Origin of the sequence: Pedobacter borealis DSM 19626, assembly GCF_000708285.2 — a bacterium.
GTDB classification, from domain to species: domain Bacteria; phylum Bacteroidota; class Bacteroidia; order Sphingobacteriales; family Sphingobacteriaceae; genus Pedobacter; species Pedobacter borealis.
In genome coordinates this window covers 1-56,677 of the sequence record NZ_JAUG01000020.1, presented here as the reverse complement: position 1 = coordinate 56,677, position 56,677 = coordinate 1, and the positions used below count along the sequence as shown (strand labels likewise).

The 56,677-nt window shown below is 37.8% G+C and carries 61 protein-coding genes (1 of these 61 cut by a window edge); 20 read left to right on the top strand and 41 right to left on the bottom strand.

Annotated elements, in window-relative coordinates; translation table 11 throughout:
* Together AW17_RS08235 and AW17_RS08230 are read left to right on the top strand one after the other, a co-directional pair.
* Positions 1-847, top strand: partial view of a lipid A deacylase LpxR family protein gene (locus tag AW17_RS08235; protein ID WP_167343650.1) — the 3' portion only. Its footprint begins 110 nt before the window's first position; 847 of the gene's 957 nt are visible here — the last part of the coding sequence; the start codon falls outside the window, past its left edge; it ends in the stop codon at positions 845-847.
* Entirely contained in the window at positions 847-1,956 is a 1,110-nt protein-coding gene (locus AW17_RS08230; RefSeq protein ID WP_029275655.1) for an acyloxyacyl hydrolase, read from the top strand. The genes AW17_RS08235 and AW17_RS08230 overlap by 1 nt, the downstream gene beginning before the upstream one ends.
* Here the strand turns inward: AW17_RS08230 and AW17_RS08225 are convergent.
* From AW17_RS08225 to AW17_RS08215, 3 genes are read right to left on the bottom strand one after another with little or no spacing between them, the layout of a single operon-like run.
* Entirely contained in the window at positions 1,953-2,312 is a 360-nt protein-coding gene (locus tag AW17_RS08225) for a CoA-binding protein (RefSeq protein ID WP_029275654.1), read from the bottom strand. The two genes, AW17_RS08230 and AW17_RS08225, sit on opposite strands and share 4 nt — an antisense overlap.
* 44 nt (positions 2,313-2,356) lie before the next feature.
* On the bottom strand, positions 2,357-2,824 hold the full coding sequence (locus tag AW17_RS08220) for a DinB family protein (RefSeq protein WP_029275653.1): 468 nt from the start codon (positions 2,822-2,824) through the stop codon (positions 2,357-2,359).
* A gap of 33 nt (positions 2,825-2,857) precedes the next feature.
* Positions 2,858-4,399: an NAD(P)/FAD-dependent oxidoreductase gene (locus AW17_RS08215; RefSeq protein WP_029275652.1), complete on the bottom strand. Its 1,542-nt coding sequence runs from the start codon at positions 4,397-4,399 to the stop codon at positions 2,858-2,860.
* Between the two features lie 564 nt (positions 4,400-4,963).
* Between AW17_RS08215 and AW17_RS08210 the strand changes: the two genes are divergently transcribed.
* The 5 genes from AW17_RS08210 to AW17_RS08190 all read left to right on the top strand — a co-directional run bounded on the left by AW17_RS08210 (position 4,964) and on the right by AW17_RS08190 (position 7,941).
* The gene (locus AW17_RS08210) at positions 4,964-5,545 is read left to right on the top strand and encodes a LemA family protein (RefSeq protein WP_029275651.1); all 582 of its coding nucleotides are present in this window, start codon (positions 4,964-4,966) and stop codon (positions 5,543-5,545) included.
* Positions 5,546-5,628: 83 nt separating this feature from the next.
* On the top strand, positions 5,629-6,072 hold the full coding sequence (locus AW17_RS08205; protein ID WP_029275650.1) for a TPM domain-containing protein: 444 nt from the start codon (positions 5,629-5,631) through the stop codon (positions 6,070-6,072).
* Positions 6,073-6,075: 3 nt separating this feature from the next.
* Entirely contained in the window at positions 6,076-6,852 is a 777-nt protein-coding gene (locus AW17_RS08200) for a TPM domain-containing protein (protein WP_029275649.1), read from the top strand.
* 111 nt (positions 6,853-6,963) lie between these two features.
* Positions 6,964-7,353 carry a hypothetical protein gene (locus AW17_RS08195; RefSeq protein ID WP_029275648.1) on the top strand — a complete coding sequence of 130 codons (390 nt, stop codon included), beginning with the start codon at positions 6,964-6,966 and terminating at the stop codon, positions 7,351-7,353.
* A 39-nt stretch (positions 7,354-7,392) separates the two neighbouring features.
* Positions 7,393-7,941 (top strand): NUDIX hydrolase, encoded by a 549-nt coding sequence (locus AW17_RS08190; protein ID WP_029275647.1) that lies wholly within the window; start codon positions 7,393-7,395, stop codon positions 7,939-7,941.
* A gap of 213 nt (positions 7,942-8,154) precedes the next feature.
* Here AW17_RS08190 and dnaA read toward each other — a convergent pair whose 3' ends face one another.
* The 3 genes from dnaA to AW17_RS08175 form a co-directional block, all read right to left on the bottom strand.
* On the bottom strand, positions 8,155-9,585 hold the full coding sequence (gene dnaA / locus AW17_RS08185; RefSeq protein ID WP_029275646.1) for a chromosomal replication initiator protein DnaA: 1,431 nt from the start codon (positions 9,583-9,585) through the stop codon (positions 8,155-8,157).
* Positions 9,586-10,138: 553 nt separating this feature from the next.
* Positions 10,139-11,686 (bottom strand): acyl-CoA mutase large subunit family protein, encoded by a 1,548-nt coding sequence (locus AW17_RS08180; RefSeq protein WP_029275645.1) that lies wholly within the window; start codon positions 11,684-11,686, stop codon positions 10,139-10,141.
* 125 nt (positions 11,687-11,811) lie between these two features.
* Positions 11,812-12,342, bottom strand: a complete 531-nt coding sequence (locus AW17_RS08175) for a DUF7935 family protein (RefSeq protein WP_029275644.1) — start codon at positions 12,340-12,342, stop codon at positions 11,812-11,814.
* A 92-nt stretch (positions 12,343-12,434) separates the two neighbouring features.
* Between AW17_RS08175 and AW17_RS08170 the strand changes: the two genes are divergently transcribed.
* Both AW17_RS08170 and AW17_RS08165 read left to right on the top strand, forming a co-directional pair.
* Positions 12,435-12,788: a HesB/IscA family protein gene (locus tag AW17_RS08170; protein ID WP_029275643.1), complete on the top strand. Its 354-nt coding sequence runs from the start codon at positions 12,435-12,437 to the stop codon at positions 12,786-12,788.
* Between the two features lie 151 nt (positions 12,789-12,939).
* Entirely contained in the window at positions 12,940-14,169 is a 1,230-nt protein-coding gene (locus AW17_RS08165; protein ID WP_029275642.1) for an ABC transporter permease, read from the top strand.
* Positions 14,170-14,276: 107 nt separating this feature from the next.
* Here the strand turns inward: AW17_RS08165 and AW17_RS08160 are convergent, their stop codons facing one another.
* Genes AW17_RS08160 through AW17_RS08140 form a run of 5 tightly spaced genes read right to left on the bottom strand, consistent with a single transcriptional unit; the run spans position 14,277 to position 19,015 of the window.
* Positions 14,277-15,014 (bottom strand): tyrosine-protein phosphatase, encoded by a 738-nt coding sequence (locus AW17_RS08160; protein ID WP_029275641.1) that lies wholly within the window; start codon positions 15,012-15,014, stop codon positions 14,277-14,279.
* Positions 15,015-15,031: 17 nt separating this feature from the next.
* Positions 15,032-15,589, bottom strand: a complete 558-nt coding sequence (locus AW17_RS08155; protein WP_029275640.1) for a hypothetical protein — start codon at positions 15,587-15,589, stop codon at positions 15,032-15,034.
* Entirely contained in the window at positions 15,590-16,612 is a 1,023-nt protein-coding gene (galE, locus tag AW17_RS08150) for a UDP-glucose 4-epimerase GalE (protein WP_029275639.1), read from the bottom strand.
* A gap of 1 nt (position 16,613) precedes the next feature.
* Positions 16,614-17,642 carry a UDP-glucuronic acid decarboxylase family protein gene (locus AW17_RS08145; RefSeq protein WP_051691702.1) on the bottom strand — a complete coding sequence of 343 codons (1,029 nt, stop codon included), beginning with the start codon at positions 17,640-17,642 and terminating at the stop codon, positions 16,614-16,616.
* Positions 17,643-17,701: 59 nt separating this feature from the next.
* Positions 17,702-19,015: a UDP-glucose dehydrogenase family protein gene (locus AW17_RS08140; RefSeq protein ID WP_029275637.1), complete on the bottom strand. Its 1,314-nt coding sequence runs from the start codon at positions 19,013-19,015 to the stop codon at positions 17,702-17,704.
* A 206-nt stretch (positions 19,016-19,221) separates the two neighbouring features.
* On the opposite strand from AW17_RS08140, the gene AW17_RS08135 reads away from it, so the two are divergent.
* Positions 19,222-20,454 carry a 3-deoxy-D-manno-octulosonic acid transferase gene (locus AW17_RS08135; RefSeq protein WP_029275636.1) on the top strand — a complete coding sequence of 411 codons (1,233 nt, stop codon included), beginning with the start codon at positions 19,222-19,224 and terminating at the stop codon, positions 20,452-20,454.
* A gap of 51 nt (positions 20,455-20,505) precedes the next feature.
* Positions 20,506-22,353 (top strand): RNA-binding domain-containing protein, encoded by a 1,848-nt coding sequence (locus tag AW17_RS08130; RefSeq protein WP_029275635.1) that lies wholly within the window; start codon positions 20,506-20,508, stop codon positions 22,351-22,353.
* A 30-nt stretch (positions 22,354-22,383) separates the two neighbouring features.
* Here AW17_RS08130 and AW17_RS08125 read toward each other — a convergent pair whose 3' ends face one another.
* The 9 genes from AW17_RS08125 to AW17_RS08085 all read right to left on the bottom strand — a co-directional run bounded on the left by AW17_RS08125 (position 22,384) and on the right by AW17_RS08085 (position 28,915).
* Positions 22,384-22,887, bottom strand: coding sequence for a gluconokinase (locus AW17_RS08125; protein ID WP_029275634.1), 504 nt, complete (start codon positions 22,885-22,887; stop codon positions 22,384-22,386).
* A 7-nt stretch (positions 22,888-22,894) separates the two neighbouring features.
* On the bottom strand, positions 22,895-23,905 hold the full coding sequence (hemH, locus tag AW17_RS08120; RefSeq protein WP_029275633.1) for a ferrochelatase: 1,011 nt from the start codon (positions 23,903-23,905) through the stop codon (positions 22,895-22,897).
* A gap of 514 nt (positions 23,906-24,419) precedes the next feature.
* Positions 24,420-25,094: a fatty acid desaturase gene (locus tag AW17_RS08115; protein ID WP_029275632.1), complete on the bottom strand. Its 675-nt coding sequence runs from the start codon at positions 25,092-25,094 to the stop codon at positions 24,420-24,422.
* A gap of 99 nt (positions 25,095-25,193) precedes the next feature.
* Positions 25,194-26,045, bottom strand: a complete 852-nt coding sequence (locus tag AW17_RS08110; RefSeq protein ID WP_029275631.1) for a 4-hydroxy-3-methylbut-2-enyl diphosphate reductase — start codon at positions 26,043-26,045, stop codon at positions 25,194-25,196.
* A 16-nt stretch (positions 26,046-26,061) separates the two neighbouring features.
* Positions 26,062-26,343 carry a Txe/YoeB family addiction module toxin gene (locus AW17_RS08105; RefSeq protein WP_029275630.1) on the bottom strand — a complete coding sequence of 94 codons (282 nt, stop codon included), beginning with the start codon at positions 26,341-26,343 and terminating at the stop codon, positions 26,062-26,064.
* Positions 26,325-26,531, bottom strand: a complete 207-nt coding sequence (locus tag AW17_RS08100; RefSeq protein WP_157280245.1) for a DUF2683 family protein — start codon at positions 26,529-26,531, stop codon at positions 26,325-26,327. The genes AW17_RS08105 and AW17_RS08100 overlap by 19 nt, the downstream gene beginning before the upstream one ends.
* A gap of 31 nt (positions 26,532-26,562) precedes the next feature.
* Positions 26,563-27,228 carry a carotenoid biosynthesis protein gene (locus AW17_RS08095; RefSeq protein ID WP_051691701.1) on the bottom strand — a complete coding sequence of 222 codons (666 nt, stop codon included), beginning with the start codon at positions 27,226-27,228 and terminating at the stop codon, positions 26,563-26,565.
* Positions 27,207-28,295, bottom strand: coding sequence for a glycosyltransferase family 2 protein (locus tag AW17_RS08090; RefSeq protein ID WP_029275627.1), 1,089 nt, complete (start codon positions 28,293-28,295; stop codon positions 27,207-27,209). Before AW17_RS08090 ends, AW17_RS08095 begins: the two co-directional genes overlap by 22 nt.
* Positions 28,292-28,915, bottom strand: coding sequence for a 1-acyl-sn-glycerol-3-phosphate acyltransferase (locus AW17_RS08085; RefSeq protein WP_029275626.1), 624 nt, complete (start codon positions 28,913-28,915; stop codon positions 28,292-28,294). The genes AW17_RS08090 and AW17_RS08085 overlap by 4 nt, the downstream gene beginning before the upstream one ends.
* A 433-nt stretch (positions 28,916-29,348) precedes the next feature.
* On the opposite strand from AW17_RS08085, the gene AW17_RS08075 reads away from it, so the two are divergent.
* Positions 29,349-29,894, top strand: a complete 546-nt coding sequence (locus AW17_RS08075) for an REP-associated tyrosine transposase (protein ID WP_029275624.1) — start codon at positions 29,349-29,351, stop codon at positions 29,892-29,894.
* Positions 29,895-30,145: 251 nt separating this feature from the next.
* Here AW17_RS08075 and AW17_RS08070 read toward each other — a convergent pair whose 3' ends face one another.
* Positions 30,146-30,652 carry a phosphoribosyltransferase family protein gene (locus AW17_RS08070; protein WP_029275623.1) on the bottom strand — a complete coding sequence of 169 codons (507 nt, stop codon included), beginning with the start codon at positions 30,650-30,652 and terminating at the stop codon, positions 30,146-30,148.
* A gap of 193 nt (positions 30,653-30,845) precedes the next feature.
* On the opposite strand from AW17_RS08070, the gene AW17_RS08065 reads away from it, so the two are divergent.
* Positions 30,846-31,550 (top strand): head GIN domain-containing protein, encoded by a 705-nt coding sequence (locus AW17_RS08065; protein WP_029275622.1) that lies wholly within the window; start codon positions 30,846-30,848, stop codon positions 31,548-31,550.
* Positions 31,551-31,682: 132 nt separating this feature from the next.
* Here AW17_RS08065 and AW17_RS08060 read toward each other — a convergent pair whose 3' ends face one another.
* The 3 genes from AW17_RS08060 to AW17_RS08050 form a co-directional block, all read right to left on the bottom strand.
* Entirely contained in the window at positions 31,683-32,096 is a 414-nt protein-coding gene (locus AW17_RS08060; RefSeq protein WP_029275621.1) for a hypothetical protein, read from the bottom strand.
* 65 nt (positions 32,097-32,161) lie between these two features.
* Positions 32,162-33,574 (bottom strand): 23S rRNA (uracil(1939)-C(5))-methyltransferase RlmD, encoded by a 1,413-nt coding sequence (rlmD, locus tag AW17_RS08055; RefSeq protein ID WP_029275620.1) that lies wholly within the window; start codon positions 33,572-33,574, stop codon positions 32,162-32,164.
* A gap of 140 nt (positions 33,575-33,714) precedes the next feature.
* The gene (locus tag AW17_RS08050; RefSeq protein WP_029275619.1) at positions 33,715-33,825 is read right to left on the bottom strand and encodes a hypothetical protein; all 111 of its coding nucleotides are present in this window, start codon (positions 33,823-33,825) and stop codon (positions 33,715-33,717) included.
* Between the two features lie 214 nt (positions 33,826-34,039).
* Here AW17_RS08050 and AW17_RS08045 point away from each other — a divergent pair, with 214 nt between their 5' ends.
* Positions 34,040-34,498, top strand: a complete 459-nt coding sequence (locus AW17_RS08045) for a DoxX family protein (protein WP_029275618.1) — start codon at positions 34,040-34,042, stop codon at positions 34,496-34,498.
* Here AW17_RS08045 and AW17_RS08040 read toward each other — a convergent pair.
* Complete coding sequence (locus AW17_RS08040; protein WP_029275617.1) at positions 34,489-35,664, bottom strand: ATP-binding protein; 1,176 nt, start codon at positions 35,662-35,664, stop codon at positions 34,489-34,491. The genes AW17_RS08045 and AW17_RS08040 overlap by 10 nt on opposite strands.
* A gap of 108 nt (positions 35,665-35,772) precedes the next feature.
* Here AW17_RS08040 and AW17_RS08035 point away from each other — a divergent pair, with 108 nt between their 5' ends.
* A complete protein-coding gene (locus AW17_RS08035) occupies positions 35,773-37,476 on the top strand; it encodes a M28 family peptidase (protein ID WP_029275616.1) in 1,704 nt (567 codons plus the stop codon).
* Between the two features lie 258 nt (positions 37,477-37,734).
* Here the strand turns inward: AW17_RS08035 and AW17_RS08030 are convergent, their stop codons facing one another.
* Positions 37,735-37,986, bottom strand: coding sequence for a virulence RhuM family protein (locus AW17_RS08030; RefSeq protein ID WP_051691700.1), 252 nt, complete (start codon positions 37,984-37,986; stop codon positions 37,735-37,737).
* Positions 37,987-38,025: 39 nt separating this feature from the next.
* Here AW17_RS08030 and crtD point away from each other — a divergent pair, with 39 nt between their 5' ends.
* On the top strand, positions 38,026-39,504 hold the full coding sequence (gene crtD / locus AW17_RS08025) for a 1-hydroxycarotenoid 3,4-desaturase CrtD (RefSeq protein WP_029275614.1): 1,479 nt from the start codon (positions 38,026-38,028) through the stop codon (positions 39,502-39,504).
* 65 nt (positions 39,505-39,569) lie between these two features.
* Here the strand turns inward: crtD and AW17_RS08020 are convergent, their stop codons facing one another.
* From AW17_RS08020 to AW17_RS08000, 5 genes are all read right to left on the bottom strand, one after another.
* Positions 39,570-40,073 carry a shikimate kinase gene (locus tag AW17_RS08020; RefSeq protein WP_029275613.1) on the bottom strand — a complete coding sequence of 168 codons (504 nt, stop codon included), beginning with the start codon at positions 40,071-40,073 and terminating at the stop codon, positions 39,570-39,572.
* A 23-nt stretch (positions 40,074-40,096) separates the two neighbouring features.
* Positions 40,097-40,462, bottom strand: coding sequence for a DinB family protein (locus AW17_RS08015; RefSeq protein ID WP_051691699.1), 366 nt, complete (start codon positions 40,460-40,462; stop codon positions 40,097-40,099).
* Positions 40,463-40,545: 83 nt separating this feature from the next.
* A complete protein-coding gene (locus AW17_RS08010) occupies positions 40,546-41,601 on the bottom strand; it encodes an ABC transporter permease (protein WP_029275611.1) in 1,056 nt (351 codons plus the stop codon).
* A 2-nt stretch (positions 41,602-41,603) separates the two neighbouring features.
* Entirely contained in the window at positions 41,604-42,755 is a 1,152-nt protein-coding gene (locus tag AW17_RS08005) for a BT_3928 family protein (RefSeq protein ID WP_029275610.1), read from the bottom strand.
* A 36-nt stretch (positions 42,756-42,791) separates the two neighbouring features.
* A complete protein-coding gene (locus AW17_RS08000) occupies positions 42,792-43,337 on the bottom strand; it encodes a DUF1599 domain-containing protein (RefSeq protein WP_029275609.1) in 546 nt (181 codons plus the stop codon).
* Positions 43,338-43,436: 99 nt separating this feature from the next.
* Here AW17_RS08000 and folP point away from each other — a divergent pair, with 99 nt between their 5' ends.
* Both folP and cdaA read left to right on the top strand, forming a co-directional pair.
* A complete protein-coding gene (gene folP / locus AW17_RS07995; protein ID WP_029275608.1) occupies positions 43,437-44,288 on the top strand; it encodes a dihydropteroate synthase in 852 nt (283 codons plus the stop codon).
* Between the two features lie 290 nt (positions 44,289-44,578).
* Positions 44,579-45,370, top strand: coding sequence for a diadenylate cyclase CdaA (gene cdaA, locus AW17_RS07990; RefSeq protein WP_029275607.1), 792 nt, complete (start codon positions 44,579-44,581; stop codon positions 45,368-45,370).
* 318 nt (positions 45,371-45,688) lie between these two features.
* Here cdaA and AW17_RS07985 read toward each other — a convergent pair whose 3' ends face one another.
* The 10 genes from AW17_RS07985 to AW17_RS07940 all read right to left on the bottom strand — a co-directional run bounded on the left by AW17_RS07985 (position 45,689) and on the right by AW17_RS07940 (position 53,969).
* The gene (locus AW17_RS07985) at positions 45,689-46,099 is read right to left on the bottom strand and encodes a BrxA/BrxB family bacilliredoxin (protein WP_029275606.1); all 411 of its coding nucleotides are present in this window, start codon (positions 46,097-46,099) and stop codon (positions 45,689-45,691) included.
* 101 nt (positions 46,100-46,200) lie between these two features.
* The gene (locus AW17_RS24600; RefSeq protein WP_209444219.1) at positions 46,201-46,689 is read right to left on the bottom strand and encodes a CCC motif membrane protein; all 489 of its coding nucleotides are present in this window, start codon (positions 46,687-46,689) and stop codon (positions 46,201-46,203) included.
* 8 nt (positions 46,690-46,697) lie between these two features.
* A complete protein-coding gene (locus tag AW17_RS07975; protein WP_051691698.1) occupies positions 46,698-47,018 on the bottom strand; it encodes a DUF2752 domain-containing protein in 321 nt (106 codons plus the stop codon).
* A complete protein-coding gene (locus AW17_RS07970; protein ID WP_029275603.1) occupies positions 46,999-47,433 on the bottom strand; it encodes a YkvA family protein in 435 nt (144 codons plus the stop codon). The genes AW17_RS07975 and AW17_RS07970 overlap by 20 nt, the downstream gene beginning before the upstream one ends.
* 144 nt (positions 47,434-47,577) lie before the next feature.
* Positions 47,578-47,862, bottom strand: coding sequence for a PIN domain-containing protein (locus AW17_RS25360; RefSeq protein WP_425339089.1), 285 nt, complete (start codon positions 47,860-47,862; stop codon positions 47,578-47,580).
* 121 nt (positions 47,863-47,983) lie between these two features.
* Positions 47,984-48,208 (bottom strand): hypothetical protein, encoded by a 225-nt coding sequence (locus AW17_RS07960; protein ID WP_227256344.1) that lies wholly within the window; start codon positions 48,206-48,208, stop codon positions 47,984-47,986.
* Positions 48,209-48,240: 32 nt separating this feature from the next.
* Positions 48,241-49,758 carry a GH3 auxin-responsive promoter family protein gene (locus AW17_RS07955; RefSeq protein ID WP_029275600.1) on the bottom strand — a complete coding sequence of 506 codons (1,518 nt, stop codon included), beginning with the start codon at positions 49,756-49,758 and terminating at the stop codon, positions 48,241-48,243.
* Between the two features lie 158 nt (positions 49,759-49,916).
* Positions 49,917-50,657: an LPS export ABC transporter ATP-binding protein gene (gene lptB / locus AW17_RS07950; protein WP_029275599.1), complete on the bottom strand. Its 741-nt coding sequence runs from the start codon at positions 50,655-50,657 to the stop codon at positions 49,917-49,919.
* 89 nt (positions 50,658-50,746) lie between these two features.
* On the bottom strand, positions 50,747-52,447 hold the full coding sequence (gene recJ / locus AW17_RS07945) for a single-stranded-DNA-specific exonuclease RecJ (protein WP_029275598.1): 1,701 nt from the start codon (positions 52,445-52,447) through the stop codon (positions 50,747-50,749).
* 196 nt (positions 52,448-52,643) lie between these two features.
* Positions 52,644-53,969, bottom strand: a complete 1,326-nt coding sequence (locus AW17_RS07940; RefSeq protein ID WP_029275597.1) for a sulfatase-like hydrolase/transferase — start codon at positions 53,967-53,969, stop codon at positions 52,644-52,646.
* A gap of 142 nt (positions 53,970-54,111) precedes the next feature.
* On the opposite strand from AW17_RS07940, the gene AW17_RS07935 reads away from it, so the two are divergent.
* Positions 54,112-55,455 (top strand): Fic family protein, encoded by a 1,344-nt coding sequence (locus tag AW17_RS07935; RefSeq protein WP_051691697.1) that lies wholly within the window; start codon positions 54,112-54,114, stop codon positions 55,453-55,455.
* A gap of 20 nt (positions 55,456-55,475) precedes the next feature.
* Positions 55,476-56,243, top strand: a complete 768-nt coding sequence (locus AW17_RS07930) for an MBL fold metallo-hydrolase (RefSeq protein ID WP_029275595.1) — start codon at positions 55,476-55,478, stop codon at positions 56,241-56,243.
* Positions 56,244-56,677 lie beyond the last annotated feature (434 nt).

The window sequence follows — 56,677 nt, the reverse complement described above, 5'->3', positions numbered from 1 at the left end:
TATTACCAGCGACCGCTATTATACAAATGGTGCTTTTATCAAATATAGGCATGCCCTGAACGGGGAGAACTTAAAAGCAGGGAGAAGCAAAGAAATTATCGGATTTGAGCTTGGCCAAAAAATATACAATCCGTATTACAGCTTTGTGCCAAACCCCGCCCTGCACGACCGCCCTTTTACGGCATACCTTTATGGCGAGGCAAATTATAGTCGGTTTTACGCAAATAAACAGATGCTTAAGGTTTCTGCGCAGATTGGACTTACTGGAAAAGATGCTTTGGGTGAAGAGATTCAAAAAGCATTTCATAAACTGGTTGGTCAAAATCAGATCGAAGGATGGGAATACGGTTTAAACAGCGAACCAACATTAAACCTGGGGGTAGAGTACAATAAGCTTTTAGTGAGTACAAACAATAAAATATTCGATATTACGGGAATAACTTCAGCAGCAGTTGGTAATGTGATTACAAAAGCAAATCTCGGCGCAATGTTACGCTTGGGCAAATTTAACGATATGGATGGTTCATCGGCTTTTAACAGCTTGGTGAGCAATAACCATCCGAACAAATCGCAACGCAAGTACGAACTTTTCCTTTCGGTTAGCCCTCAGTTACATGCTGTTGCGTTCGACTCCAGTTTGCAGGGAGGCTTATTTTTGAATGATAAAGGGCCGATCACTTTTAAGCCTAAGCCAATTGTTTTTACCACGCAGGTGGGTTTAACTTTCGCCATTGCACGCTGGACAGCCAATTATACTGCTACTTTTACTTCGAACGAAGTTAAAAACAGCGCTACAGGCTACCGCTATGCCTTTTATAGTCTTGCTTACCGTTTTAGTAAAAGTTAATGAAAAAACAACTACTCTCTTTTATTCTCGTTATTACGGGCTGCGCATTTGCCAAGGCTCAAATTGCTCCCGAAAATCATTCGATTATTATTAAGCCCATATTTGGCACACATGTAAATAATGATCAGGGGCATCTGTTTCAGGACCAGATTACTGGATTTGATGCGGCATATTTTAAAGACATCAGCCAAAACAGCGATAAATGGATTGGGTTTGGTGGTGCTAAATCTTACGGAATCGGTTTTATTTTTAGAGATCTGAGCAAACTAAAGGGTACAAAAGATACATCAGCCCATGCTTTTGGGCAGGTATATGGCTTAGTGGCACAGATGGATTTTCAGCTATTCAAAGTCGGAAAAGCTAAATTTAATTTTACGCCAGGCGTTGGCTTAGGCTACACGAACAAGTATTACTTTAACAATACCAAAAACCGATTTTTGGGAAGCCCGATTAATGAAACCATTAAAGCTGATTTAGGAATGGAGCTGCCAATAAGTAAATATGCGGATCTGTTAGTAGGTTTCGGTTTTTTACACGTATCGAATGGAGGGGCTACTGTACCCAATGGGGGTTTGAACACCGGAAATGTTTACATCGGGCTTAAATTAAACAACCCAAAAACATTAACTGTTGAGCGGAAAAGCCCCTACACTACTTTACAGCGTAACTCAATCGAGCTTAGTGCGGGTTTAGGCGCGAGGGGCGTATTTGCGAACAGGAACAAAAGCTTATACAAAAGCGGGTTATATGCAGGTTATAATTTTTACCTAAATGATGTGCTATCGCTTAAGGCCGGTGCGGATGCTGTTTATTATTATACTGTATTTGACCCGGATAATTATGGAGCAACCTTTCAGAACTATGGCACTTCGTATGATAAATGGCGTACTGGGATCAGTATCGGTGCTGATATCAACTTATGGCGTGTAACTGTTGCGGCTCAGATTGGCAAATACATCCACTACAATAGGTTGATGGATAAAGCGACCTGGTACTGGACCTTCGGACCTACTTTTAATATTACGCCGCACATTGGCTTGCAGGCCAAAACCTATATGCACTTTGCGCAGGCAGATTATGTAAACTGGGGCGTGGTATATAGATTTTAATATTGCCCTGTGCTTAGCAATACCAAAGTACAGGCTTCAACAGGTTCGATATTGTGCTGATCCAATAATTTTTCGAGCTCATCATTTTCAGTTCCAGGGTTGAAAATTACCCGACTGGGCTTGGTTGCCAGGATATAATCGTGATATTGCGCCTGTAAAGATGGGCCAATATATAAAGTTATGGTATCTATATCGGTATGGATCTGATCCGGTTTTTCAATTTCAACGCCTGCAACCTCTCCTTTTTTTATGCCCACGTTAACAATTTCGTGATTGAAGCGCGTGAGCATATTGGCTGCTTTATAAGCATATCTGGATGGGTTTGGCGACGCGCCGATAATAAGTGTCTTCTTCATTTTAAAATTGATTACACAGATGGAGAGATTACACGGATTAACTATTAAAATTTAGAAAGCAAAGCGATCTGACCAGAATGGTAGGCATGGTGTTGTGCCAAACCACTTAAAAGCTCTGCATTGGTTACGCCAGTTCCCAACGCCGGGTTCCGCTCACTCTTTACTTCATCATTCCATTGGTTATTTTTCATGCTTTCGCACAAGCGGATGAGTTCTTCATTAGCAATTTTAAAATTAAAGATAATGCGTTCCCAAGCTTTAGGCGTTCTACTTTCGGGCACAGGCCAATCGCCCATTGCGGGTTCTGCAGCAGGTTTCCCACTCAATCTTGAGGTAACTTCTTCTGTCCAAGCAGTTAAATGCAGGGCGATTTCGGCAATAGAATGCGCCCCCGGTACAAAATGGCTAAACGCACTTTCAGGATTAACGTTATTTAAGGTTTGCATTACATGGTTACCATGCCAGGCATCGCCATTAAATGCCTTTTTAATTTCGTTCGTGATATTAAACATACCTAAACAACAATTGGGGCAATATAAAGTTTGTTAAGATGCGTTTAATATTGCATTTGCACAGTTAATACCATCTATTGCTGCCGATACAATTCCACCGGCATAACCTGCGCCTTCGGCACAAGGATATAAACCTTTTACCTGAGGGTGCTGGTAAGTCTCTTTATCTCTCGGAATTCTAACCGGTGATGATGTTCTACTCTCTACCCCTACCAAAATAGCTTCATTTGTATAATATCCCTTAATCTTTTTCCCGAATAACGGTAATGCTACGCGTAAACTATCTGATACGAAATCGGGTAAAATATTATCCAGCATAGAACTTTTGGTGCCTGGAAGATAGGAGTTCTTTGGTAGATCGATCGATAAGTTATTGTTCACAAAATCAACCATGCGCTGGGCTGGAGCAACCAGGTTTCCACCACCGGCCTCAAAAGCCATTTTTTCAATCTCCGATTGGAAATGCAACATTCTAAGCGGATCGTAACCCTGAACATCGTTTAAAGTAACCTGTACCACCGTTCCAGAATTGGCATAAGGATTATTCCGCTTAGATGGCGACCAGCCATTTACCACGATTTCATTTTCGCCCGTAGAACAAGGCGCAATTATACCTCCAGGGCACATGCAAAAAGAAAATACCCCACGGCTACCAACCTGCTCTACCAAACTGTAATAAGCAGGCGGTAAAAATTCCGATCTAATATCGCAATGATACTGGGCTGAATCGATGATTTCCTGAGGATGCTCAATCCGTACGCCTAAAGCAAATGGTTTAGCCTCAATCAGAATATTTTTACTGTTCAACAATTCGTACACATCTCTGGCAGAATGACCAGTTGCCAAGATAATATCATCAGCGAACAACTTTTCTTCAAAATTTATCTCAATTCCTTTTACTTTTCCGAATTCGATCAAAATATCAGTCATACGACTATCGAACATCACCTCGCCACCAGCATTCAGGATCGTATCTTTTATGGAAGTAATAATATGCGGAAGTTTGTTGGTACCTATATGTGGACGGGCATCGATAGCAATATCGGCTTCTGCCCCATGGTTTACAAAAACCTGGAGCACTTTATTAATATCGCCCCGTTTATTGGAACGGGTATACAGTTTACCATCCGAATAGGTTCCGGCTCCACCTTCACCATAACAATAATTAGATTCTGTATTCACTAAACCCTGCTTGTTTATAGCAGCCAAATCTCTCCGGCGTTGTTTTACATCTTTACCACGTTCGATAATAATGGGCTTTAATCCATTCTCAATACACTGCAAAGCTGCAAACAAGCCCGCGGGGCCAGCCCCGATAATAATCACAGGCTTCGCGTCGCTTACATTTTTATAATGAATAGTATATACTTCGGGAGTGGCTTCCTCATCTACAAAAACCTTTACCTGAAGTCTGAATAATACTTTTCTCGAGCGGGCATCTATCGATCTTTTCAGGATTTCATAGCCTTTAATTCTTGAGCCAGGTAATTTTAGCGCTTCAGCCAGTTTCTGCTTAATCACCTCTGTTTGCTCTACCTCGTGCGGGAGCAGCGTAATTTCGATGTCTTTTTGCATATCATGTCAGGTTTTTATCCCGAACGCTACAAAGATAGGCAACTATCAAGAATAATTAATAAAATTTAGCCCTCCGTTAAAAATGCATAATAAATTCATTTGCTCTCTTAGAAAATATTTATTTGGAAAGCAATTGCAGTATTCCATAGGTCTTTTTCTTCCTGCCCTACCTCCTCCCGACTTTACGTCGGGATCCGTTCGATCGGGTTTAATTAGGTTATTTCTTTGCTACTATGTCTCTTTTCTGTGGCACAGCCCAAAGTACCTAGCCCCGATCGAAGCGGACATCCCCGATTTAAGCACCGGTTTATGTTATATTTTGGTGTGCTTGCTTGTTTCACAGGTTTTCTATCGGGATAAAGTGCAGAGCGGGACCAACGTAAAAAAAAGCGAAAAGCACTGCGCTCCAAAACAAAAAAATGCCAATATCATCTCATTAAATTCAATGAGTGGCTTGTCAACCTGTCAGATAAATACCGAAACTGTAACAAAGGCATGCAATTTGATATCTAATTCGTAAATTGACCATAAATCAATTCTATTAAAAAGACAAAAACCATAAAAATGAAAAGATTAATATTTGGAATTTTAGCTGCAGTTATTGCAGTGAGTACTTTAAGTTCATGCGGATACAACAGCATGGTTAAACTTGATGAGAACGTTAAATCGAAATGGGGAACTGTGCAAACCCAATATCAAAGAAGAGCAGATTTAATTCCGAACCTGGTAGCTACTGTAAAAGGAGCGGCTAAATTTGAACAGGGTACTTTAACTGCCGTAACCGAAGCACGTGCAAAAGCAACACAGATGACGGTTAAAGCTGATGAACTGACACCAGAAAACATCCAAAAATACCAGGCTGCTCAGGGACAATTGAGCCAGGCTTTGGGTAAATTATTATCGATTACCGAAAATTACCCTGAACTAAGGGCTACCCAGCAATTCAGTGATTTATCAGCGCAGTTAGAAAGTACTGAAAACAGGATTACTGTTGCCCGTAAAGATTTTAACGATGCTGTGCAAGAGTACAATGGCAAAATCAGATCGTTCCCAACCAATTTAACAGCTGGTATGTTCGGCTTTAAAGCTAAGGGATATTTCGAGGCCGATGCTACCGCAAAAGATGCACCTAAAGTAGAATTTTAATATTCTTAACACAATATATAAGGGTAGTGAATGTTTATTAATTAAGCATTTATTACCCTTTTTACTTCATACAAAATAAACACATGTCGTTATTTTCAGATATTGAACAAGAAAAAATAGCAAACGCGATCTCAGATGCAGAAAGAGCAACATCTGGAGAAATTAGGATTGCTATTGACAAACACTGCGCGGGTGACCCATACGAAAAAGCTATCGAGTATTTTACCAAGCTGGATATGGACAAAACAGCCAAAAGAAATGGGGTACTGATTTACCTGGCGCATGCCGATCATAAGTTTGCCATTATTGGTGATGTAGGTATTAACCAGGTAGTCCCAGAAAATTTTTGGGAAACAGCCAAAATAGCGATGACTGCACACTTTGCAAAAGGCAATTTAGCTGATGGCATTATTGCGGGCGTAGCATTGGCCGGAGAAAAACTAGCCCTGTTCTTCCCTCCTCAAAAAGGCGACATTAATGAATTGCCAAATGATATCGTTTTTATGGACAATCTAGAGCAGAAATAAGCGATGAAGAAAATATTCCTTTTCTCGTTACTGAGTTTATTATTCACTTTCGCCTTTGCACAGGATTTTCCAGAGAAACCCAATACTTTGGTTAATGATTACGCTAATGTGTTATCAGCCGATCAAAAGCAGCAACTGGAAACTAAATTAGTGGCTTTTAATGATTCGTCATCAACACAGATTGCCATAGCAATATTAAAATCTGTAGGCGATTATGATATTAACGAATACGCCGTTGAGCTGGGCAGAAAATGGGGAGTTGGCCAAAGTGGCAAAAACAACGGTATTATGATTGTTGTGGCTGTTGGCGATCGAAAAATCTCTATTCAAACGGGTTATGGTTTAGAAGGTGCGCTGCCCGACATTTATGCCAAGCGTATTATTGATAACGATATTAAACCCAATTTTAGAGCAGGAAATTATTACGCCGGCTTAGATGAGGGTACTACTTCTATTATAAAATATACGAGGGGTGAATATAAAAATGATAGTCCAAAAGCTTCTTCAAAGAAAGGCGGCTCGGGCAGTATCATTATTATTATCATTATCATAATTGTGATCATCATCATCATGCGAAAAGGTGGTGGAGGTGGCAGCGAGGTAATTGGTAGTCGGGGTGCATCTAACGCTTTGTTCTGGGCTATGCTTTTTGGAAGCGGTGGCGGTGGCGGCCGAAGCAGCGGTGGCTGGGGAGGCGGTTCTTCTGGTGGAGGCGGCGGTGGATTCGGTGGTTTTGGCGGAGGAAGCTTTGGCGGTGGTGGAAGCAGCGGAAGCTGGTAGTCCATAGTCCATAGTCCATAGTCCATAGTCCATAGTCCATAGTCCATAAGTTAGAATCTGTTCCTTTTTGAACGTTACAACTTTCCAACAGATTAAAACATTACGACAATAATGTACAGAAGAGATTTAATCACAGCAGAAATACAGAAACTTGCACAGGTTTTGGCCCGTATTATGGGCTTAAAGTTAGAAGGCAAGCTGGCCGAGGCCAATCAACTTTTTGACGAAACCATGGAAGGCGGCTTTCAATTGCCAAAAGAAATTCTGGAAAATGAAGATCTTTCGGTTTTTGAAAATTGGTTAGCCGAAGGCAACCTCCCTCCCGAAAAACTCGACTCGCTCAGCGAATTCTTATATTACGAATTAGGTACAAGTCCTGATAGAAACCAAATGTTCGCGCCAAAACTGAATTTAGTCTATCAATACCTGTCAGATCGGCACAAGATCGTACATTTGGTAAACTTGCACCGTCAGAAAACGATACAACAGTATTTGCGCTAAACGCCACGCGCATGGCACTAAACAAAACAATGTAAATAGATGATTATAGAAAAGTGGCAGAGAATTGCCTCTAAATATTTAGTAAGAGAAAAGTGGGCTACCTTACGGGTAGACGAAGTTAAGCTTCCTGATGGTATTATAAAAGACGACTATTATGTTTTAGAGTATCCAAACTGGGTTAATGCAATTGCATTAACAGAAGCAGGAAAAATAATCATGGTGCGCCAGTACCGCCATGCAGCTCATATTGTTTCACTCGAGGTTCCAGGTGGTGTAATTGATGGCGATGAAGCGCCGGAGTTTGCAGTTAAACGTGAACTCCTAGAAGAAACAGGTTACAGTTTTAAAACCTGCAAACTTATTGCCGAGCTTTACCCTAATCCGGCAACATCAAACAACAAAACCTTCACCTACTTCTTAACAGGTGGTATTAAAACACATGAACAGCATTTAGATGAACATGAAATATTAAATGTTGAAGAATATACTGTTGAGGAAGTAAAGCAACTGATAAAAGACAATAAAATACCCCAGGCATTACATGTTGCGGCCTTATTATATGGCTTAGCTGAAGTGGAAAAACTTTAATTTTTTAAAAAACACATCAAAACGAAGAGGGTGTCCAAAAAGGAAAATCTTACGTCTGAGAATCGGCTGTATGAAAAATTTCTCCATCAGGTACCCGAATAAAAAAGGGGCTGTTAGACCTTTTCGGACAGCCCCTTTGTTTTTTGCATAAACTTTTGAACATGAACGAAAGATTTTATTTAACCCCTTCTACCTTTCAGTTCTGAACTTAGTTTAGCTCATTTTTAATTTCTTTTGGATATCGTGTACGTAAGCTTTAAACTTTTTATCGGTATCGATTAAATCTTCTACAGTTTGGCAAGCATAAATTACGGTACTGTGATCGCGGCCACCGAAGAAAGCACCAATTGTTTTCAACGATGATTTAGTATGACTTTTAGAAAGGTACATCGAAATCTGACGTGCCTGAACAATTTCTCGTTTACGTGTTTGCGATTTAACCATATCAACAGGAACCTCAAAATACTCGCAAACCAATTTCTGGATGTACTCCATTGAAATTTCTTTAGAAGTATTTTTAATGAAGTTTTTTAACATTTGCTTAGCAAGGGCTAAATCAATTTCTTTTTTATTCAATGTAGCTTGTGCCAACAGAGATACCATAGCCCCCTCTAACTCACGCACATTGTTATCAATGTTATGTGCAACATATTCTACCACCTCTCCTGGTAACTCAATACCATCAGCATACATTTTCTTTCTTAAAATGGCAATACGTGTTTCCAGATCAGGAATCTGTAAATCTGCAGATAAACCCCATTTGAAACGGCTTAACAAACGCTCTTCCAAACCAGCTAAATCTTTCGGTGCTTTATCAGATGTTAAGATTACCTGTTTGCCCGATTGGTGAAGGTGATTGAAAATATGGAAGAAAATATCCTGTGTTTTTTCTTTACCAGCAAAGTTGTGTACATCATCCATAATGATCACATCCATTGCCTGATAAAAATTAACGAAATCGTTAATGGTGTTGTTTTTTAATGAATCTACAAACTGCTGGCAGAATTTCTCACAGCTTACATAGATCACCAACTTATCTGGCATGCTGCGTTTAATCTCGTTACCGATCGCTTGAGCCAAGTGTGTTTTACCCAAGCCTACTCCACCGTAAATCATTAGCGGGTTAAAAGATGTACCTCCTGGTTTAGCAGCTACAGCGTAACCTGCAGAACGCGCCAAGCGGTTGCAATCTCCCTCAATATAATTTTCGAAAGTATAGTTAGAGTTTAATTGTGGATCAACATTTAATTTTTTTAATCCAGGGATAATAAATGGGTTTTTAATATCCTTATTAATGGAAACCGGAATCGGCATCGATTGTACCTTTGCCTCCGCTCCATTTCCATTTGAGGGCATATTGGTAGTATAAGGATTACCGCTGTTTGATGATTTATCTACAACGATGTTATATTCCAACCTGCCATCCTCTCCAAGTTGTTTTTTTACAGTCTTGCGAAGCAAGCCTACATAATGTTCTTCAAGCCATTCGTAAAAGAACAAACTTGGCACCTGTATAGTTAAAACCTTACCTTCCAATTTAAGGGCTGTTATTGGCTCGAACCAAGTTTTGAAACTTTGGCTCGGAATGTTATCCTTAATAATTTGAAGACAGTTCTTCCATACTTCTGTACAAGTTTTTTCCATTGCGATTTCCATAATTTATTGGTTTACAGTGCCTATTCGAATTAAAGGGATGGTCCGTTTAGGGACTACGAATATTGAGAAAATTATCAACATTTTAAACAAAAATTTCAAATAAATCGTAACGCACTGATAAGGAATATAGTAGCCCGCTTAACCTCAATTTTTTATGTTGATAACTATTTGTTAACACTGGTTATCCACATTAATCATAATTTAACATCAATACATCCCCATCACTTCGAATAGCTGTTGAAAAAGCAAAATCTAAGCCATTTTAGGCACTAGTTACGCGTTTTAGTCTTTTTTAATCTCGAATAAACTGAGAATCAAAGCCATAAGATAAATAAATTAATATTAATTTAAGCAGATCGTTTAAATTAATATTAGATTATTTCATTTCGCCTTATTGTTGTATGAATTTTACGACAGCTTAACTCATTATTTTAGGATCAATGAACAAAATATTCGTTCATTTTATCAAGACTTAATTAAAAGCAGAATCCCTTTAATTTTATCCTGAAATAAAGCGCAAAAACCACGAAGGTTAAGTTTATCAATAAACGCCAAAAGTCCGTCTAAACACATCTGCAATTTCGCCGAGTGTAGCATATTTTTCAACGGCATCTATAATCAACGGCATCAAATTTTTCTCGCCTTTAGCAGCTTCATTCAACTTTTGCAATGCCTTTTCTACAGCATCTCCATCGCGGGTTGCTTTTAAATATTCTAATTTTTCAGATTGCAGTTTGCGGATTGAATCATCAATATTAAAAACCTCTGTAAGGCCTTCTTCTTCCTGGGTAAATTTATTTACACCTACGGAGATTCTTTCGCCATTTTCGATTTCTTTTTGATACTGGTAAGCTGCATCAGCAATCTCATTTTGCATATAGTTGCTTTCGATGGCATTAACCGAGCCACCCATTTCATCTATCCGGTCGATATAAGCCCAGGCAGCAGCTTCTACTTCATCGGTCAAACTTTCTACAAAGAACGATCCAGCCAATGGATCTACGGTGTCGGTAACGCCGCTTTCGAAGGCAATGATCTGCTGGGTACGTAAAGCAATTTTTGCAGCCGATTCGGTTGGAAGCGAAAGTGCTTCATCATAACCATTGGTATGTAAGGATTGGGTTCCGCCAAGAACGGCAGCCATAGCCTGATTGCTTACCCTGATTACATTGTTTAAAGGTTGTTGCGCCGTTAAAGTTGAGCCTCCTGTTTGGGTATGAAACCTTAACATCTGTGCTTTTTCGTCTGTGGCACCCAAATCTTTGGTAATTTTTGCCCACATCCGCCTTGCGGCCCTAAATTTCGCTATTTCTTCAAAGAAATTATTATGGCAATTGAAGAAGAACGATAACCGCTTCGCAAATACATTAATATCTAAACCTTTATCTAAAGCGGCTTTTAGATAGGTTTTGCCATTAGCCAATGTAAAAGCAAGTTCTTGCACAGCGGTAGATCCAGCCTCTCGAATGTGGTAGCCAGATATAGAAATGGTATTCCATTTCGGTACTTCATTGCTACAGAACTCAAAAATATCGGTAATTAAACGCATCGATTGCTTTGGCGGATAGATATATGTGCCTCTTGCAGCATATTCTTTTAAAATATCGTTCTGTATCGTCCCCGAAATTTGTTTTAAATCTGCACCTTGTTTTTTAGCCAGCGCAATATACATGGCCAATAAAATTGAAGCAGTAGCATTAATCGTCATCGAAGTGGTGATGTCTTTCAGCTCAATACCATCAAATAAAATTTCAATATCCTTTAACGAATCGATAGCCACCCCCACCTTGCCCACCTCTCCATCGGCCATTTCATGATCAGAATCATAACCAATTTGCGTTGGAAGATCAAAAGCAACAGATAGCCCCGTTGTTCCCTGAGCCAATAGATAATGATAACGCTTGTTTGACTCTTCAGCAGTTGAAAAACCAGCATACTGCCTCATCGTCCACAAGCGACCGCGGTACATATCCTTCTGGATTCCCCTGGTAAAAGGAAATTCTCCAGGCAGCTCTTCCATTGGCTTCGCTTCGGTATACAGCGCTTTTATTTCAATACCCGAAGTGGTGGTGTACTTTTTTTCGCTCATAATCGGTTAGTTTATTAGTTCAATGGTCATTGGTTCATTAGTCCGGCGAAGTTGCTTAACTGTTGAAACTGGTTAATTGGTTAACTGTGCATATTTCAGTTAACCAACTGAAACTATTAACCTTATCAAAAAAGTTGATGAATATCCTTTTTGATCAGTTCGATGGTTAAATCGTAAGGATTTTCATCAATACTGGCCATGTGCTGTAAAATTGCTTTACTCAACTCAATTCCATTTGCATCAGCAGGTAAACCTTGTACTGCATTGTTAATCATGGCAATCGTATCATCTTTCAATTTACGCACCACAACCCAGGTTACACTATCTACATACAACTGTTGGGTAATATTATGTTGGTACTCTGAGCGGATTTCATTTAAAATACCTGCTTGCAGCGTAGCAATGGCAATTCCTTGCTGATGCAGGCGAACAAGCAAATTTGCAGGGTTAATACGATCGATAAATAGGATTAAACGCTCGTGAGCCTGCAAGCGCAAAGGCAAAATATGCGCCCGGCTTTCTTTGTTCAACTCGATGGTTTTTAAGTTAAAGAAACGCTGGATATCGCTCTTTAAAATATAATAAACAGCCATTAGTGCAGAGAAAATGCCTGCAAATAAGATCACTATATCAACTAAAATTTGTTGGGTATTCATAAGTAGTGTTTAATTACGGTAATATTAACGGCCCCTTAAAAGCAAAAATGTGCATTATTATTTATATTTGTAACAGATAAAATTTAAATAACATGAGCACAACAGTTGATACAGCATTTGCACCAGTTACTTTTTCTGAAGGAGCAACCAAAGAGTTATATAAATTAAAGGATCAGCAGGAGATAAGCGAAGATTACGGATTACGTGTTGGCGTAGAAGGTGGCGGCTGTGCTGGCATGAATTACGTTTTAGGTTTTGATCAGAAAAAAGATGGCGATCAGGAATTTTTTATAGATGGTATCAAGGTTTTTATGAACAAAGCACACCAGATGTACTTAATGGGCATGATGATCGATTGGCAGGATGGATTAAATTCTCGTGGTTTTACTTTCGTTAATCCTAACGCAACCAGCACCTGCGGTTGTGGTACGAGTTTCTCGGCATAAATAAAATATTATTGTAACATATAGTGCGGTCCCCTTGTCTAAACATCGGGACTTTTTTTATTTTTACCCATAGAGAGGTTGAAGGCAAAAGGTATAGGGTTAGCCCATCTTGATACTCAATACTTGATCCGATACTTGATACTTACAATAAATGAATTACAGAGAAAACATCAGACTGGCATTAGAATCTATTAAAGCGAACCGCTTGCGTACTATGCTTACCGCCTTAATTATTGCCATTGGTTTAATGGCTTTGGTTGGGATTTTAACCACTCTTGATGCTGTAAAGAAAAGTATGACGGATGCTTTTAGTAGCATGGGGACAAACTCTTTTACCATCAGAAACCGCGGTACAGGAATTAGAATTGGAAATGGCAAACGCCCAAAACCTTTTAAGGCCATCCGCTACGAAGATGCCGTTAAATTTAAAGATAGTCTGAATACACCTGCAACTGTTGCCGTAAGTGTTTTTGCCAGCGGTGGTTCTACTATAAAATACGGGAGTTTAAAAACCAATCCCAACATCAATGTTCAGGGTATAGACGAAAATGGCTTAGCCTCTCAAGGTCTAAATTTATCGCAGGGAAGAAATTTTAGTGTTTCTGAAATACAGCTAGGAAGCAACGTTTGTATTGTTGGTGGCGAAGTAGTTGAAAAATTATTTAAAGATTCCGATCCTTTAGACAAACTGATCAATGTAGGTAATAACCGTTTTAAAATTGTTGGCATATTGGAGAAAAAAGGATCGAGTATGGGCTTTAGCGGCGATAGGGCTGTTTATGTGCCTTTGCTAAAAGCCAAACAGATTAACGCCAATGCCAATCCATCTTACACCATAACCGTAATGGTACCCAGCAATGAGATGCAGGAAAACATTATTGGCGAATCTACTGCACTATTCAGAAATATCCGCAAGGTAAAGGTGAACGAAACCAATAATTTCGAGATTACCAAGAGTGATGCCATTGCTCAAACTTTATTCGAAAATCTGGCTTTTGTGGCTATTGGTGGTGTTGCCATCGGAATTATTACCCTAATTGGAGCTTCAATCGGTTTAATGAATATCATGCTCGTTTCGGTTACTGAACGTACACGCGAAATTGGTATCCGTAAAGCCATCGGCGCAAACCCGAAGGTAATTCGCCGCCAGTTCTTGATCGAGGCCGTAGTAATCTGTTTAATGGGTGGTGCTTTAGGTATTTTTCTCGGAATAGTTTTAGGAAACCTGATCTCACTGGCCATGGGTGGCGCATTTTTAATTCCCTGGTTGTTTATTATTGGTGGTTTTGTATTATGTGTATTTGTAGGAATCCTATCTGGATATTATCCTGCTAAAAAGGCATCAAAACTAGATCCTGTAGAGGCCTTGAGGTATGAGTAATGTTAAATCGGTTAATTGTTTAAACTGGTTAACTGCAAACCTACAATTGGCTTAACATATTTCATAAAACAGTTAACCAATTTATACAGTTTAAACAATTAACCCTGCTACAGCAATGCGTTATTCAATTGAGACTGAGTAAGCAGTTGTTGCATTAAGGGCGTACTAAGACTATCTTCGAGCGCTGCAGCGTGTTTTAAATGGTGCATATCGCTGCCTACAAAATCGACCATATGATTTTCGACCATTTCTCCTGCTACTTTTTTTGCACCAGCGCCATAATAACCTGTTAAAGCAATGCCGTTCATTTGTAACAGGCAGCCGGTTTCTCTGATCTGATGATAGCTTTCGAAAGAATTGTAGTAGTAAGGGTACCGTTCAGGATGTGCCAACACAGGCTTATATCCGGCATCCTGCATCATCTTTATAAAATCGATCAGGTTCTGAGGGGCGTTTATATATGATAATTCAAACAAAAGATAATTATCACCAAAAGTTAAAACCTCTTTCTGCCTGATTTTTTTCTCTAAGGTTTCATCCAGATAATATTCGGCAGCGGCATCAACCTCCAGATCGAATTCCATTTCCTGTAAACCTTTTCTTAACGTGTCTAATCCACGGTTAATGGTATCGGGCGTATTTCGAAAATAATCGGCCATGATGTGCGGAGTAGCGATTAGCTTCTTGTAACCCAGATCTTTAAATTTTTTGGCCAAAAGGAAAGAATCTTTAAGCGTTTGTGCACCATCATCAATCCCTGGAATAATGTGCGAATGCATATCTGTACCGATACCAGAGAAATTAAATTCGGGTGCTATTTTTTTCTTTTTAAATAATCCGAACATAATGGTAGATCATAGCTTTAACTTATCTCTTTTGGCAAATTGCTTGCCTCTGCTGCACCAGCTAATTTAGATGAATAGATTTTATCGAGCAAATTATTTAAGTCTTCACTTAAATCAAACTGCAGGTCTTCGTGCAGTTTTTTGAATTTATTTATGGTTACCGCGACAGTTTTTAAATAAAATATACTAAAAAGCATCATAAAATCGCGATAACCAAAAATTGATTTCTTATAATCAAAAGGGATGGCATTGAGGATAAACAGTTTCAATTCTACCTCACCAACCGGATCCTTAGTCACTTTATAAAAATGATTAACCGAGGTGATCATCTTCCGAACCTTTACCAATGCCTCTTTGGCATTTAGTTTTTTCAGTTCCAGAACCTGTTCTTCTACATCGGCTTTAATCCTCTCCTTCCGATCTTCCAAATCGGTTTCATCTTCTAATAATTTATAATGAAGATGCTCTGTAAGCACTTTATCTTTGGCTACCAAACGCAGCAATAGCTTGTCTTTTTCTTTGACAGGCAATTCTGTTATTGCAGTTTTTAGATCTTTGTGCTCCGATAACTTCATTTAAAAAGGGTTAGCCTTGATGTATTTTTCCCACTCCCATGCAGAGCGCATCATCTCATTGATATCAAGATTGGCTTTCCAGCCTAGTTCTTTATTCGATTTTTGTACGTCGCCATAAATCTGAACAATATCACCTGCCCTTCTTGGACCGATTTTATACTCAAGTTTTTCTCCGTTCACTTTTTCGAAAGCTGCAATAATTTCTAAAACTGAAGAACCTTTACCGGTTCCAATATTGAAAACATCGTAATTACCGTTAGGATTTCCTTCTTCCAGTTTCTTAATCGCTGCAACGTGTGCTTTTGCCAGATCAACTACATGAATATAATCGCGAATCGCAGAACCATCAGGTGTATTGTAATCGTCACCATAAACCGTAATCGGACCTCGTTTGCCAATAGCCGATTGGGTAATGAAGGGAACAAGATTGGCAGGAACACCATTTGGTAGCTCGCCAATTAAAGCGGTTTCGTGTGCACCAACCGGGTTAAAATAACGCAAAGCGATAATATTTAACGCGGGTGTTACTGCTGCTGTTTCTGCTAATATTTCTTCGGCAATCTGCTTGGTATTTCCGTAAGGAGATTCAGCTTTCTGTACTGGTGCAGCTTCGGTTACTGGTAAAGTTTCTGGCTGACCATAAACGGTACAAGATGAAGAAAACACAAAATTAATCTTCCTGTTAAACGAAGTTAATAGGTTAATTAAACCATAAAAATTGTTTTTATAATATTTTAAAGGTTTTTCTACCGATTCGCCAACAGCTTTTGATGCTGCAAAATGGATAATTCCATCAATATCGGTATGGTTTTCTGCAAATTCCTGAACTGCTCTATCATCCTGTAGATCGATTTCATGAAAATCGAACCATTTGCCAGTGATGGCATGAAGCTGGGTTAAAATTTTGATGTTCGAGTTAGAAAGGTTATCGACAATTACGACTTCGTATCCTGCGTTATGTAACTCTACTGCTGTGTGCGAACCTATGTATCCTGTTCCACCAGTAACTAATATTTTTGCCATTTTAACGGTTAAATGTGGTAAAATCTTTATGATCTATCTTCTCCAAAGCCTCTGCAGGCAATGATTTAAAATATTCGTATGTAATTTTCAATCCTTCGGCACGGCCTACTTTTGGCTCCCATCCCAATAGCTCTCTCGCTTTGGTAATATCTGGCCTGCGCTGTTTAGGATCATCTTGCGGAAGTTCTTTATAAACAATTTTCTGCGTGGTGCCGGTAAGTTTGATAATTTCCTCACAGAACTGTTTGATGGTGATTTCATCCGGATTACCAATGTTCACCGGCTGTGCATAATCGCTCATCAATAAACGGTAAATTCCTTCAATCAGGTCATCAACATAACAGAAAGAACGTGTCTGACTTCCGTCGCCAAAGATAGTTAAATCTTCGCCTCTTAAAGCCTGTCCGATAAAAGCAGGTAAAACACGGCCATCATTCAGGCGCATTCGAGGCCCGTAGGTATTGAAAATCCTTACAATTCTGGTTTCTACACCATGGAAAGTATGGTAGGCCATGGTGATAGCTTCCTGAAAACGTTTGGCCTCATCGTAAACACCCCGTGGACCAACCGGGTTTACATTTCCCCAATATTCCTCTGGTTGAGGGTTTACATTCGGATCGCCATATACTTCAGAAGTTGAAGCAATCAGCATCCTTGCATTTTTATTCCTGGCAAGGCCTAAAAGGTTATGCGTACCCAACGAACCTACTTTCAGAGTCTGGATTGGGATTTTAAGATAATCGATCGGACTTGCAGGTGAAGCAAAGTGTAAGATGTAGTGAAGTTTACCTGGAATATGTACAAATTTGGAAACATCGTGGTTATAAAACTCGAAATTCTCCAGCTTGAACAGATGTTCGATATTTGCCATATCGCCTGTAATCAGGTTATCCATTCCGATAACATGATAACCCTCTTTCACAAAACGATCACAAAGATGCGAGCCTAAAAATCCCGCTGCACCTGTAATCAATATTCTCTTCTTACCCTCTAAATCCCCTGAAGGGGACTTTTCCTTTCTTTCGTTCATATTCTTTTTTTAAAAACGCCCTTAAACTGCACATTTTGCTTAGTCTCCCCTTCAGGGGGCTAGGGGGTTAATAGTTTTCTACCTATGCTGTTATAATAATAGCCAAGATCGATCATTTTTTGCAAATCGTATAAATTTCGACCGTCGAAAACCACTTTATTTTTCAAGATGTTGTCGATTTTCTCAAAATCAGGGTTACGGAAAACCGACCATTCAGTTGCAATCAACAGGGCGTCAGCACCTTCTAAAGCTTCGTATTGGTTTTTAGCGTAGTTTACCTGATCGCCGATAACATTTTTAACATTGTTCATTGCCTCTGGATCGAACACGGTAACGGTTGCGCCGTTTTTAACCAGCGCATCAATAATATATAAGGCTGGTGCCTCACGGATATCGTCGGTTTCTGGTTTAAAAGCCAGTCCCCAAAGCGCAAAATGTTTGGCTTTGATATCGCCTTTGTAATATTTAAGCACCTTATCAACCAGGATTGTTTTTTGTCTTTCGTTAACCTCCATTACCGATTTCAGGATCTGAAAATCATAAGCATAATCATCAGATGATTTTACCAGCGCCTGAACATCTTTCGGGAAACAAGAACCGCCGTAACCCACCCCTGGAAAAAGGAAACGTTTACCGATACGATCATCAGAGCCTATACCCCTTCTTACCGAATCTACATCAGCACCTACGAGTTCGCAAAGGTTGGCAACCTCGTTCATAAAGGTGATTTTGGTGGCGAGGAAAGAGTTTGCCGCATATTTAGTCAGTTCAGAAGAACGCTCATCCATAAAAAGAATTGGGTTCCCCTGACGTACATAAGGACCGTATAATTCAGCCATCAGCTTTTTCGCCCTTTCGCTCTTAGTTCCTAAAACCACACGGTCTGGTTTCATAAAATCATCAACCGCTACACCCTCTCTTAAAAACTCAGGATTGGATACCACATCTACTTCAATTGAAGTATTTTCAGCAAAAACAGCCTTTACTTTATCAGCCGTTCCAACCGGAACAGTTGATTTATTTACGATGACCTTATATTCAGTAATCAGTTTGGAAATATCCTTTGCAGCGCCTAAAATATAAGAAAGATCAGCAGCACCATCTCCACCTGGAGGTGTTGGCAAAGCCATAAAAATAATCTGCGCATCTTTTACAGCATCTGCAAGATTTGTCGTAAAAGTTAACCTTTCCTGTTCTATATTTCTATGGAACAAAAGATCTAAACCAGGCTCGTAAATCGGTACTTCACCAGCCTGCATCTGCTTTACTTTCGCTTCATTAATGTCAACACATATTACATCATTTCCTGTTTCTGCTAAACAGGTTCCGGTAACTAAACCTACGTATCCGGTACCAATAACGGCTATCTTCATCTGTTATAATTTATTAAACAATATTAAATTGTTTTTCATCGGTTTTAATAAGCTCGTAAGCTCGGTTACTTTTAGCTGCTTGGGAGCAATCACGACCTGTCTATTTATAGTATTGAATGATAGGCCAAATTGCGACGACTCCATATATTTTTAAGCTTTTTAAATATATTCGTTTTATCTTGGCACGAAGATATGAAATTACACTAATGCTTTTGCTTTACATAATCGGAATTCGGCTTTACACTTTGCTTATCAGGATACTTTCATTATTTAATCCAAAAGCTAAGCTGTTTATAAAAGGCCGTAAAAACGTATATACACAAATTACTCAGAAAATTAATCCGAGCGAAAAACATATATGGTTTCATTTTGCCTCTTTGGGCGAATTTGAGCAGGGCCGGCCAGTTTTAGAAAAATTAAAAGCCCTTTATCCTGCTAAGAAAATTGTAGTTACTTTTTTTTCGCCTTCAGGATACGAGATCAGGAAAAATTATGCCCTGGCAGATGTATTTTATCTCCCTATCGATACCGCAGCCAACGCCAAACGTTTTATAGCAAGCATTAATCCGGAAATGGCCATCTTCACCAAATACGAATTTTGGCATTTCTATTTTAGGGAGTTAAAAGATCGTGGTATTCCTTTATATGTGATTTCAGGGATTTTCAGAGAAAGCCAGGCATTTTTTAAATGGTACGGCGGCTTTTACCGCAATATTTTAAAATCTGTTACTTACTTTTTTGTGCAAAACAAAGAGAGCGAAAATCTTTTAAAGTCGATTGGGCTAAATAATGTAACCATAAATGGCGATACCCGTTTCGACCGTGTTTATGAAAATGCGCAATCGCCAAAACAGCTTGGCCTGATCGAAAGCTTTATCGGTAACTCCCCTACATTAGTTTGCGGAAGTACCTGGCCTGCAGATGAAAAAATATTATCGGCTTTGCCTGAAAAATATCCTAACTGGAAGTTTATCATCGCTCCACACGAGATTCACGAAAGCCATATCGAAAGCATCGAGAAACAGTTTTCAGCTGGCAGTGTGCGGTTTTCAATTTTCAGTTCGTCTAATCAAACGCCAAACGCCGAACACCAAACGCTCATCGTAGACAACATCGGCATGCTTTCTTCTCTCTATCAATATGGAAACGTAGCCTATATTGGTGGCGGTTTTGGAACGGGAATACACAACACTTTAGAAGCTGCAGCGTTTGGTTTGCCTGTAATTTTCGGCCCGAAATATGATAAATTTCAGGAAGCAAAAGATTTAATTGCCATAGGTGCAGCTAAAAGTATTTCTGCTGTTGAGGAATTAACTAGTGCTTTTGAGGGCTTTGCAGAAAATAAAGATGCTGCACAGCAGGCCAAAAGATATGTTGCGGATAAAAAAGGAGCAACAGATCAGATTATAAATCTTATAAATAGTCCTAAAAAAAGCTAATTTTACATAAAAGAAATTATACAGTGATTTTTCTTGAATATTAATTAAACTATGAAGTCAGAATACATAAAAGATGCTCTTGCAAAAATTGAAAAATCTATAGCAGAGGGTTCGTTTATTGATGTTGAAAGATCAAAAATTGAATTAAAAGATTTATCAACAGGGAATGATTGGAAATCATTAAAAGAAACTGTTTGCGCATTTTTAAATTCAGATGGTGGTGTTATTATTTGTGGAGTTAATGAAAAGAACAAAAAATACAAATACACTGGCTTTGACAGGAATAATGAGAGTAAAGTTGTTCAACTATCTGTAGACTCTTTTAAAGATGATCATAAAACGCTAGTTGATTTGTCTGACAATATACATTTTGATTATGAAAATTTTTCGGATGGTGAAGTTTTAATTATTATTGTTTATCCCCTATCTGATGATAAAAAGTTTGTAAGTTTTAATGATAATTATTTTGAGCGAAAACTTACACAAGACAAAATAATTCCAGCATCAAAACTGCAAAGGCAGAGAGAATATAAATCTGATTTAGAATATACAAAAGAATTATCTTTTATTGAAAACGCATCAATAACAGACTTAAGCATAGATAAAATAAACAAATATGTTGATTTACTTAGTAGAGAAATTAAAATTGAAACCTTAAAATCTAGCCTTACAAAAGCAAAAACATTTTTAATTAAACAACATTTTTTAGTTGGAGAAAAAATTACAACCCTAGGAATGCTTGTTTGTGGAGATGATCCATTTCATTTTCTATCTTCCAGAGCAGAGGTAAATTGCTATTATGATACAAGCTCTGATATCGGAAAAGATAAAAAAATATTCCGAAATGATGTGATTAACCTAATGGAAGAAACTTTTAGATATATATGGGGGAATATTAAAATAGGAAGAACAGTTAGAGATGGGGGTAAAAGTGAACCTGAATATCCCGAGCAACTAATACGTGAAACTATAAATAATGCATTGGCACATCGGGATTACACGTTGGATAACTTTGTAACCGTTACTGTTGAGCCTAATAAACATATAGAAATAAAAAATCCAGGAGCTTTTAAAGAAAAAATAAAATTTCTTAACACTGAAACTGAAATTCCGATTAGAAGATTAATTCCTGGAATTCCTGAAAGTAAAAACCCTAAATTGGCATCTGTTTTAAAAGTTTTCGACAAAATAGAAAGTCAAGGTAGAGGAATGGCTTCTTTAGTAAATGCCTGCCTTGAAAATTTAGTTGATGTACCTTTTTATGAATTAAAAGACGGAACTATTACCCTAAGAATACCATCAGGAAAACTAGTAGATGATAGCATAGAAACATGGCTTGAAGGATTTAATTTTTACATTACAAGCAAACTAAAAAATGTTTTAACAGATGAACATAAGTCAGTTTTAGCCTATTTCTACAAATCTGAAGTATTAAACAAACAACGATATTTCACAATTTTATTAAGTGAAGGGAATAATCATTTCACCGTAATTGATCAATTAAAACAGGCCAGGCTTATTTACGAGCATGAATCTTCTACGGAGGAAATTCCTATATTTATTTTGGATAGAGTTTTGGTAAAGATGAATTTTTTCGAAGAACTGGAAGAAATTATTGGAACCGAATACATTCAGTATGATTCTATTGCGAAAGAAATTTTGAACATAATTTATTTATTTGACAAATTTAATAACAAACCCCTTAAAGCCTCAGATATTACCCCGGAGGTATATAGAAAAATTAATGGCAACAAAATAATTGCTAAACAATATGAAACTCTGGGCAGAAAAATAAGAAGCCTTTGTAATAGATTAGAATCTAAGGGTATTCTTAATAAAAACGACAAAAAAGCATATTCTTTAAATGCTAAATACATATCAAAAAATCAATTATTTTAAGCATTATAAAAATATACAGGTCAGATTACTTCAACTCAGATTAACCTTAGCAATTTCTTCCACAATTTCGGAGATACCCTGATCAATTGAAACGGTTATCACATCTTGTTCATCAGCCTGAGGCTCTTCCAATGTTTCAAACTGGCTTTTCAATAAACTAGAAGGCATGTACTGATGAGATCGCTTAACAATCCGATCGTGGATTAAACCGAAACTTCCTTTTAAATAAACAAAGCGGATTGATGCATTATCTGTTCTTAGCAAATTGCGGTAAGATTTCTTCAGTGCAGAGCAAGCAATAATACAGCTTGTACAATGGGCAACGTGCTCACGGCCAACTTTCGCAATCAGTTGCAGCCAATCTAAACGATCAGCATCTGTTAACGGAATTCCGGCAGCCATTTTATCAACATTACGCTGTGAATGCAGGTTATCGCCATCTATAAATTCGGCATTTATTATTGGGGCTAAAGTTTTTCCGATTACTGTTTTACCACTTCCCGAAACGCCCATTAAAATAATAAAGCTTGCCATATTTAAACTATTTAACCATGCCTGCCAAAGCCTCGATGAACACAGGGCTATCGTTTAAGCTTTCTACCAACTGCACATGTTCGCCTCCTAAAGCCTTAAACTCTTCGTGGTATTCTACCGTGATTTCGTAAAGCGTTTCTAAACAATCGGCAACAAAAGCAGGGCTAAAAACCAAAAGACGTTTTTTACCTTCGCCAGCCAATTTCTTCAACACATCGGTAGTATAGGGCTGCACCCAAGGCTCTTTACCTAAACGTGATTGGAAACAAACAGTATATTGATCTTTTGACAGATTTAATTCTTTGGCAATTAATCTGGCCGTATCATGTCCTTGTGCAGAATAACAGAATTTATTGGTATCGTTTAATGTCTGACAGCAATCGGCGCTTTTCAAACAGTAACTTCCAGTATGATCGCATTTTAACAATTGACGCTCAGGCAATCCATGGAAGCTGAACAACACGTGATCATAGCTTTCTACCTGGTGCTTTTTGGCATTTTCTGCAAAAACTTTAATCATCAATTCGTTATCATGGAATGAATTAACAAACGAGATTGGCGGAACCGTTGGCCATTTGCTCACCAGTTCCATTACCAGTTGCATTACCGATCCTGTACTTGCAGAGGCATATTGAGGGAACATTGGTATTACCTGAATACTTTCTACCAAACCTGCTTTTAAGTTTGCCAGCGCCGATTCTATTGATGGGCTTTGGTAACGCATGGCAAGTTCTACATGATAATCGTCCACCAATCTTTCCTGCAGCATTTTAGCCTGTAGCTTGCTGTAATACAATAGCGGCGAACCATTTTCGTTCCAGATTTCTTTATATAGCTTAGCGGTTTTAGGGCTACGGAATGGAACTATAATACCTTTAACCAATAATGTCCTGTTCAGTTTAGGGATATCGATTACCCGCTCGTCCATTAAAAATTGATCTAAGTATTTTTTAACATCTGCCGTTGCCGGACTATCAGGTGTTCCTAAATTTACCAGTAAAATCCCCTTTTTGCTCATTTATAAAGAATATGTTTCGTGGCGCAAATATCGCCTTTTTATTGTTTTTTCCCTATGCTTAAAATGTGATTGCAAACATTTTTTAGTCAAAAAGTGTTATTTCATACTTCCAAAGGCTATTGAGCAATAGCATGTGGAATCCATCAATGTGCTGTCAGATGTTACCATCTGACATTTTTTTAGATCAAGTAAATATTATTTGAAAATTAGTCAGTGTCGGATAGTAACATCCAACACCACGGATAGCGTGCTGTCAGATGTTATCATCTGACAATTCGAACAAGTAAATATTATTTGAAAATTAGTCAGTGTCGGATGGTAACATCCAACACCACGGATATTTAGTGTCAGATGTTATCATCTGACAATCGAACAAGTAAATATTATTTGAAAATTAGTTAGTGTCGGATGGTAACATCCAACACCACGGATATTTAGTGTCAGATGGCAACATCTGACACCACGACCAACTTTAACAAAAGCGCAGAACCTTGCTTTCTAAAACCTAAATACATCAATCTTTTGCTTTATATAATTGCCACCAAGGTATGCCTGGTTTTTGGTGATGTTCTAAATGATAGCCAAAAAAGTAACAGGTAATAAAGGCAACAAAATGATTTTTCTGTAAGGTAGACGAATGATATTCATTATCGTGCTCCCCCTTATGCGGCAAATAGGTTCCGAAATAAAATAACTGAAAAGTGCTTAATAAGGATGGCAGTACCCAAAACAACAGCAGGTTCTTTTCATCAATCCAGATTTTCAACACATTATAAGTTATGGCCATAATTACCAATTGAATTATCGTGACATAATTTAACATGAAACGGAAATACCATTTCCAAAAGCCATGCGGCGCAAAATCAGGATCTTCTTCACTGTGTACATGACGGTGGTGCTGGTGATGTTTCGCATACAAACGGTTATAAAAAAAACCTGCGTAGAGAAAAACGGAAAGATAGCCAATAAAATTATTTGTTTTTTGGTTTGGCGATATCGTTTCGTGCATCGCATCGTGGGCGGTAATAAACAAACCGGTGTACAAATGCATCTGAACAACAATCATCAGATAAACCAAGGGATTGCTCCAGGCAAAATTCCATGTAAGCAAGAAATAAAGAGAAACAAACCAACAGACAATTATGGTTAACGCAACCAGAATTCCGGTATGTGGGTTTACAGTTTTCAATGGCTTTTATTTTATTTCGTCATGCTGAATTTAGTTCAGCATCTTTCTCCGTTATAAAGACCCTGAACTAAATTCAGGGTGACGCCTCTCATGATAAATCTAGTATTTTTCCAAAGCGGCTTTAACCTTTTCCATCAGCCACATTGGTGTAGAAGTAGCACCGCAGATGCCAACTTTATCATTTTCGTTAAACCAGGTTTGATATAACTCTTCAACATTCGAAATGAAATAAGAATTATCGTTGTGTTTTTTACAAACATCGTACAGCACTTTTCCGTTAGAAGATTTCTTGCCTGATACGAAAACGATTTTATCATAATGACTTACAAAATCTTCCAGCTCTTCGTAACGGTTAGATACTTGCCGGCAAATGGTATCGTTAGCCTTAACTTCATAACCACGGCTCAATAATTCATCTTTAATGTGATAGAATTTATCGGTGCTTTTAGTGGTTTGGCTATATAGGGTAAATTTAGCAGGCAATTCTACATTATCCAGCTCGGCCAGATCCTGAAAAACAATTGCTTTACCATCTGTTTGACCTTGTAATCCGATTACCTCGGCGTGCCCGTGCTTACCAAAAATAAGTACTTGCTCATCATCATCATGTGAATTTTTAATCCTATTCTGTAATTTCAGCACAACAGGACATGAAGCATCTATTAAAGTCAGGTTATTTTCTAAAGCCAGTTGATAGGTTGATGGCGCCTCACCATGAGCCCTGATTAAAACCTTTTCGTCCCTTAAGTTTTTTAATACTTCGTGATCGATGATTTTTAATCCGCGATTGGTTAAACGCTCTACTTCTTCATCGTTATGCACAATATCACCAAGGCAATATAAATAACCTTCGTTATCCAGAATATCTTCGGCCATTTCTATGGCATATACTACGCCAAAGCAAAAGCCTGATGATTTATCGATGTTGACCTGTAAGTTTAAGTTGCTCATTTTTTCTCGGGATTAGTTATTTATCGTGGTAATGTCCCCTAGCAGAAATTACAAATACAGTAATAATCTCTTCATCGATTCTATAGACTAACATATCTTTTTTATTTATTTGTCTTGACCAATAGCCAGAAAATTCAAATTTTAATTTTTCAGGTTTACCTACGCCTGATGCTGGATGAATACTTAATTCTATAAAAATTTGCTGGATTTTTTTAATGGAAGCTTTATCTCCTGACTTAAGGATCTCAGCTAATTGTTTTTTAGCTTGATCTGTAATGTCTACAAAATACTTTTCCATATATTTTGAACATCCTTAACCCTTGTTAAACGTCCATTTTTCACATCATCTTCCCCTTTAGCTATTTCACTTATAAATTCAGAACTATAACTTTTCCCTTTTTTAAAAGTTACATTCAATGCTTGTAACACGGCCTCAACTGCCATAAGCTGCTTTTTATTTTTAGGCTGTACGATTAGTGTTTCCATCATATAAAATTAATTAAATAACCTCACAAAATTAAGCAAAAATATTTGTTCCGGTTGTCATGTATAAGACAACAAAAAAGATTAGCTGTGAAACGAACATTACAGTACCAATATATTTCTGTTGCTTTAAGCCCAAAGCATAGTAAAACTTTAACAATATTACCGAAACAATAAACCATGCTACATAATTCTGAACAGGGATTTCATGCCAGTCCCACTGCCAGTAGTTAAATTTCATGGCCACAGGTTCCAAAAAGAAATCGAAACCTACCAGTATAAAAGCACCGAGAACAGAAGCCAGAATACTATGCCTGATTTTCATACTTTTCATCATTTGCCCAACACTGAAAATAAGGATTATCCAATTTACACCCATTAGTAATGGAACCGCAGCAACTTTGTAGCCCAATGTATCGCCGTAATAATAGCTGCCAAATATCTTTCCGGTATGCACGCCCAGTACCTCGACTAAAAAGCCACAGAGAAATACACCCGAAACCAGTAACAATAAACGTTTCACATCGGCATTGTACGAAAAAACAATTACGGCAAACATCAGCAACAAATGAAAGGGAACCAGTTTGATAAAATAAGGCTGGGCAACAGGAATTAAGAAGCCAAGCAAGCCAACCATGTGAAAAACGACAATTATTGCAACTGCAATCCTTTTAACCTTTAAATCGTTCTGCCCTTCCATGTGCTCGTTTTAAAAATATGTTTTTTTATAGAAATGAATGAAATGATTAAGAAGAACAACATCTGTAAGGGATGTAAAATCAGATTTATCAAAACATTTTGTCCCGATAAATAGGAGATCATCATTCTACTTAATACTATTAAAGTTAATGGTAATACAAGTAAAGCAATATTAAAGTTTAAGATTAAAATTACTGGCCCTACAGTTACCAAAAGCTGGTAAAGTAATAATATTATGATGTTATTACCAAAACCCGCCAGTAAATTTTTACTAAAACCGTTTAAGCTTTCGCCTAAATTTTTGTACATCCTGCAATAGATCAGTCCGTTGGCTAAAAGGGCCTCTGCATTAAATTTTTCTTGTTTTACCAACTTCATAATCTCCACATCTTCCACAACCTGATGTTTAACCCGTTCATGCCAATGGTTTTCTTTGTAATTATTGGCATTAAAAAACATGCACTGTCCGCTTGCTGCTGAAAATGCTGGATTTTTCGAAAGTTTAACCAATCGCAAAGGCAATAAATTTAGCAGTATAAAATGCATTAAGGGCACTGTTAACCACTCGCCTATCGATTTTATAGTTTGGTTGGTAAAAACACTTAACAAAGCAAGGCCTCCAATTTCCATCCGGTTGATCAGGCTATTGATCAATCCTCTTTTTACTGATTCGTCTGCGTCGATAAACAAAAGATATTTCCCTGTAGCCAGTTCGCTAAGCTGATGGCAGGCATAATTTTTCCCAAGCCAGTTTTGAGGTAACGCTTTACCGCTTACCACTTTAAATTGCGGGTTCGTAAGGCAAAAATTTTCGACTACACCGAAAGTATTGTCATCGCTGTTATCATCCAAAACAATAACTTCATAATTGGTGTAATCCTGGGTTTTTATCGAAACGAGCAATTCTAAAATATCCGCTGCTTCATTTCGTGCAGGGATTAAGATCGAAACCTTATCATGATAGTGTTTAACCACTCTCGGCAACTTAGGGTTAGAAAGAAAATTGAAAACAGTAACCGAAAACCGGATCACCAGGAAAATTAAAACGGCGTAAATAAAAATTGTCATTCAATTAGCTGAGTTTGTTTAACAACCGATTGATCGTAATGTTTATTATAGGCACTTTTCAGCAATTGCAAGCTCACATATTCTTCATTCTCCCAATGCTGCAAATAAGTATAAGCTGAGGGCTTTCTTTCTGCAAAATAATCAATAAAGGTGGCTGCAAAAATAATATTGATTTTTTTCTGACTGGCATTGATCATCTGCATCACTCCTTTTTCGAAACTGATATTTTTGAGATGGTTTGAATATAATTTGCCCTGGGGGAATACAAGTACCAAATTTGCGGGGCTATCTAACAATCTGCCTGCATAATTAAGCGTTTCTAAAACATCTTTACCTTTATTTTCGGCCGCAAAAGCACCAAGATACTTTAGAAAACCAACTTTAGTATAGTTTTCGGCATTCACTAAAACATGAAATTGTTTCTTAAATACTTTTTTGTTGATGTAAAAAAGGAAAAAACCATCCCACCAGCTAAAATGATTGGCCAAAATCAATATAGCCGCATCTTGTTTAATCTCCACCTCACCATACTTAAAAGCTGAAAAATCTTTTTTGATGATAAACTGGATGTACCAGGAGAAAAAGCTGAAGATCAAATTATTTTTTCTAGGCTGATACATTTCGGGAAATTGCAAAAAATTGAGGTTAATTGCAAATGTGGTTTCTTTAAGACGACTATAGGAGGTTGTATCATAAATATAGATTTGTCATCCTGTCCAAAGGACTCCTTCGGAGAGCCTGTCGAAGGGCCTGTTAAATACTCTTTGAGGTGTTTCGACAAGCTCAACATGACAGCATTTGAGGTGAAATCGCCTTTATGATACAACCTCTTAGCGAGATCCACATTTGCAATGTGGTGTAATAGTTTCAAAAATTTATTTGTATTTCTAGCGATAAAATCGCTATTCTCTGGCATCCTCGTTTCAAACGAGGACGATGATCCAAATTTGCAATACAGAATATTATTTCTTTATATTTACGAGTAGATCTCCCAAGCATCCTCATTACAACTGAGGATAATAACTTAAAGACATTAAAAAATCTTATTTGATTATGGGAGGAAGCAGATATATAATTACTGATCAAAATCAGGCTTATTTTATAACATGTACAATAGTTGGTTGGATAGACTTATTTACAAGACCAGAATATAAAAACATAATTGTCGATTCGTTAAATCACTGTATCGAGAATAAAGGATTAATATTAAATGGTTGGGTTCTGATGACGAATCACATTCATTTTATTGGAAGATGTAAAGAGCCAAATAAAATGTCTGATTTTTTGAGAGATTTTAAAAAATTCACTTCGAAGCAATTGGCTGTTACCATTAAAGAGATACCTGAAAGTAGGAGAGATTGGCTTTTAGATAAGTTTAGTTTCGAAGCTAGAAAGACCAATCGGGCAGAAAATCACAAAATCTGGCAAGACGACAATCATCCTATCGATTTACAAGAAATCGATGCTTTTCAAAAACTACATTATATCCATGATAATCCAGTTAAAGCTGGTATTGTTGAATCTCCCGAGCAATACATTTACAGTAGCGCTAAAGATTATGCTGGAATTAAAGGTTTGGTGAAAATTGAATTGATTTAAAAAAAGCGATAAAATCGCTATTCTCGTGCATCCTCGTTACAAACGAGGACGATAGCACAGATGAATTATAGTCCTCGTTTGTAACGAGGATTAATGAGGTGCACATTTGTAATGTGCCCATATTAATTTCTTTTCTTGTTTCTGATCAAGCGATACAATCGCTATTCTCGCATATCCTCGTTACAAACGAGGACAATGTCACCTAAGATAAATTCCATCACCCATCTTACCTCCTCCGTTTTACATTTTTTTTAGCTCAAATAAACCCGATCTTCTTCACCTTCCACATCCATTACCACATCTACATGTTCTTTTAAGATGGTAGCCAGTTCAAGACCAACAAAATCGGTGGCAATAGGGAAAATTTTATGGCTTCGATCAACCAAAACTACTGTACGTATTTTTTTATGCGGCGTATTTAAGAAAACACCCAAGCCATAAGCAAGGGTTTTACCGCTGTTCAATACGTCATCGACAATAATGATCACCTTGTTTTTCCAATGGCTTTCATCCAGATCTGTCGAAGCTACCAATTTGCTGCTTTCTTTCTGCAGATCGATACGCAGTAAAGTTAGTTTAAAGCCCGAAATCTTTTTAAGCACTTTTTCTAATCTTAGCGCTAGTTTGTAACCACGGTCCCAAATACCGGCAAGCACCACTTCTTTCTCATTCAGGTTATCTTCTAAAATCTGATAAGCGATACGATCTATTTTCTGCTGAATTTGTTTCTTGTTGAGAATAAGTAATTGCGATGCCATTGTATAAAAAGGATTGAATACAAAAAGAACGATTTTAAGGATGAAATTCAAACTATTTGAAAAATAATTTGAATTGTTTGCAACGTTTTCATCAGAGATGCGTCTAATCTATAACCAAAACACAAAATCGAAGCCATCGTTGCCCAAATGCTGCGTAATGATAGCTTCAGAATCATTTAACGAAAAAACGACTATGAAAACCCTTATCAAATCATCCGCCATTTTGTTTATCATCATAACCAGCTACATGGCTAAGGCGCAAGATACTAAAAGTTTTACCGTTAAAAACTTCAATAGCATTGGAGTAAGCAGCGGTATAGATTTATACCTCACTCAGGCCGGTAGCGAAAGTGTGAGTATAAAATCTGATTCTGAAACATTAAAAGATATTGTTGTTGAGCAGAGTGGAAGCAATGTTACCATAAAGTTTAAAGACGGTATCAATTGGAGCGGCATGTTTAAAAACCGCACCATTAAAGCTTATGTAAGTTTTAAAACCCTAAATGCAATTGCAGCATCGGGAGGATCGGATGTTTTTACACAAAACCAGATCAAAACAGATAAACTTGCTATTCGCTCTTCAGGAGGATCGGATTTAAAATTAACGGTTGTTTGCAATGATCTATCTATTCAATCAAGCGGCGGCAGTGATCTCGATTTAAAAGGCAAAGCAGAAAATATGACCATTCAATCTAGTGGAGGTAGCGATATCGATGCTTATGAATTAATTACAGATTATGCAAAGGTGCAGGCTTCTGGTGGTTCTGATGTAAATCTTTATGTAAATAAAGGCTTAGAGGCCAGTGCAAGTGGTGGTGGCGATGTAAGTTATAAGGGAAATGCTTCACTCAAGAAAACATCAAGCTCAAAAAGTGGAGATTTACACCACGTAAATTAAAAGTTTAGTTTAGTTAATAATAACGCGCTGCTTTGTGGATACAATGCGGCGTTTTTATTCGGTGATTGCACAGATTAATAGATTACACAGATTCTGATCATTAAAGGCTTAGGGAGGAAACCTTCAGCCTTTCTACCCTCTGCCCTTTTTATACGGATAGTAAATAAAGTTGGCGCCTTCAGGAACAATTACGAATACGCACATAAAATCTTCTGGTTTTTTATAAACCTTTAAGAAAGGTTCCTTTTTCTCTTTGCTGATGATTCCTTTTTCCACAAACTCTTCCAAAGTAGAGGCTTGTATCGTCCAATCGGTATTAAGTTCTTCTTTGTTTAAGATAAGTTCGCCAATGTTCACCTCATGTTGATGCGCAATAAAAATTGGGTGGGCAGAAATGCCTTCAACCATAATCTCGATTGCTACTTCTTTAATCGCATCAGCATAAAATTCTAAATCTTTTTCTAGACTTATCAGCGGACTTTCCTGCTTTTTTTGTGGTGTTCCGTTCTCTTCTGGCGTTGCGCCTAATAATTCTTCTCTATCCATTTTAAGGTAAAAGGTTTTGGGTTTAAGGTGTAGGGCTTAGGTTGATATATTAAGGACTATGAACCTTATGCCTTTAACCTTAACAATACTACGTTCTCTACGTGCTGCGTGTGCGGAAACATATCTACAGGTTTAATGCGCACCACATCGTATTTTTCTTTCAATAATTCTAAATCTCTTGCCTGTGTGGCTGCATTACAGCTTACATAGACAATTTTTTCAGACTCCATTTCAAGCAATCTCTGTACTACATCTGCATGCATACCAGCGCGTGGCGGATCGGTAATCACCACATCTGGTTTACCATGCGCCAGGATAAATTCTGAAGTAAGAATATCTTTCATATCTCCGGCATAAAAAACCGTATTATCAATGCCATTTAACGCTGAATTAAACTTTGCATCTTCAATAGCGGTTGGCACATATTCTACCCCAACTACCTGCTTTACGTTTTTGGCAATAAAATTTGCAATCGTTCCAGCACCAGTGTATAAATCATAAACCAGTTCATCACCTTTAAATCCGGCAAAATCTCTGGTGATTTTATATAGTTCGAAGGCTTGTTCAGAATTGGTCTGATAAAAAGATTTCACTCCAATTTTAAAACGGATGCCATCCATTTCTTCAAAAATATGATCGCGACCGGAGAAAACCACCACATCCTGATCGAAAATAGTGTCATTCTTTTTTTGGTTAACGATATACAGCAAAGAGGTAATCTGTGGAAATTCATTTTTAAGGAACCCCATCAAGCCATCAACTTGTGTCTGTTCCGGATAAGCAAATACCACAGCAACCATCACCTCTCCTGTGCTGGAAGTACGGATAATCAGGTTACGCAAAACGCCTTCATGGTTACGCAGATCGTAAAACGACAGGTCATTTTCTAAGGCATATTTACGAACAGCGTTTCTGATCGAATTAGAAGGTTCATCCTGTAGATAACAATGCTCGATATCTAAAATTTTATCAAAACGCAATGGTACGTGAAAACCCAGCGCATTCATGTCAAAATCTTCATCGCGTTCTACATCGGTTTTTTCCAACCAGCGTTTGTTCGAAAAAGTAAATTCTAATTTATTTCGGTAATACCTGTTTTTTTCTGAGCCTAAAATCGGTTCAGTTCCTGAGGTATCTATTTTACCTAAACGCTGTAAAGCTGCCTCAACATTTTTCTGCTTAAACTTTAATTGAGCATCGTAACCCATATGCTGCCATTTGCAACCGCCACAGGTTCCGAAATGAGGGCAGAAAGGATCAGTACGCAACGCTGATTTTTCATGAAGCTGATCGATGATTGCTTCAGCAAAATTCTTCTTCTTTTTGGTCAACCGGACATCTACCACATCACCAGGAACGGCTTTATCAACAAAAATGACCAATTCGTCAGCCTTGCCAACACCTTTTCCCTCTTCAGCAATATCGATTATATGTACGTTTGGAACAATAGTTACCGTACCAGGTTTTCTTCTACTCATTATTTTGCAAATATAGAAAAAAGAGGTTAAAGGTTAAGGGCAGAAAGGTAGAGGGTTTAAAAACCAATTAATCAAAAGATTGGCCATAATCATCCTACTCGAACAAGAACTGTCCGGCAATGGAACCCTGATTTTAAAAATTATTTTCCAAAAAATTTAAATGCCGCGCCCCAAAAGCCATCTAACCAATTAAATTTAAGGTCAAATTTTTCATCCACCAGTACAGAAAACTCTAATATTTCTTTGCTCATGATAAAAAACCTATCTATTTAAGCAATAATACTAAATTCATACCAAAAACCAAAACGGTATAAATTAATTTTATGTTAATTTTACATCAGAAGGTTAAATCACTCCTTTTACAATAACCACAATCGCGATCTATTGATTTTCAATCCCTTATTTGATAACTAAATAAAAAATCCGTAACTTAAAGTATCATTCACATAAAAATGGAGGTTCATTATGAACGTTATCCGTAAAATTGAACATTGGGGAGATGTTCATCACTCAAAATGGCTAGATTATCTTCGGATTGTACTTGGCCTGATCATTTTTGGAAAAGGTGTTTCTTTTATTAGCGACACTTCGGTTCTTCAGAACATGATTACACAAAACAACGTATTTGGTTTTTCGGGCATGCTCATCAGTGTCGCCATTCATGTTGTTGCATTTGCGCATTTGGTTGGGGGTGTTTTAATTACTTTAGGTTTAGTTACCCGCTTTGCCGTAGTAATTCAGATTCCAATCTTATTGTTTGCAGTATTTTTTGTTAACCTTACACCGGGTTTCTCCACACCGAATTCGGAATTGTGGTTTTCGGTACTGGTGCTGTTTCTGCTCATCATGTTTTGGGTAGTAGGTTCAGGCCCATTATCGGTTGATGAAGGATTGAAAAACAAGAAGGGAAGACGTTACGCGTAACTTAAAAGTTTTTGCATTAATGCATGCAGTGGCAGCGCTATAGCTCCGCCCTGCATCGTAAAGGTATCATTACCTGCATAAATAACAAAGCTATTGCTGGGTTTTACCTCTTGACAAGCAAAGTAAAAACCCTTTGATAATGAAGGCGCAGAACTTCTTTTAATTTCTATTGCCCATTTTTCGGTATTTGAAAACTCCAGAATTAAATCTATTTCGGCACCTCCAGGTGTTTCATAGTAGTAAGTCTGTACTCCCGATGGAATTACAGACATAATATTTTCGATCACAAAGCCTTCCCAACTTCCACCTACTACCGGATGGCCAAGTAGTTCATTATAACTTTTTATATTGAGCAAGGCATGAGTAAGGCCGCTGTCTCGTACATATATTTTTGGTGATCGCACAAGTCGTTTTCCAACGTTAACAGTATATGGCTTTAGTCGCCTAACTAATAATAAATCCACCATCAAGTCCAAATACCTAGCTATAGTTACTCCTGTAACCTCAATATTGCGCGCCAAATGGGCTGCGTTTAACACACTACCTTGATTGTGGGCGAGCATTGTCCAAAAACGTTCGAGTGTTTCTGCAGGAATACGTGGCCCCAATTGAGGGATATCCCTTTCTAAATATGTTTTGATAAAGTCTCTCCTCCATATCAAACTATTTTTCTCCGATGCAGCTAATAAACTCTCCGGAAATCCACCTCTCAACCAAAGGTCGTTAACCTTAGCTAAATCCTCTTGTGCATACTCTATAACATTTACAGGAAAAAGCTCCAGATAAGTAATCCTTCCAGCTAACGATTCGCTAGATTGTTTTAATAAATCTAAAGATGCCGATCCGAGAAACAGAAATTGTCCGGTCTTATTCCCTCTTCTACGCTCTTTATCTACAATCCCCCTTATTTGCGAAAATATTTCAGGTAAACGTTGAACTTCATCAAGAATTAAGAGTAACTCTTTGTTATTTTGATGGAAAGCAGTAATATCTCTAACTTTTTCTCGATCTAACCGGTCCTCGAGATCTACATATATAGACTTAACATCATCAATAAGGCTAATGGCCAATGTAGTTTTACCTATTTGACGGGGGCCTAACAGCACCACAACAGGGCTACGCTGCAAAGCTTCTTTAAGTACTGGTTCTAAATTTCGGAGAATCATGTATGCAAATATAACATACAATATTATATTTGCATACATGATTACCTGTTTAAATTTGGTAAAAAAGATTCAAAAGCTATTGTTATCTTTCGCTTTTTACTAACGATCATGAAAACGAAGATACTTTTTGTACTGCTTTTGGCGGGATTGGGATGTTATGCACAAAATTCGACAGATGAATATTTCACGCTAACGCGGGCTGGTTTCCTAGAAAAAAACGCTTATGAAACAACTGCTTTTGTAGAAAAATACTTCCGCGTACCCGGTAACACAGGTTTTAATGCCAGTATCCATTATGTAGAAAACATCCTTAAAAAAGCTGGTTTTGTAGAACAGAAGCAGAATGAATTTGAGGCTCCTTTAACTTATCGCATCGAAAAAAGAGCGATGAAAAACAATACCTGGGAACCTGTTGATGCCAATATTGATATCGTTGGCGAAACAAAACCGCTCATCTCTTATAAAACTAACCGCAACATGATCCCGATCAATTGCGGATCAACAGCTGCAGGAGATGTTACAGCTAATGTGGTTTACATTGCCAACGTATTACCTGCCGAAATAGAAAAAATGGATCTGAAAGGGAAAATCCTTTTTTCCGAGAACAGTCCATCACGTTTGCTTCAAATAGCCACAAAAGCGGGAGCCATTGGCGTGCTGGGCTATTCGATGCCAAAGTATACTCAACCAGAGGTACACCAAACTTCTATCCAGTTTGGGAGCATGAAAGCCAATAGTGAGGTATGGACATTGCTTTTATCTTATGCTGCTAAAGAAAAATTAAAAGCAGCCTGCTTAAAAGGCGAGACTAAATTGAAGGTAAATATTCAGACTAAAATTTACCCCTCAGAAGAATTAACCATTATCGCAAATGTTAAAGGCAGTGTAAATCCAAATGAACGTTTTGTGTTCAGTGCACATGTTCAGGAACCCGGTGCAAACGATAATGCAAGCGGTGTTGGTACATTAGCTGAAATGGCAAGATTAACAGCAGCATTATATCAGGCAAAAAAGATAAGTCCGAAGCGTAGCCTCACTTTTTTATGGGGCGACGAAATTGTATCAACAAGAAGATATATTACCGAAGATACCTCCCGGGCCAAAGGCATTATGTGGGGAATGAGTTTGGATATGGTTGGCGAGGACACTAAAAAAACCGGCGGCTCATTCCTGATTGAAAAAATGCCCGATCCATCGGCTATCTGGACAAGGGGAACGGATAAACATACCGAATGGGGCGCTGGCGATGTTACTGAAAAAGATCTTTTTCCGCATTATTTTAACGATTTTATCATCGATATCTGTAAAGCACAGGGCAAATTTGCCAACTGGACAGTTAATTATAATCCGTTCGAAGGTGGCAGCGACCACACACCATTTTTGCAAAATAAAATTCCAGGATTATTGATGTGGCACTTTACCGATGTTTTCTACCATACGGATAACGACAGGATTGATAAAGTTTCGCCAACCGAAATGAAAAATGTTGGGATAAGTGGTTTAACTGCTGCCTATACTTTAATTTCTGCAGATGAAAATACTGCGATAGCCACAATCTCGAAAGTCAAAACTGATGCTTTAACCCGCTTAAAAACTGAATTTGAACTGAGCAAAAAGGAAATTGCAAAGGGGAAAACCGCAACGGATGAGAAACACATTATTGAAGTGTGGGCCAAATGGTATACTGATGCTTTGGCAACGGTAAACAAGATGCCTGTAAAATCCGAAACCACCAGAGTTGGTTCGGCCATTAAGTTTGCCACCAACGAGATCGAAAAACAAACGAAGCTATATTTAGAGGAGTTAAAATAGGTTAATTTTTATAGTTTATTATTTTACGCGGTAACCTATGGAAATAACTACATCCAAAGAATAAAATTCAATTTCTCTACTAACTGACCTATTAACCTGAGTTCGATTATTAAATCTCATTTTGTGGCGTTTTAATCAAGTTTTCTGTTAAGACGGTCGTCACCCTGAATTTATTTCAGGGTCTTTCACGCTAAAAAGATGCTGAAATAAATTCAGCAGGACGATAAAGCGGGATTAGGCGTAAATAAGATATAATTTTCAGCAAATAATTATCGAACTCAGGTTATTACCTTCTTTTCGAACTGTCAAGGATTTCTTGACAGTTGATATTTTATCTAATTCATTCTCTTCAAATATATTCTTAATGTGAAGACTAATATTCTGTTTAGTTTTATTAAAAAGCTGTTGCATTTGCTGTTGCGTTAGCCAAACAGTCTCATTTCCATAAGCAACTTCTATCGCAGGCAAACCCTCTTCTGTTTTATAAATTATAATTTCATCCTTAATCATCACTTCAAGTTAGTAAAATATTTATCTTATTTTCGCATCATGCCTAAACCAAAAGCAATAGTTATCGGCGCCGGAATTGCTGGAATTGCATCGGCAATCCGTCTTTCCTTAAAGGGCTATGAGGTTGATGTTTTTGAAGCTAATTCAAAACCTGGAGGCAAGCTGGCAGAAATAAAAATGAACGGTTTCAGGTTTGATGCCGGACCGAGCCTTTTTACCATGCCCCGGTACGTGGATGAACTCTTCAAACTGGCAGGTAAAAACCCTGAAGATTATTTTGAATATCTAAAATTAAAAGAAATTTGCCGTTATTTCTACGAAGATGGTTTAAGGTTAAACGCAAGCGCAGATCTCGATGAATTTGCCAAGGAAATAGAAGAAAAAACAGCTTCAACTGCAAAAGAGGTTGAGCGCTATTTAAACAAAAGCAAAACCATTTATGATGTTACCCACCGTGTATTTTTGGAAAGAAGTTTGCATAAAATTAAAAGCTACCTGCACTGGGACACCTTAAAATCTATATTCCGTTTTGGCCAGATTGACGCTTTTAGAACACAGGCAAAAGCAAACCGATCGTTCTTTAAAGACGATAGAATAGCACAGCTTTTTAACCGCTATGCCACCTACAATGGTTCCGATCCTTATCAGGCACCGGCCACATTGAATATAATTCCACATTTCGAGTACCACTACGGAGCCTTTCTTCCAAAGAAAGGGATGTACAGTATTGTTACTGCCCTGATAAAATTGGCAGAAGAGTTGGGAATAAGATTTCATTACAATCAAAAGGTGGAAGAAATCATATATTCCAATGGACTTAACCCCGAAGTACAGGGCGTAAAAGTTAACGATAAAATCTATAAAGCTAACGTTGTTGTTTCGAACCTCGACATCTGGTTTACTTATAAAAACCTCCTTAAAAACATAGCTCGACCTAAAAAATTATTAAACCAGGAACGGAGTAGCTCTGCTTTGATTTTTTACTGGGGCATGGACGGGAATTACAGCGATATGGGCCTGCACAACATCTTTTTCGCTGAGGATTACCAAAAGGAGTTTAATGCCATATGGAAAGATAAAACCATTAGCAGCGACCCTACCGTTTACATTAATATTAGCGCCAAACACATTAGAGGGGATGCGCCTACAGATAGTGAAAATTGGTTTGTAATGATAAACGTTCCGGCTAATAATGGTCAAAACTGGGATGTGTTGATTAAAGAAGTCAGGACAAATATTATCAAAAAGATCAGTCGATTGTTAAACAGGAATATTGAAAAAGACATTATCTGCGAGCAGATTTTAGATCCCAGAAGCATTGAAAGCAAAACCGGTTCTTATCAAGGTTCTCTGTATGGCAACAGCTCCAACAATCAGTTTTCTGCCTTTTTAAGGCATCCCAATTTCAGTTCGAAAGTTAAAAATTTATATTTCTGTGGGGGTAGCGTGCATCCGGGCGGAGGAATTCCGTTGGCATTATTATCAGCAAAAATAATTGACGATGGGTTTAGGGTTTAGGGTTTAGGGTTTAGGGTTTAGGGGAAATCTTATCTAAAGCAAATTGTTTTATTGGCAAAGAAAATCTAACGATTCTTTTCAATCGCTTCTTCCAACTTTTCCCCGTCCAGGTCAAATGCGTCTACAATCAACTTAGCTTTGGTATAAAAAGGATCACGTTCTTTGAGTTTCTCTTTAATAAATTCTAAAAGCTGTTCATCATCCAGATCTTTAATTAAGGGACGTTTTTGGCGGTTATGTAAACGTGATACCAAAGCCACTGGCTCCATTTGCAAATAAACGGTTTCACCATTTGCATTCATCCATTCCATGTTATCGAAAAAGCATGGCAATCCGCCTCCAGTAGCTACCACACAGGTTTCTGGATAATCGAAGGTTTTAAGCATGTTGCTTTCGTAATCCCTAAAGCCACTTTCTCCATATTCAGCAAAATATTCGGCAATACTTTTACCTGTTTTTGAAACAATTTCGGCGTCAAGATCAATCACAGGGCATTCTAAACGATGTGCCAACTGTTTAGCTTTTGTACTTTTGCCGCAGCCCATGTATCCGATAAGGAAAATTTTCATGTATCTCTCTTTTTGCTTCGACCTTATAATAGATAGTCGCGTTTTAACATAATATAATCGGTTACAGGTGGCGTAAAACCTTCTTTTTTCAATAAAGTTACAACCTGTCCGCGATGATAAGTAGAATGATTAAATAAATGAAATAAAATTTCATCCAATCGGTTTTCGTACTCAACACCCTTTGTGTTGCTATACAAAATCTTCTTATCTAAAGAACTCTCTTTCAATACCGCCCTGATCAACTTAAAATTTTCAGCAGCAATACGCTCAAAGTTTTCCTTATGATGAATATCCCAAACACCATAAAGTGGTTTCTTGCCCGAAATCCGTTGTGCCCATATATGTTGGGCATTAAGTACATGGCTAAACAAGCGCTCAGCATCGGGCATTTCGGTTGTTGCAAGCTTAAATATTTCGATGATGCGTTGATCGGCAAGCTCAGTATAATTTATAATTCCTCTTCGCGCATAACCTAACTTAATTTAACTCTTGGATCAACATAAGCATATAAAATATCAACCAGAATATTGATGACTACAAATACGAAAGCGATAAAAAGAATAGAACCCATCACTACCGGAAAATCAGACATTTCTAAAGCGGTTACAGTTGTTCTGCCTAATCCGTTATACCCGAAAATGTACTCTACAAAAAAAGAACCCGCCAGCAATGAGGCAAACCATCCTGAAATAGCCGTAATTACCGGGTTCATAGCATTTTTTAAAGCATGTTTATAAATTATAGCATTTCTACTTAATCCTTTGGCTCTTGCAGTTCTGATATAATCCTGCGCCAAAACATCCAGCATTGCACTTCTGGTTAACTGTACAATAATCGCCAAAGGTCTCAAACCAAGGGTAACCATTGGCAACCATAGGTTTCTTAGGGTTAATACTTCACCATTAAAAGGATCGTAAGAATATAAGCTGCCGCTCATTTTTAGGCCAGTATAATTGCTCAGTACAAAGCCGAAAAGCCAGGCAATAATAATCCCCGCAAAAAAAGAAGGCGCTGATATACCCAGAATGGCAAATGCATTGGCCGATTTATCAATCCACGAATCTTTATAAACTGCTGAAAGCACGCCTAAAAACACACCGATTATGGTGGCGAAAATCATCGCTGTTAGCGCAAGAATGAAGGTATTCGGTACGGTTTCAGAAAGTATAGCTGTTACATCACGTTTGGTCTGGTAGGAACTGCGAAGATAAGGCCATTTTATCACCAGCGCCTTTTTATCAAAGGCCATCAGTTTTGTGTAATGATATTTCTGTTGATTGGTACTATCGTTATCAAGAATGCTAATTGGCGATAAATCATTAATGTATAAAACAAATTGAACAGGTTTGGACCGGTCTAAACCAAATTCTTTACGAACGGCTTCGAGCGATTGTACATCGGCCCTTTGCCCCATCGTCATCCGTGCAGGGTCGCCAGGTAAAATATTGAACAGCACAAAAACAACCAATATTACACCACCCATTACCAGTAGCCCATACATCAGTTTTTTTAGTGCGTATCCGATCATATTTATTTATCGAAATATTTTCGACTGAGTTGGTCGAAAGTGGGTACGTTGTGAAAATGCCATTTATTGATTACCACCCCGTTCTTCATCAGTAAAACGCCAGGATTTGCCCTAACCATACTTTTTAAAGGTACGGCATCGGCATAAAAAACCTCCGAAAACAGGTTATTCTTTTTGATAAAGGCCTGTGCATCCTGAGCCGAATTTGAAGTAAGCAATACCGTACGGATATTAAACTGCTGTGTAGCGTTTAAAGCCAAGGCGTTTAATTTGCCAATAGCGGCCTCGTTTGTAGCATGAAGATCGTAGGCTACAAAGATCAAATTATAATAAGGGTTTTCGATCAGTTCCTTGGTATAATCGGTGCCTGAAGCATCTGTAATGTTCAGGTCTTTGATTTTAGGTTCAAAACCCTTTTTAACCAGTCTTTTTGCCGGTTCACCGATAATTTCCCAATTGTTATCCTTCCAGATCTCTGTTTTAAGATAGGCTTTATCGCTCATATCTTTCTCTTCATTGGTTTTCTTGTTCTTTAAGTGATACATGATCTCAAATTCATCTGGTTTTTCTCCTGGAGGAATCACCATTAATGATGGAAGATGTGCACCAACTTTATAAGGCAGGAAATCGATAATCGGCAAAACATTGTAAGTATATAAACCAAAACCTAAAGATATAACCGTTACTGCAATTGCGATATTTCTTTGAGTGGTTTCTTTTTTAAATAAAGGCTGGATCAGGTTCTTGTTTAAGAAAATAACAATGATCAGCGCTAAAAGGATCAGATCTTTACTGAACGACTGCCATGGGGTAAGCGGAATGGCATCGCCAAAACAGCCACAACTGGTAACTACTTTGAACGCTGCAGATATAAATGTGAGCAGGGTAAAAAAGATGATGAGAAGCAATAAACCCCAGGCTACCTTTTTACTCCAGAAACCCAATAGCAATAAGACACCGAGAACGATTTCTAAAGTACAAAGTAAAATAGCAATACCAGTGGCCATTCCACTCAGGAAATTCATGTGAAAAACTTCAAAATATTCCTGTAGTTTATAGCCAAAGCCAAGTGGATCGTTTGCTTTGATCAATCCTGAAAATATGAATAAAGCACCGACAAAAATCCTGGAGAATCTTAAAAGTATGTTTCGCATCTGTATGTATCTATTTTTTAAAGGCTATTACGTTATTTATTTAACACCGAGTTTGATCAGTGCGAAAACCGAATAGTTCAGCATATCCTGATAATTTGCATTAACACCCTCCGAAGCCAGGGTTTGCCCTTCGTTAACTTCAATCTGTTTTACCCTAAAAATTTTCATTAAAATCAGATCGGTTAACGAACTAATGCGCATATCGCGCCAAGCCTCACCATAATCGTGGTTTTTGGCAAACATTAAATCTTTGGTTTCCGTTACCTTTTCTTCAAACCGTTTTTCAACTTCGGCATAAGACATCTCGTTCGGATCACTTTCGGTCAGTTCGAGCTGCATCATGGCGATAATACAATAGTTTACAATCCCGATGTATTCAGATATCACACCCTCTCCCACCTTGCTTACTTTTTTTTCTTCGAGGGTACGGATGCGTTGTGCTTTAATAAAAATCTGATCGGTTATCGAACTTGGTCTTAAAATCCGCCATGCAGTACCATAATCTTTAGTTTTTTTTAAAAATAATGATCTGCAAACTGCAATCACTTCATCAAATTCGGTAGAGGTATTTGTTTGTGCCAAAGCCAATAATTATTTAGTTTTTAGTGTATTTTTGTCCTGAAAAAACAAAAGCTAAAGATACATTTTTAAAGCGAAACCCAAATCCCGAAAGGGTTTATTATGGCAGAAAAAAACTTTTTTGAGCCCAAACAAAGCTTAAACATTAAAGGTAAGCTTATCGATTTAAGCCGCCCAAAAGTAATGGGTATTTTAAATATCACCCCCGATTCTTTTTACAGCAATAGCCGCACAAAATCGATAGACGAAGCTTTAACCAAAGCAGCCCAGTTCATTAATGAAGGTGCTACATTTATTGATATCGGTGGGTACTCATCAAGACCTGGCGCTAAAGACATTTCTACCAGTGAAGAGATTGACCGTTTGGTACCCGTGGTAGAAAGTTTAGTAAAAGCATTTCCCGAAGCAGTTATTTCTATTGATACGTTTAGGGCAAAAGTAGCAGCAGAAACGATTTCTGCCGGTGCACACATCATTAATGATATTGCCGCTGGAGATATGGACGAACAGATGTTCGAAACGGTGGCAAAACTACAGGTACCTTATATGATGATGCACATGAAGGGTACTCCTCAAAATATGCAGCAAAACCCTGTTTACGACAATGTGTTATTGGAAGTAATTGATTACCTGGCGAAAAAAGTTGCGGCGCTTAAGGCACTTCATGTTCACGACGTAATTATTGACCCTGGTTTTGGCTTTGGAAAAACAATCGAACATAATTATGAGCTGCTTAACCAAATGGAAGCTTTTAAAATTTTCAAACTTCCTATTTTAGTGGGCTTCTCTCGTAAAGGAATGATCTATAAAACACTTGGCACTTCGGCAGCAGAGGCCCTGAACGGAACTTCGGTACTGAATACCATTGCACTACAAAAAGGAGCGGGCATTTTAAGGGTACATGATGTTAGGGAAGCAGTAGAATGCATAAGGTTAGTTGGGATGCTGGGCTAGGCGGATATGTGGTTAATCGGTTAACTGTTTGAATTGGTTAATCGTACAAATAGCAAATTGCCTACGTCTGGTAACTTCAATAATTTGTTAAATTGCAATTGCGCTCCTGTCCTTGATATAATCTAAACTTAATTGTGATGCATATTTACTCATTTGAAAAATTAGGTTCTCTCCACCAGCCCTACAATTAACCGGTTAACCAGTTTAAACAGTTAACCGCTTTTCAACCAATTTAAACAGTTAACCTATCTTGCTTGTAAACTGAAAACCGTTTTGCTATCTTGCCGCTAATGAAAGGATTAGATTTTGATTTCGTAAAATTCACCATTACCGACGTGGTAGACATTGTGCTGGTAGCACTTTTAATCTATTATGTGTATACGCTAATCCGCAATACCTTAGCTGTTAACCTGCTGGTTGGGATGCTCATCATCGCAATATTCTATCATATTGTTGATGCTTTGCATATGAAATTACTCACAGCCATCATAGAGAAATTTATGAGTGTGGGGATTATTGCATTGATTGTAATTTTCCACCCGGAGATTAGGCGTTTCCTTTTACTGATCGGAAAAAATGCTTTTTTACAAAAGAATAAGGCTTGGTGGGGGTATTTATTTGGCAGAAAAGAAATTGAAAGGAATAATTTAACCCGTATAAAACCAATTATTGATGCCTGTAAAAGCATGAAAAAAACGCGTACAGGTGCATTAATGGTATTTGTTAAATTTTACGACGAACAGTTTTTCGCCAATAGCTGCGAACTTGTTGATGCCAAAATATCGAAACGTTTATTAGAGAGCATTTTTCAAAAAAACAGTCCGCTGCATGATGGTGCCGTCGTTATTTCGGAGAACAAAATTAAAAGTGCGAGCTGTATTTTACCTTTAACTGATAACGACCAGTTACCTTCACAGTTTGGGTTAAGGCACCGTGCGGGTATTGGTGTTTCTGAAACGACCGATGCCGTTGCAGTAATTATATCAGAAGAAACCGGAGAAATATCGTACGCCAAACAAGGTAGGGTAAGGATGAATGTTTCGTTTGGGGAGTTGGAGAAATTGCTGAATAAGGATTTTTAAGGCATCGATTAAGGTGATTTTTAGTGATTACACAGGTTTTCACTTCTATGTCATTCTGAACGCAGTGAAGAATCTCTGGCTTATGAAAACTGAACTTTCAATCAACGGAACAAACATGTACAATAGAGATCCTTCGACTTCGCTCAGGATGACATAACGATGAATACTCCGTGTTTCTGTGCTTCCGTGGCAAAAATAAAACACTTAGTTTGGCAACTCCACAAACGCAAAAAGGCGAATGTTTCCATTCACCTTTTCAATATAATTATAATTAAGGATCACCTATCGGTGTAATCCCTCAATCTGTGTAATCAATTTCTAGCAGTATTGTTCAAAAGCACCGATCAGGTTATCAGCGATCATTTGTGCCGGACGGCCTTCAATCTGGTGACGTTCGATCATGTGAACCAATTTACCATCTTTAAATAACGCCATTGCCGGAGAAGATGGAGGGAAGGGCATCATGTAATTTCTAGCCTGATCTACCGCTTCTTTTTCCATTCCTGCAAAAACAGTAACCAATTTATCAGGGTGTTTTTCGTGTGCTGCTGCTGCTCTGGCGGCCGGACGTGCATTTGCTGCTGCGCAACCGCAAACCGAATTTACTACTACCAACACAGTTCCTTCGCCTTTAATCGCTTGATCTACGTCTTCTGCGTTTTTTAATTCTTGAAAACCTACGTTAGTTAATTCCTTACGCATTGGCTCTACTAAATATTCTGGATACATTATCTTAGTTTTTTATTTACAATTTCAATGCTACAAAAATAAGAAAATCGAATGGTATGCACCATTCGATTTATATTTTTAAGGTAAAATTAAAATGGCCCTTATTCTAAACCTTTTAAGATTTCTTGCATTTTATGTGGATCACCTAACATCCCCATGCCAAATATCACAATAATGGCAACATAATAAAGCAATGATAAAATATTAAGAACCAAACCTATAATTGCGCAAATTCTTCCCGCATTTAAATTTTTAAATGAACTTAAACTATAAATAGCAGGGTTAACTGCGTACAAAACCTTGTCTTTTTTACTTAAAACCAATGCAATGATTGCCGGAATCAGTCCCAAAATACCATAACAACAGCAAAATGCAATAGAAAGAATTCCTAATACAAGTACAATTGTTGAGTTTGGTAAACTTTGTTGACCAAAACCTCCTCCAAACTGTCCAAATGGCGGCGGTTGCTGAAATGGAGGTGGGGTTACCGGACCATTACCTAACGGTTCAAATGGTGCAGGTTCTGGGGTTTTATCTTTTGAAAGATCAATCGGTTTATTTTCTTGAGGAGTTTCTTGTTCTTCTGACATAGCTATATTTAGATCAATTGGTGCGTGTATATTTTGTAAATGTAATTGATTAAAATAATTACTGCAACACTTGCAAAAACGATTTTGATCAGCTGTGCCCCAAACTTAAAATCGACCTTAAGGTGAACAATGGTAAATACTACGACAAAAATGAGTGGAATTGTTGCGGGATAAAACTTAAATGATGCGATTAAATCGCCCCTAAATAAAGCCAAAACCGAACGCTGAAAGCCACAGCCTGGGCAATCGAATCCAAAATGGGCTCTAAACGGACAAGTAAAAAGATGCTCGCCTATCCAATCTAGAAAACTATGTTGCGGTTGAGTCATCTATATCGCCAATAAATTTGATCTGTGCATCTTTCCATACTTTGTACTTCTCCAGATCTTTAAGCACTTGCCTATACACCAGGTTTAAGATATAAATATCATCAACAAAACCTAAAACCGGCACAAAATCAGGGATCACGTCTACAGGAGACAAAAAGTAAACCAAGCCTCCCAAAATAGCAATAATCGATCTTTTCGGAATTTCGGTATAATCGCCCTTCACATAATCTTTAGATACGGCAAACAACAACACCAGTTTCGACCAAATACCTTCCAGATCACCTTTATTGGTTACTGCCTTTCCCAATGCATCTTTAATCGTATTGCTGGCTTTGGTCTTATCACTTAAGATCACCGAAGCTTTACTTTGCGATTTTTTAAAGAAACCCAGTATTTTCTCCCTATTCAATTTCATAGTTAACGATATTACAAATTAACGGCCAAAAGCATCATAATTGTCTTCGGCATATTTGGTAAAGCGATCAATAATTTGATGTTTTTATTTTATCCATAGTTCCAAAATCAGGACAGGATATTTCCACATTAAGCATAGTTATTCTTAAATGACCGATAAGAACTCATCAATAGTTAGCATATTAACTTTAGGAAATTCTATTTGTTTTAATATCTTAAAATGATGGTCATTTGTTATAATGTAATCAGCATTACTACAGATATAGGCATCTACATACTTATTATCATCTAAATCAGATAAAATCAGTTTCCACTCAAAATATATGTCAACTTTTTCTACATTTTTAAGATTTAGCAACAACTCAGCGATATTACTTGCTACAAGAAAATTTGTTTTTTGTTCTAAAATTTCGACGTATTCTGAAAGAATGTCGTTACTAATACCGTGTGAAAATATCCATTAATTAGAGCATCAAAAATCGGCCTATATTTTGATTTTTTAGGAATTGAAACAAGAAGTACATTAATATCTAGTACAACTTTCATTAATGTTATTTTTTTCTTAGATGTTCATTCTTCCAAGATTCAATTGTATTTTCATCCCAATTTTTCTCATCCCAGAGTTTATCCATTTCATCAGATGCCGATTTTGCGAAATATTTGGTCAACATTTCTTTAATATCATTCAATTGATTATCGGGTAAATTATATTGAAATAATTTTAATAGCTCTAGCTGAACATTTGTCAATTTCCCTGTCGCTTCCATATTTTTCATTGTGAACTAAAACAAATATAATCAATAATATGCTAAGACGATTTCATCATCTCCAAAATATCATCAACATATTTTCGCTCATTGGCTAAACGCGGCACTTTATGCTGTCCACCGAGTTTATCTTTTGCCTTTAACCAATTATAGAAAGTATTTTCGGGGGCATTATGCACTTTCGGGCGGGCTAAAGCCATATCCTTAAAACGTTTGGCATCATAGTCAGAATTCACCGCACGTAGTGTGTTGTCCATAATATCTACAAACTTTTCAAAATCGTTAGGCTGTTTGTCGAATTCTATGATCCACTCGTGCCCGCCTGCTTTTTCATCTTTAAAATAAATTGGTCCGGCGGTATAATCTTTAATTTCGGCACCGGTTTCCTGGCAAGCTTTGGTTAAGGCCTGTTCTGCATTGTCGATGATCACCTCTTCGCCAAAGGCATTAATGAAATGTTTGGTACGTCCGGTAATTTTAATACGATAAGGAGAAAGAGAAGTAAATTGAATGGTATCGCCGATCATATAACGCCATAAACCACCATTTGTAGAAATTACGATGGCGTAATTTTTATGCAGTTCTACTTCACCCAGCATCAATGCTTTAGGATTTTCTTCACAGATATTCTCCATCGGCACAAATTCATAGAAAATACCATAATCCAGCATCAGCAACATCTCTTCTGAATTGTCCTGGTCCTGAATCCCGAAAAATCCTTCGGATGCATTATAAGTTTCCAGATAATACATTTCATTGGATGGGATAAGCTGTTTAAACTGTTCGCGATACGGGGCAAAGTTTACCGCACCATGGATATACAATTCGAGATTTGGCCAAACTTCCAGTAAATTCTGCTTCCCGGTAAGTTCGAGCACCTTTTTGGCCAGTACGATGGTCCAGGTGGGTACGCCCGAAATGCTGGTTACATTTTCATTGATGGTGGCTTCTGCCATTCTATCCATCTTAATTTCGTAATTATCCATCAATGCGATAGACATATCTGGCGTACGGTAATATTCGGCCCAGATTGGCAGGTTTTTGATCAGCACGGCAGATAAATCGCCATAAAAACAATCTTCGTTTAACTGATTAACCTGATGGCTTCCACCTAAAACCAAACCTTTCCCGGTAAACATCTGGTTATCCGGACGGTTATTGCAATAGATAGAGAGCATATCCTTTCCGCCCTTAAAGTGGCATTCTTCCAATGATTCTGGAGAAACAGGAATAAACTTACTCCTATCACTTGTGGTACCCGATGATTTTGCAAACCACTTGATATCTGATGGCCAGAGAATATTTTGTTCTCCATTAAGCATGCGCTCAATATAAGGTTTTAAGGTATCGTAGTTTTGGATCGGAACACGTTCCTGATATTGTTGTGGGGTTAAGATTGATTTATAATCGTAAAGTTTGCCCCATTCGGTATTTTCGGCACTATCAATCAAGTTATGGAACCACTCTTCCTGAACATCGTACGGATATTTCATAAAAAGCTCGATCTGGTGGATCCGCTTTTTCATTAACCAGGTAAAAATTGAATTTACAAATGCCATATTAAAAAATAAACTGCTGATTTTTACCACAGACGTTGACAGATAAACACAGATACTGTTGTTTTTGTTGCAACAATAAGCCGATCTCTTTACCTGAAATAGTTTTAGCTGTGTTTATCATCTTTATTCCCGAAATCGGGGATAAGAATCGGTTAATATTAAACATCAAATTTCTTACGTTTCAGCACAAAGTTTGATCCAAGATAAACTTTTCTTACCATCTCGTTCTCAGCCAACACCTCTGGAACACCCTGTTCTAAAATTTCACCTTCAAAAAGCAGATACGCCCTATCGGTAATCGACAGTGTTTCCTGCACGTTGTGATCGGTAATTAAAATGCCTATGTTTTTATGTTTCAGTTTAGCAACAATACTTTGGATTTCTTCTACCGCAATTGGGTCTACCCCTGCAAAAGGTTCATCCAATAAGATAAAATTAGGGTTAGCGGCTAAGGCACGTGCAATTTCGGTACGGCGGCGTTCACCTCCTGACAATAAATCGCCACGGTTTTTACGCACTTTATGTAAACTAAACTCGTTTATTAATTCTTCGAGTTTATCACGCTGTTCTTCCTTGGTCAATTTGCTCATTTCCAAAATGGCCAGGATATTATCTTCTACGGTAAGTTTTCTAAAAACAGATGCTTCCTGAGCTAAATAACCGATCCCTTTTTGCGCCCTGCGGTACATCGGATCTTCGGTAATATCTTCTTCTTCCAAGAAGATACGGCCTTCGTTTGGTTTAATTAAACCAACAATCATGTAAAAGGACGTTGTTTTTCCGGCACCGTTCGGGCCTAAAAGACCAACAATTTCCCCTTGACTTACATTAAAAGAAACGTTGTTTACAACAGTACGCTGTTTATATTTTTTAACCAGATTTTCGGCTCTTAATATCATATATTGATTGCTCCGTCATCCTGAATTTAGTTCAGGATCTTTCTAATTAGATGCTGAAACAAGTTCAGCATGACGAATTTATTTTATAGTTAATTAACTTTTATTCCTTTAATATTTAATTGCAAACGTTTCTTATCACGCCACACGTTTTCCTCTAACGTATAACAAACCGAAAACGGCACCTTTGGTTGTAAAAGATTTTGAAATTCGGCCAATCCGAATGCAATGCCTTCAAAAATAGGCGAATTTTGTTGTTTTATGTTAATTTTTAAATGATTTTGACCAACAGCCATGGCGTGCTGTGCGAGATATACGTTGTGAGTAACAAAAATAGGCGCCATATTTTCCGGTCCGAAGGGGCCCATCTGCGATAAAACACGATAGAATTTACCATCTATCTGCGCCAGCTCGATTTCAGCGTCAATCCTGATCATCGGCGTAAGCAACTCCTCTGTAATACTGGCCGATACAATTTCTTCAAACTTATCAGCAAAGGCATCTACATTATGCTGTTGCATGGTTAAGCCTGCGGCAAATTTATGCCCGCCATATTGATCCAATAAATCAGCACAACCGCTTAAAGCTTCGTACAGATCGAAACCAATTACCGATCGGCAGGAACCTGCTACATGTCCGTTGGATTTTGTTAATACGATTGTTGGGCGATAATATTTTTCAGTTAAGCGTGACGCTACGATTCCGATCACCCCTTTATGCCAGTTTTCGTTAAATACAACGGTCGTTTTTTTGTTGATCAGGATATCGCTTTCGCCAATTAAAGCCAAAGCCTCGCGGGTAATGTCCTGATCGTAAGTTTTACGCTCAGTATTTTTAAGGTTAATTAGTTCACTCTGCTCTAATGCGTTTCCATCTACCTGGCAAAGCAACATGGCAACTGCATGTTTAGCATGGTCTATCCTCCCAGCGGCATTAATCCGCGGACCTAAGGTAAAAACCACATCGGTAATGCTATAGTTTTCGGTTTTGCCCGAAACTTCCATTAGGGCACGTAAACCTTCACATGGATTGGAATTCAATTTTTTTAAGCCGTAATAAGCTAAAATTCTATTTTCGCCAACCACAGGAACAATATCGGCAGCTATGCTTACCATTACCAAATCTAAATATTGCAGATAAGTTTCTTTAGGGAGCTGATGTTTTTGCGCATATGCCTGTGCAAGTTTAAAGCCTATACCGCAACCGGCCAGTTCTTTAAAAGGGTATGCGCAATCAGCACGTTTAGGATCTAAAACGGCAATAGCCTGAGGCAATTCATCTCCAGGTAAATGGTGATCACAGATAATGAAATCGACACCTAAATTGTTGGCGTAATCAATTTTATCGATAGATTTTATTCCACAATCTAAGGCAATAATTAAAGAGAACCCATTTTCATTGGCATAATCAATCCCTGTGGTAGAAATGCCGTAACCTTCTAAATAGCGATCGGGAATATAATATTCGATGTTTTTAGTGAGCTGCGAAAAGAAACTGAAAGCCAGTGCAACCGAGGTTGTACCATCTACATCATAATCGCCATAAATCAGTATTTTTTCGTGGGTGGCCAATGCCGTTTCAATGCGGGCAATAGCAACATCCATATCTTTCATTAAAAAAGGATCATGAAGATGGTCAAGATCTGGCCTGAAGAAATCTTTGGCCTGATCGAAATCACAAATATTCCGTTGTACGAGTATTTGTGCAAGTGAGCGATCTATATTAAGTTGTTCTGCTATTTTTGTTATCGCAGCATCATTGCAATCTGATGCCAGTACCCATCTTTTTTCCATTTATTCTGTCTCCGAACAGTAAATATACATTTTAATTGGATATGCTAGCAATCCTACCTCGGGTTGTTTCCCGCAGATTTCGCAGAAAAGGCGGACAGATTATTGGAACTTAGATAAATCTGATTTAATCTGCATTTTTAATCCCCTCTAATCTGCCGGAAAAATTAATAAAGCCACTAATAACTAAAATCAAATTTTACTTCGAATTTCCTGGATAGGCCTGATAAAGTTTCATTAAGCGCGCTTTCTGCTCAGCATATTTTGCATCATCAATTAAATTCACACGTTCTGCCGGATCCCACGATAAATTGTAAAGTTCGGTAAGTTCTTTATTGTCTTTTTTGGTAATCCTCAACTTCCAATCGCCATCTTTTACGCCTTCTAAAACATAATTGTGGTAATAAATCGGGCGGTGAGGTTTAGTGTTGTTTTTACTGGTTAGCAAGGCTGAAATAGATTCCCCGTCATACACTTTTTGAGGTAATTTACTCTTAGTCCATTCGGCCAGTGTAGGAAAAACATCCAGATTTGAAATGGGCTGGGTTAACTGGGAATTGTTAAGGGTATGCCCTTTCCAATACACAATAAATGGAACGCGATGGCCACCTTCGTAAGAGATCCCTTTCGAACCCCTAAAAATTCCTGCGGAGCCAACATGGTAAAATTTGGTAAAACCATCATCGTACATTCGCTGTGGTGCATTTATCCACGGACCGTTATCGCTTGTGAAGATAAAAATGGTATTATCTGCCTGTCCTGAAGCGACCACCTGTTTCCAGATAGCAGCTAAACCGGCGTCCATATCTTCGATCACATCACCAAGTTCACCACCGGCAGAAGGTGTTTTTCTACTTTTTTGTGCCGCAAAAGCAACAGGCAAATGTGGCATATTTTGCGCCAGATAAAGAAAAAATGGTTTCTTAGCTGTAGCACTTTGTTTAATGAATTTGATCGATTCGCGGGTGTAAGAACTTGTTAAAATACTATCGTGCGGTTTATAGATTTCTGGTTTGGTATTTCTAAATATCTTGATTGTTGTATCAGTTTTAACATAAGGCGCTCTATAATCGTGGCTGTATAAAAGGCCATAAAACTCATCAAAACCCTTTTTATTTGGCAGCGAAACACCATGATCGCCCAAATGCCATTTACCGACCAAGGCAGTAGCATAGCCTGATTGTTTAAGCATCTGTGCAATGGTAATCTCATCTTCAGGTATGCCATGTTTATCGCCCGGACCTATTGGCCATGACAGATCCATCCTGCTACAGTATCTTCCGGTGAGCAAAGATGCCCTTGACGGTGTACAGGTTGGTGAGGTGGTTACGAAGTTTGTAGCTTTTATTCCTTTAGCAGCCATTCCATCCAAAAATGGTGTTTTAATCAGCGGACTTCCATAACACGAAATGTCAGCATAACCCATATCATCAGCCAATACAATAATTACGTTTGGTTTTTGCTGTGCTTTTAACTGTATCGAAAAACTACAAGCCAGCAGAAAAATTAAGATTCGGAGATTCATGCCTTAAATTTAAGCATCATATTTTACAAAAAAAGGAAGTATCCAAGCTTTTACCAAAACAAATACTCAAGTTTAGATTGTTACCTTTGTTTATAGATTATTCTTAATTTAACATCTTTCATTAATAGTTAAATCTTTGCCAATGCTTTCTAAAAACTTACTATCCGAAATTAAAGAAAAATCAGAACTGCTTAATTCTTTAAAGCCTTTAAGCGCTGAAAATCAAACTAAGCTTGATAAGAAGTTTCGTTTAGAATTTAATTTTAATTCCAATCATTTAGAAGGCAATACCCTAACCTATGGGGAAACGGAGTTATTATTAATTTTTGATCAAACAGAAGGAACGCACGATTATCGTGAGTATCAGGAAATGCAGGCACATGATGTTGCTTTACGTATGATCCAAGAAGAAGCAGCCGAAACAGAAAGACCTTTATTGGAAAATTTCATAAGAGATTTAAACGCAAAAATCTTGGTTAAACCTTTTTGGAAAGATGCCATAACAGCAGACGGGCAAGATACTCGTAAACAGATTATTCCTGGTGAGTACAAGAAAACACCCAATTCGGTAAGGCTTTCGAATGGAGAAATTTTTAATTACGCTGCTCCAGGAGATGTACAAAAAGAAATGGCTGAGTTGGTGGCATGGTTCAATGAAAACAGCGGAACAGAAAACCCTGTACTTTTAGCTGCTATTTTACATTATCGATTTGTACGGATCCATCCTTTTGATGATGGTAATGGTAGAACCGCGAGGCTTTTAATGAATTATGTTTTCGCTAAAAACAATCTACCCTTAGTGGTTATTAAAAGTGCAGCAAAAAAAGATTATCTGGCTGCATTAAACCGTGCAGATACTGGAGATTTAAGTGCTTTTGTTGAATATATTGGCAAGCAACTTTTATGGAGTTTGGATTTGAGTATTAAAGCAGCCAAAGGAGAAGATATTGATGAGGATGATGATTTAGATAAGGAATTGGAATTATTGAAACAGGAACTTAACCAAGTCCCGAATGAATTTGAGCAAGAAAAAACTTATTCAGATGTTGCAAACGTTATGGAAAACAGTATTGTCCCCTTATTTCTCGAGCTTAATTCAAAAATTGACAAAATAAAAGATCTATTTGTAAAAGTAGAATGTAATATACAAATCTCACACATCAAGCCAAATGGATATCATGATCAATTATTTTTCACATCAGAAGACTTTTTGTTTGGAAGCTCTTTCAAGGCTTACGAAATACAAGCAGCGACTATAAATTTTAATTGTACCGCTCTTAAGAAAACAATAAGACAAAAAGACATAAATTATACTTTACAGATTAATTTTGATGGCTATAATTATAGAATTTCAAATAAATTCAAGAATGAAGAGTTAATCATTTTACCTTATAAAGCTTTTTTATCAAAACACAACATTGATAGTATCGTTAAAGTAGTAGTTTCATATGTCATAGATGAAATCAAATCAGCAACGAAACCTTAAACAATTAAATAAAATACATTTTGCAAGTTCACACCCTATTCGAAGGCACCTATTCTGTTGATGCGACAAAGAAATTCGTTCCTTTCGACCCCGCCATACATCATTTTAAAGATAGACCCGCATCGCTATTCATTAACGTTCAGCCTTTTTTGGTTGAGCTGAAAAACAACCTCGTACTTTTTGATACGGGTTTAGGATTTAGTGATGACCACGGCGAACTGATTTTGCATAAAAACATCCGCAATGCAGGTTTCGATCCTACTGATGTAACTAAGGTGTTAATGTCGCATTTACACTACGACCACTCTGGGGGTATGATTCATAAACAAGGTAACGATAAAGTTGAATTAAGTTTTCCTGATGCTGAATATGTAATTAACCGTGGCGAGTGGGAAACGGCATTTAGCAGCACTTCATCTTCTTACCACACCGATATTTTCGATTTTGTACAACGCAATGCACAATTAAAATTTGTAGAGGGCGATGGCGCATTGGATGAAACCATTGCTTACGAATTTACAGGTGCACACTGTCCCAACCACCAGGTTTTCCTTTTAACCGAAGGTAAACAAAAGATATTTTTTGGCGGCGATGTGCTGCCTGAACCTGAAGAACTGGTTAAAAATTTTATTGCCAAATATGATTTCGATGGCCGTAAGGCAATGGAATTACGCAAGGAGTTTGGCAAAAGAGCAGCAGAAGAAAACTGGGAATGTTTGTTCTACCATGGCAAAAGCGCAGCAACTGGTTTTGTTGATGCTGTTGAAGGCGGGTTTAGGATAAGATAAGTCCATTCGTTTTTACCGCGAAGGGCGCAAAGAAGAAACGCAAAGCACCTAGAGCCGTTTCTTTTTACCACAAAGGCCACAGAGAAAGTCACAAAGTACACAGAGCTGGGCGCATATCTATACTTAAAACTCTGTGTTCCTCCGTGTAAAACTCCATGCCCTCGGTGGTAAAACTTAGCGCCACTTTACGGTTAAACAAAATAGAATCTTTTTTACCACAAAGGCCACGGAGAAAGTCACAAAGTACACAAAGCTGGGCGCATATCTATACTTAAAACTCTGTGTTCCTCCATGTAAAACTCCATGCCCTCGGTGGTAAAACTTAGCGCTCTTTGCGGTTAAACAAAATAGAATCTTTTTTAACACAAAGGCTATGGAGAAAGGTACAAAGTAAACAGAGCTGGATGCGTATAGCTATAGACCTGAGTTCGATT

What these genes read in the sequence shown, in the direction of transcription:
- AW17_RS08065 (WP_029275622.1), top strand. Translation starts at nt 30,846, where the DNA reads ATGAAAACCCTTATCAAATCATCCGCCATTTTGTTTATCATCATAACC.
- lptB (WP_029275599.1), bottom strand. Translation starts at nt 50,657, where the DNA reads ATGATATTAAGAGCCGAAAATCTGGTTAAAAAATATAAACAGCGTACT.
- AW17_RS08225 (WP_029275654.1), bottom strand. Translation starts at nt 2,312, where the DNA reads ATGAAGAAGACACTTATTATCGGCGCGTCGCCAAACCCATCCAGATAT.
- AW17_RS08060 (WP_029275621.1), bottom strand. Translation starts at nt 32,096, where the DNA reads ATGGATAGAGAAGAATTATTAGGCGCAACGCCAGAAGAGAACGGAACA.
- folP (WP_029275608.1), top strand. Translation starts at nt 43,437, where the DNA reads ATGGCAGAAAAAAACTTTTTTGAGCCCAAACAAAGCTTAAACATTAAA.
- AW17_RS08085 (WP_029275626.1), bottom strand. Translation starts at nt 28,915, where the DNA reads ATGTATCAGCCTAGAAAAAATAATTTGATCTTCAGCTTTTTCTCCTGG.
- AW17_RS08020 (WP_029275613.1), bottom strand. Translation starts at nt 40,073, where the DNA reads ATGAAAATTTTCCTTATCGGATACATGGGCTGCGGCAAAAGTACAAAA.
- AW17_RS08095 (WP_051691701.1), bottom strand. Translation starts at nt 27,228, where the DNA reads ATGGAAGGGCAGAACGATTTAAAGGTTAAAAGGATTGCAGTTGCAATA.
- AW17_RS24600 (WP_209444219.1), bottom strand. Translation starts at nt 46,689, where the DNA reads ATGTCAGAAGAACAAGAAACTCCTCAAGAAAATAAACCGATTGATCTT.
- AW17_RS08105 (WP_029275630.1), bottom strand. Translation starts at nt 26,343, where the DNA reads ATGGAAAAGTATTTTGTAGACATTACAGATCAAGCTAAAAAACAATTA.
- AW17_RS08100 (WP_157280245.1), bottom strand. Translation starts at nt 26,531, where the DNA reads ATGGAAACACTAATCGTACAGCCTAAAAATAAAAAGCAGCTTATGGCA.
- AW17_RS07960 (WP_227256344.1), bottom strand. Translation starts at nt 48,208, where the DNA reads ATGAAAAATATGGAAGCGACAGGGAAATTGACAAATGTTCAGCTAGAG.
- AW17_RS08200 (WP_029275649.1), top strand. Translation starts at nt 6,076, where the DNA reads ATGAAGAAAATATTCCTTTTCTCGTTACTGAGTTTATTATTCACTTTC.
- cdaA (WP_029275607.1), top strand. Translation starts at nt 44,579, where the DNA reads ATGAAAGGATTAGATTTTGATTTCGTAAAATTCACCATTACCGACGTG.
- AW17_RS07955 (WP_029275600.1), bottom strand. Translation starts at nt 49,758, where the DNA reads ATGGCATTTGTAAATTCAATTTTTACCTGGTTAATGAAAAAGCGGATC.
- AW17_RS08195 (WP_029275648.1), top strand. Translation starts at nt 6,964, where the DNA reads ATGTACAGAAGAGATTTAATCACAGCAGAAATACAGAAACTTGCACAG.
- AW17_RS08110 (WP_029275631.1), bottom strand. Translation starts at nt 26,045, where the DNA reads ATGAGCAACTTAAACTTACAGGTCAACATCGATAAATCATCAGGCTTT.
- recJ (WP_029275598.1), bottom strand. Translation starts at nt 52,447, where the DNA reads ATGGAAAAAAGATGGGTACTGGCATCAGATTGCAATGATGCTGCGATA.
- AW17_RS08180 (WP_029275645.1), bottom strand. Translation starts at nt 11,686, where the DNA reads ATGAGCGAAAAAAAGTACACCACCACTTCGGGTATTGAAATAAAAGCG.
- AW17_RS07975 (WP_051691698.1), bottom strand. Translation starts at nt 47,018, where the DNA reads ATGACTCAACCGCAACATAGTTTTCTAGATTGGATAGGCGAGCATCTT.
- crtD (WP_029275614.1), top strand. Translation starts at nt 38,026, where the DNA reads ATGCCTAAACCAAAAGCAATAGTTATCGGCGCCGGAATTGCTGGAATT.
- AW17_RS08015 (WP_051691699.1), bottom strand. Translation starts at nt 40,462, where the DNA reads ATGCCCGATGCTGAGCGCTTGTTTAGCCATGTACTTAATGCCCAACAT.
- dnaA (WP_029275646.1), bottom strand. Translation starts at nt 9,585, where the DNA reads ATGGAAAAAACTTGTACAGAAGTATGGAAGAACTGTCTTCAAATTATT.
- AW17_RS08130 (WP_029275635.1), top strand. Translation starts at nt 20,506, where the DNA reads ATGAAGTCAGAATACATAAAAGATGCTCTTGCAAAAATTGAAAAATCT.
- hemH (WP_029275633.1), bottom strand. Translation starts at nt 23,905, where the DNA reads ATGAGCAAAAAGGGGATTTTACTGGTAAATTTAGGAACACCTGATAGT.
- AW17_RS08075 (WP_029275624.1), top strand. Translation starts at nt 29,349, where the DNA reads ATGGGAGGAAGCAGATATATAATTACTGATCAAAATCAGGCTTATTTT.
- AW17_RS08220 (WP_029275653.1), bottom strand. Translation starts at nt 2,824, where the DNA reads ATGTTTAATATCACGAACGAAATTAAAAAGGCATTTAATGGCGATGCC.
- AW17_RS08215 (WP_029275652.1), bottom strand. Translation starts at nt 4,399, where the DNA reads ATGCAAAAAGACATCGAAATTACGCTGCTCCCGCACGAGGTAGAGCAA.
- AW17_RS08030 (WP_051691700.1), bottom strand. Translation starts at nt 37,986, where the DNA reads ATGATTAAGGATGAAATTATAATTTATAAAACAGAAGAGGGTTTGCCT.
- AW17_RS07935 (WP_051691697.1), top strand. Translation starts at nt 54,112, where the DNA reads ATGCTTTCTAAAAACTTACTATCCGAAATTAAAGAAAAATCAGAACTG.
- galE (WP_029275639.1), bottom strand. Translation starts at nt 16,612, where the DNA reads ATGGCAAAAATATTAGTTACTGGTGGAACAGGATACATAGGTTCGCAC.
- AW17_RS07940 (WP_029275597.1), bottom strand. Translation starts at nt 53,969, where the DNA reads ATGAATCTCCGAATCTTAATTTTTCTGCTGGCTTGTAGTTTTTCGATA.
- rlmD (WP_029275620.1), bottom strand. Translation starts at nt 33,574, where the DNA reads ATGAGTAGAAGAAAACCTGGTACGGTAACTATTGTTCCAAACGTACAT.
- AW17_RS08010 (WP_029275611.1), bottom strand. Translation starts at nt 41,601, where the DNA reads ATGATCGGATACGCACTAAAAAAACTGATGTATGGGCTACTGGTAATG.
- AW17_RS08205 (WP_029275650.1), top strand. Translation starts at nt 5,629, where the DNA reads ATGTCGTTATTTTCAGATATTGAACAAGAAAAAATAGCAAACGCGATC.
- AW17_RS08165 (WP_029275642.1), top strand. Translation starts at nt 12,940, where the DNA reads ATGAATTACAGAGAAAACATCAGACTGGCATTAGAATCTATTAAAGCG.
- AW17_RS08210 (WP_029275651.1), top strand. Translation starts at nt 4,964, where the DNA reads ATGAAAAGATTAATATTTGGAATTTTAGCTGCAGTTATTGCAGTGAGT.
- AW17_RS08125 (WP_029275634.1), bottom strand. Translation starts at nt 22,887, where the DNA reads ATGGCAAGCTTTATTATTTTAATGGGCGTTTCGGGAAGTGGTAAAACA.
- AW17_RS08035 (WP_029275616.1), top strand. Translation starts at nt 35,773, where the DNA reads ATGAAAACGAAGATACTTTTTGTACTGCTTTTGGCGGGATTGGGATGT.
- AW17_RS08135 (WP_029275636.1), top strand. Translation starts at nt 19,222, where the DNA reads ATGCTTTTGCTTTACATAATCGGAATTCGGCTTTACACTTTGCTTATC.
- AW17_RS07985 (WP_029275606.1), bottom strand. Translation starts at nt 46,099, where the DNA reads ATGTATCCAGAATATTTAGTAGAGCCAATGCGTAAGGAATTAACTAAC.
- AW17_RS08175 (WP_029275644.1), bottom strand. Translation starts at nt 12,342, where the DNA reads ATGAATACCCAACAAATTTTAGTTGATATAGTGATCTTATTTGCAGGC.
- AW17_RS08160 (WP_029275641.1), bottom strand. Translation starts at nt 15,014, where the DNA reads ATGTTCGGATTATTTAAAAAGAAAAAAATAGCACCCGAATTTAATTTC.
- AW17_RS07970 (WP_029275603.1), bottom strand. Translation starts at nt 47,433, where the DNA reads ATGAAATTGAATAGGGAGAAAATACTGGGTTTCTTTAAAAAATCGCAA.
- AW17_RS08050 (WP_029275619.1), bottom strand. Translation starts at nt 33,825, where the DNA reads ATGAGCAAAGAAATATTAGAGTTTTCTGTACTGGTGGATGAAAAATTT.
- AW17_RS08090 (WP_029275627.1), bottom strand. Translation starts at nt 28,295, where the DNA reads ATGACAATTTTTATTTACGCCGTTTTAATTTTCCTGGTGATCCGGTTT.
- AW17_RS08145 (WP_051691702.1), bottom strand. Translation starts at nt 17,642, where the DNA reads ATGAACGAAAGAAAGGAAAAGTCCCCTTCAGGGGATTTAGAGGGTAAG.
- AW17_RS08140 (WP_029275637.1), bottom strand. Translation starts at nt 19,015, where the DNA reads ATGAAGATAGCCGTTATTGGTACCGGATACGTAGGTTTAGTTACCGGA.
- AW17_RS08070 (WP_029275623.1), bottom strand. Translation starts at nt 30,652, where the DNA reads ATGGCATCGCAATTACTTATTCTCAACAAGAAACAAATTCAGCAGAAA.
- AW17_RS08190 (WP_029275647.1), top strand. Translation starts at nt 7,393, where the DNA reads ATGATTATAGAAAAGTGGCAGAGAATTGCCTCTAAATATTTAGTAAGA.
- AW17_RS08005 (WP_029275610.1), bottom strand. Translation starts at nt 42,755, where the DNA reads ATGCGAAACATACTTTTAAGATTCTCCAGGATTTTTGTCGGTGCTTTA.
- AW17_RS08170 (WP_029275643.1), top strand. Translation starts at nt 12,435, where the DNA reads ATGAGCACAACAGTTGATACAGCATTTGCACCAGTTACTTTTTCTGAA.
- AW17_RS08155 (WP_029275640.1), bottom strand. Translation starts at nt 15,589, where the DNA reads ATGAAGTTATCGGAGCACAAAGATCTAAAAACTGCAATAACAGAATTG.
- AW17_RS08040 (WP_029275617.1), bottom strand. Translation starts at nt 35,664, where the DNA reads ATGATTCTCCGAAATTTAGAACCAGTACTTAAAGAAGCTTTGCAGCGT.
- AW17_RS08230 (WP_029275655.1), top strand. Translation starts at nt 847, where the DNA reads ATGAAAAAACAACTACTCTCTTTTATTCTCGTTATTACGGGCTGCGCA.
- AW17_RS08045 (WP_029275618.1), top strand. Translation starts at nt 34,040, where the DNA reads ATGAACGTTATCCGTAAAATTGAACATTGGGGAGATGTTCATCACTCA.